Consider the following 57,671-nt stretch of genomic DNA (forward strand, 5'->3'; position numbering starts at 1 on the left):
ATTTAGGAAACAAAGCCTATGTGGTCAGAAATTAAAAATTTTAGCTAGATCACATAAATCTCTCGGATTACGAGTTTCAGCACCTGATACTTATGCTCATTTGACGTTTTGTAGGGGTTCAATGAAAGAAAAAGCGGCCTAAATAGCCGCTTTTGATGGTTGCCTAGTATGGTTATCTAGCGCCGTTATTTAGAGTTCTGCTTAGGACTCTTCTTCCTCAAAGCCATCAGCATAGCCTTTCGGTGGCGGTGTCCAACCTCGTTCAGATCGAGAGTGCTTGTCTGAACGGTCTTTTTTCATATCTTCTTTCATTGCTTCTTCAAGGTGAATGAAGATTTGTCGGTAGTTGTTGTCGTAGCGCGGGTTCTCTTCCGCTTCAGACCAAGCTTGGTAGAGCTTTTCAGACTTACGGCTTTCAACACGTTGATACGTCGATTTCTGTTGTTCAACGAAGAATGGGTGATGACCCAAAGAACGCAAGGCTTCTGCACCCATTTCAAGAGCAGAATGGTAGGTCTCTGATTCCACGAAGTCTGCACCTGCTTCTCTTAGGCGATAACTATGACCACGGTCGAATGCACGCGCTAAGATTTTCACTTTAGGGTAGTTGTGTTTAACGTATTTGACCAATTCAACACTTGAGTCTTGGTTGTCGATAGCCACAACCAACATTGCGGCTTCTTCGATACCAGCGGTATGTAATAAATCATGACGAGTCGCATCACCAAAGTAAGATTTGATGTTGATTGAACGTAGCAAGTCGACTTGATTAGCTTGATGATCCAAAACCACAGTATTGACATCATTCGATACCAATAAGCGGTTAACAATCTGACCGAATCGGCCAATACCAGCAATGATCACCGTGCCTTTCTCTTCGATGGTATCTTCTTCGCGATCGTTAGACTTTTGCTCGTAACGAGGAAGAATCACTTTATCAAATAGAATGAATAACCCTGGCGTTAGGAACATTGAAAGTGCAACAACCAGCGACAGTGTTTGAACAATATCGGCTGGCAGTACATGGTTTTGGGATGAGAAGCTCAGGAGGACAAAACCGAATTCACCGGCTTGCGCCAAGCTCAATGTAAACAGCCAACGGTCACTGTTTTTGATTTTGAAGATTAACGCCAACGTAAATAACACCAAGGCTTTGAGTAGCATAACGCCAAGGGTGAGGCCAATGATCAAACCAAAGTCGTTGAATAGGACATCAAAGTTGATGCCTGCACCTACGGTAATAAAGAACAAGCCAAGTAGTAGCCCTTTAAACGGGTCGATATTAGACTCAAGTTCGTGGCGGAATTCACTGTTGGCTAATACCACACCCGCAAGGAAGGTACCCAAAGCCGGTGATAGGCCGACTAGGCTCATTAGTGCAGCAATACCAATCACCAACATCAGTGCGGTTGCAGTAAAGATTTCACGCAGACCTGAGCTTGCAACAAAGCGGAACAGTGGACGACTCAAGAAGTGCCCACCGACAACAACAATCGCAATAGATGCTGTGATCACAAGGCCATAAGCCCAACCGGGTAGGCCAGCAACGAGACTTAACTCTTCATGGTGATCAGAAGCTGAAGCGACCGCGCTTTGTGCAGCTTCAATTAATTCTGGCAACGCTAATAGAGGAATGAACGCCAACATAGGGATGACGGCAATATCTTGGAACAGCAGAACAGAGAAAGCGTTTTTGCCCCCTTCGGTTTTGGACAACCCTTTTTCATTGAATGTTTGTAGAACTATCGCGGTTGATGACAGTGCGAAGATCAAACCGATGGTGAGTGCTATCGTCCAAGGCTGCCCAAAGAACAGAGCAATGCCCATAACAATCGCGGTAGTGCCGCCAACTTGCAGGCCACCCAGTCCCATAAGACGGTTTCTCATTGCCCAAAGCATCTTAGGCTCAAGTTCCAGCCCGACTAAGAACAACATCATCACTACGCCGAATTCAGCAAAGTGTTGAATGGTTGTCGTTTCTTCGCCTACTAAGCCGATAATTGGACCAATCACAACACCTGCAATGAGGTAACCAAGCACAGATCCGAGACCAAGCCTTTTGGCGATAGGGACCGCAATGACTGCGGCAAGCAAATAGATAAATGCTTGTAGAAAATATCCTGTCATGATTTAACCTCTGCTCATCAGTTCATCAACGTAATGGTTTAGCTTTTCAGCCTTGCTTGCCTTTTTAAGGTCGACTTCGCCCGCAACAAAAGCCTCTAAAAGCGTTTTATAGCTGTTTACGTGATCTTGAATTCGGCCTTCTTCCAACGCAGTACGTGAACCAAACAAAGCCAATGGAGCCAAGTAGTTCATACCGCACAAAGATGCCGTTTGTTCGATTGGGTGAAGCAGTTCACGTATGGTGAAGTGATTATAGCCATCAGTTTGATAAGCATCTTTCTTGCCACCAGCGGTGATACTGCATAACAAGCTTTTACCTTGCAGTTCATTACCGTCGGTACCGTAGGCAAAACCGTACTCGAGAACAAGGTCTTGCCATTCTTTAAGAATCGCGGGTGTTGAGTACCAATATAGTGGGAACTGAAAAATGATGATGTCATGGTCCAACAGGCGTTTCTGTTCACGGTCGATGTTGATCTTGAAGGTTGGGTACTCAGCATAGAGGTCGACACAGGTAACCCCGTTAATGCGTTTGGCTTGTTCAAATAAGGGTTTGTTAGCTTCAGAGCGATGCTGAGAAGGGTGGGCGAATAGCACCAAGACTCGATTTTTCGACATATAGCCCTCTTTGTCCATTAACGAATAATATTTATTGGAATTATAGATATACAATAATAGAAGAATGGTTGAACAACAACGAATTAGCCCATACTTATCTATTTAGATGCGTGTGTTTTTAGGTACTTAATTATATAAAACATCCGTCAATTTGAGTATTTCCGGCACAAGCCGCCGATGACTGAGTAAAACTAATTATTCATGAATAGTAAAAGCGAATATGGGCATTTTATGTCACCGTTGGCGGGTAACGTAAATAATTCAATAACCCTACATAGAACAACAATGAATAAAGGAAAAACTATGAGCATGGACTTGCGTCAACAATGTGATTTGTTGCTTTCCGGTCACCTAGAACCGACTCCAGCACAAACATTCGCTCAGATGGCTGAATGGTGTGAGACACACAATGTGAGCCATGATAGCTACGGCGATGGTGAGTTTATCGAGAGCTTCGAAAACAAAGTCGCGGAACTGCTAGGTTATGAAGCGGCTGTATTTGTGATTACTGGCACCATGAATCAACCAACAGCATTAGAAATTGCGTGCCAAGAGAAAAGAAACCCAGTAGTGGCGATGCATGAATCGAGTCATATTATGCGTCATGAACGCCAAGGGTATCAGCTCCAAAACCGATTCAACGTACTTCCCGTTGGCAACGTATTTCGCACTTGGAATGTTGATGACTTAAAGGCGTGGCCTGATGAGATTGCAGCCGCTCTATATGAATTACCCATGCGTGAAATCGGCGGCCAATTACCAGAATGGGATGAGCTTGAAGCGATCAAGCAGTACTGCAAAGAACAATCAATTCACCTTCATATGGATGGTGCGCGTTTGTGGGAATGCGGCGCCTATTACCAAAAGTCATACAGCGAGATTGCTCAGGGCTTCGATAGTGCTTATGTTTCGCTGTACAAAGGTCTCAATGGCCTTGGTGGTTCGTTATTGTTGGGCGATAAAGCCTTTGTAGCGAAAGCTTCTGCGTGGATGAAGCGCCAAGGTGGCAATGTTTATCACCGAACGCCTTATGTGGTTTCAGCAGCAATGCAGTTTGATGAGCGATTAGAGTTGATGCCATCACTGTTTGAGCGAACAAAACAGATCTACCAAATCTTATTAGACTATCCTCAGTTCACTGTTAATCCGCAGCAACCGCAGGTCAACATGCTTCACCTATATTTACCTGTGAGCTATGAAGACGGCATTATTGTGAGAGATAACATAGCGAAGAAACACAAGATTTGGATAGGAAACCCAGCGATCAGTGAGTTGCCAAACCAATGTAAGATTGAATGGTATGTAGGGGATAACCTACTAAATTTGCCTGATCATGAGCTGATAGACATTCTAGATTTTATTAGCGAAGAGCTGATTTGATTAACGAAGAGCTGGCTGAAGAAGAACTGATCTAATTGGAACTGAAATGGATACAGGAAAGGGTTCTTATATCCATTTATATAGCTAGGATGTCCGGCTCTGTTACATATACTGGTTGATGTACACATCAACTAAGAACATGAACACTGGAACAGTGCTGAGAAGTCCGAAGAAGACGATTGGCACCCAGTTTTTCATTTTCTTTTTAGGTTGCTCAGTGTTATTCATAAATTCGGCCTTAAATTCGTTGTTGAGTCTGTTTAGCTTTTTGGTACTAAAAATCTAAGTGTATGGTATCAAATAAATAGGTTTAGCCCTATGTAGATTTAGAGAACCGTGGTGTATATCAATCACATAAAATGTAAGTGATTCATAAACGGTTCATAAAGGTTCAACAATAATGAACCTATTACAACAATCATTGCCTTACTCGGCATATTAAATAAATAGCATTCAAAGATTTGGAGAATACAGAATGAAAACAATAGGAAACATCATTTGGTTTCTGTTCGGTGGCGTATTTATGGGACTAGCTTGGTGGTTCTTCGGACTGCTCGCATTCCTAACCATCGTTGGTATTCCATGGGGTAGAGCATGTTTTGTTATGGGTAACTTCTCATTCTTCCCATTTGGTCAGGAAGCGATTTCGCGTGATGAGCTAACCAATGAAATGGACATCGGCACGAGCCCGCTAGGTGTGATTGGTAACGTTATTTGGTTCTTATTTGCGGGGATCTGGTTGGCGATTGGTCACATCATGTCAGCAGTAGCGTGTTTCATTACTATTATAGGTATTCCGTTTGCGATTCAGCACCTTAAGCTCGCGGTTATCTCATTGGCGCCAATCGGTAAAACCGTTGTCGACAAGCGTGAAGCAGAAGCGGCACGAGTAAGAAACTACAAGGGTTAAGACTACAGTTTAAGCCTTATATAGAACTGAAAAAGCACATCACATGATGTGCTTTTTTGTGCCTCGTTTTCTATCTAACGATGCCCCAATCTCACAAACACTCACTAGACATTGTTGAACAAGACTTCAAGCCTAAGGGTGATGTTGGCTTCTTCGGTGTGTTTCTAATGAGGTTCTCGTTCCCATTGATAACGAGGGATGAGTTCGTAGAACAGCCACTCTTTCCATACGTTTTGTCGGTAGGTAACCGAAACCTGAGCGTATTCGTAATGATTATGAGGCTCATCCGTTGCATTAATCGTGGCGCTATATTGAAGTGCTTGATCTTGGGCAAGGTAGTGATACAAGGTTAGCCCTGTACCATAGTTTCAACCTTTAAGGTCGTCGTTATATCCTGCAAAGCTTGACCATCGAGCCAAGAAATCATCACTTAAAGAAAGATCAAAGTCGATGTCGCTGATCTCACCAGTCTCTTGTTTTTCTTGATATACACGTTGGGTCAGCCTGAATACGGCATCTGTGGTGAGAGGGTAGGTAAATAGGTAGCGAGCTTCGATACGCGGTTGCAATGTTGCCTTAATATTGAAGCTGCTATAGCCCTTGGCATAAGCATCGTAACGTAGGCCGAGTGCGCTCTCTAATTCCTCTGAATCTTGCGGAAAGAAATCCAAGAACTCTTCATCGCTGACAGATTCGTAGATCAACTTTAGGCGTTTACTGACAAAGGGAAGATGAAGGCGCGCTTTGAGCTTGGTCGAATAGTCGACCAAGCCGCCTTCAGAATAGATGAAATCATTATACCAACGTACAGAGGTTCCGGCTCTGGCGTCCTCGGTAATACGGTCATCCACAAAGAAGTTATCGAACCATATTGCGGGCTGACAAAACTTGCTGTTTAGGTAGTGGTAAGCTTTTTCGACGCGCGTGTCTTCTAACGGTTGGCTGTGACACTCATCCTGTTCCTCCGCGAAGGCAGAGTGGGAAACGAGCGATGCTAATAATGAGGAGTTAACTATCCAACGACTCAATGGAACCTGTTTGTCATTCTATGTATCAATAGTTTGACTATAACTAAGCAGTTATGACAATGCGACTTTTAAAGAGATTTATCTTAATCAGTGGCTATTCAAAACAGAGACTTGAATAACATATGGCAGGTAAAGAAAACGGGCTCAGTAGGTGAGCCCGTTTGTCGATAAGTTTATAAGTGACTTAATGGCAGATTACATTGCCGCTTCGAAAATCGCAGAGATTTCTTCGTGGGTCGCTTGTTTAGGATTAGTAAAACCACATGCGTCTTTCAGTGCGTTGTCAGACAGAGTAGGGATATCTTCTAGCTTCGCACCAAGTTGCGCGATACCTGTTGGGATGTTCACGTCATTTGCTAGTTGAACAATTGCTTCGATCGCAGCTTCTGCACCTTGCTCTGGTGACATACCTTCAACGTTAACGCCCATTGCTTTTGCAACATCACGTAGACGCTCAGGACAAACTTGCGCGTTGTAGCGTTGAACGTGTGGTAGCAAGATAGCATTACACACACCGTGTGGAAGATCGTAGAAGCCGCCTAGCTGATGCGCCATCGCATGAACATAACCTAGTGACGCGTTGTTGAACGCCATACCCGCCATGAACTGTGCGTAAGCCATTTGTTCACGTGCTTCAATGTCTTCGCCGTGCGCTACTGCCGTTCTTAGGTGAGCTTGTACAAGTTCAATGGCTTTAATCGCTACAGCGTCTGTAATTGGTGTCGCTGCGATAGAAACGTAAGCTTCGATTGCGTGTGTTAGCGCATCCATACCTGTTGCAGCAGTCAGTGATGCAGGCTTAGCAAGCATTAGTTCAGGATCGTTTACTGAAATAAGCGGTGTTGTGTGCTTGTCAACGATCGCCATTTTAATGTGACGTTCCTCATCAGTGATGATGCAGAAGCGTGTCATTTCTGATGCTGTACCAGCCGTAGTGTTGATAGCGATAAGAGGCATCATTGGCTTTTCAGATTGGTCTACGCCTTCGTAGTCTGCAATCTTGCCGCCGTTAGAAGCAACCAGAGCAATGCCTTTTGCACAGTCGTGTGGAGAACCGCCACCTAGAGAAACAACGAAATCACAATCGTTGTCAGTCAGCAATTCAAGACCATCGTTAACGTTCGTGATGGTTGGGTTTGGTTGAGTGCCATCGAATACAACTGCGTCTACGCCTCGCTGGCTAAGAAGGTCTTGTACCTGTTTAACTACACCAATTTGATTCAAGATCTTATCAGTTACGATCAGACCTTTTTTAAAGCCTTGAGACTGAATACTATCAGCAGCATCCTCCAGACAGCCAGTACCCATGAAGTTGATTGTAGGGATGTAAAATGCAGTAGACATTGGAAAACTCCGTTAATTATGATTTTTAATTTCCTACATGTTGTCGGCATTCAAGTGGTCGACCATTGATCTGGAACAACTTTGAATTCGAACTACCACTTTGTGGCTAGTCGTTGTGATAGGGCTCATATAGCAATCGTTTTCATGGTTTTTGGCTGTGTTGATTGTCAGTAATAGATCGCGATAAATCGACTAAATTAGAGACAGTATGGAGCTCTATAACAATGAAAAATAAGGTTTTTCATTGAAAACTCTTCTAGTTAGGCTGGTGTCGACGTTTTATCTGAGTCATCGCTGCATTCAATTTCAGGTTCTTGTGACTCTTCAGAATCAAGGGTGTCTTCTGACTCCTCGTCATAGTATTTGACAAGAAAAGGGGTAAGCATGACAGACGATGGTAAAAAGTGCTTCATAGTACCTCCCGGTACCTAAGTGTATTTATTGTATGGTATTGGTTTAATATGTGGCAAAATTTGCGATACATCATGACTTGTGGCTTGTTTTCTATAAATTATTAGAACTATATTCAGGCTCACAAAATTGGTAGTAGAATGAACATCTGGTCTTTGAGCCAATGAACAACTAAAGATAAACGCAGCTCAACAGCGTGATTAATAGGAAATAAAATGAAGTACGACTGGATATTCTTTGATGCAGATGAAACCTTGTTCCATTTTGATGCTTATCAGGGAATGAAGCTGATGTTTTCTCGTTTTGGTGTGGACTTCAACGAACAGGATTATTCCTTTTATCAAGAAGTTAACCTACCACTATGGGTAGACTATCAAGATGGTCGCATTACGGCTGATCAACTGAAACACACGCGCTTCGAAAGCTGGGCTGAGAAATTAGAGACAACAACAGCAGAACTAAACAGTGCATTTTTGACCGCAATGGCGGATATCTGTTCTCTGCTCCCAGGTGCAAAAGAGTTGATGGAGTCTTTAAAAGGCAAAGTGAACATGGGTATCATCACGAATGGGTTTACCGAGCTGCAATCTATACGTTTAGAACGCACAGGCATGACAGATTACTTTGACCATGTGATCATCTCTGAAGAAGTCGGTGTCGCGAAACCAGACGCTGAAATCTTTGAACATGCACACAAGCTTGTTGGCTTACCAGCAAAACAACGCGTATTGATGGTCGGAGATAACCCGCATTCAGATATTTTAGGCGGCTTGGATTTTGGTATTGAGACGTGTTGGTTGAACAGCCAAGAGAAAGCAGCACCAGCAGGTATTAACCCTCATTATCAAGTTAAGTCTTTAGCTGACCTGCAAGCTCTGTTATTGGCATAATTGCTTTTAGATTTTTGAGTGAATGATTGATAGCCGAGTGCAGTTATGTGCTCGGCTACTTATTTTTACCTACTGTAAGTTATCGATAGTGGTGCTTAAGTCTATCTTTGCTTTAAGCTCGCTTTGATTACCCAATGACAATAAAGAAAAGGAAGATGTGTGTTTAAATCTCATCGCCATAGCTGCTACGGCATTGCTGCCATTCTACTTTGGAGCTGCTTAATCGCGCTGTCTCGAAGCGTATCTGAACAACTGGGCCCAATCGGTGGTGCGGCCAGCCTTTACACGGTGAGTGCGCTGTTGTTGATCTGTGTTATGGGTCTACCAAAGCTGTCACGCTTTTCTAAGTCTTATTTGCTGATTGGCGGCACCTTGTTCGTTTGTTATGAGATCTTCTTGGCTCTGGCTTTAGGAATGGCAAACAATAGACATCAAGCCTTGGAAATGGCTGTCATCAACTACTTATGGCCAGCACTGACGGTGTTATTTGCGGTGCTGCTGAGCGACAAGAAAATTAACTGGTTGGTTTACCCAAGTATCTTCTTGGCCTTCTTTGGCGTCGCTTGGAGCATCAGCGGCGATCAGGGGCTTTCTGTTGAACAAATCGCTGCCAATGTTGCTACTAACCCAAAAACTTATTCAATGGCGTTTTTCGGCGCGATTATTTGGGCGGTTTACTGTAATTACACTCAGAAAGTGGCGAAAGGGCAGAATGCGATTGTGTTGTTCTTTATCGCAACGGCAATCACCTTGTGGATCAAATACGCATTGAGTAACGAAACCGGCATGGTGATGACAACCAGTGCTGCGATTGACTTAGTGTTGGCAGGCGTGTGTATGGGCGCAGGTTACGCGCTTTGGAATACAGCGATACTTGGCGGCAATATGGTCTTCTTGGCGACCATGTCGTATTTCACGCCTATTTTTGCGACCTTACTGTCTTCTATTATTTTGGGTTTGTCATTGAGCATGACGTTTTGGCAGGGCGTTTGTATGGTAACGATTGGCTCTTTAGCTTGCTGGTGGGTAACCAGAGACAAAAAGCCGACGGTTACGGCGTCGGCTTCTAAAAAGGTTCAATCAGAGTCTTAGTCAGCGAGAGGTTGATTGGTTAGCTCTTGGTTCTTAACTCTCGACTCTTAACTCGCGATATTGAGATTCAATTGAAGCTCATAAGGCATCTTCGATAAGCGTCGCTTAAGTTGGCGGCGCGTACGTTCAATATCATCGACCGCAATCACTTGTTGGTCGTTGGTATGAATATCAACATTGATTCGTAATTCTGGACCAACCTTAGTCACGCCCATTAGCTCTAAATCTTGATCCGCTTCTTTGTCTACCGCGACAACGTTCTTATCTACCGCATCACAAATATCTTTGTTTGCCGACATCATAAGCAGTTCGCGCATCGCCTCACGTAACATGTCGAAAGGCACTTTGATGAAGTAGAAAGACATTAGCAACATCATCATTGGGTCGGCATACACTGCGTATTCTGCAAGCGGAGAAAAAGTAATTAACCAAGCCGCTACGAAACCCGCGGTTACCGCTACACTCAGTAGCGTATCCATTTGCCACTGTTTAGACTCAGCCTGAATCAGACCTGAAGAAATACGTTTACTCTTATTCGCGATGTACCACCAAGCGTAACCACAACCCAGTACGTTGAAAATACCAAACAGAGTTGCGATAGAAGCATCAACTTCACGGCCACCCGTCATTAGGGCACCAATCGCAGAGTAAAGTGAATAACCAACCACAAGAAGAATCACAACGGCTTTAATCGCAATCACAATCGGCTCGATGATAGCTCGACCAAACGGGAACTCAGTGTCCGAAGGGCGATTGATGTATTTCGAGGCAGCTAGTGACAATAAAGTTAACAGTAAGCTGATAAGAGAATAGACACCGTCAAATACTATGACCAGAGAGCCAACGAGAAGACCCAACACCAATCCGCCAATTGCGAAGCCTGATGCTAAAAGGGCTGAGAACAGTAGTACTCGATTTTCGTTTTGGCTTTTCCTGTCACACATAATATTTTCCAGATGTTTTTGATAACTTCATTGTTCTAATAATGAGCTAACTTTACAAACTTTATCTGATGATGTTTATATGTCTTATTTAATTCGAACATATAAATCAATAAAATTCAGTGACTTAAGATCAGGGTGTGGTGTCAATAAAGTTGACGTTGAGTGTTTTTTGGTGATGGTGTGCAACTGAAATAGGATCGTTTATGATTAATAAAACACATTAGTCGCTAAGGTCTTATTGGTCTTCTAGATTTGACTGCGACTGCGATGGACAAGGAGTGAATCAATATGAAGTTTGACGATATCAGTGATAATGAGTTGTGGGCGATTGCTAACCCGATCATGGATAATCTGATGGATGGTTCAACTAAGGTTGATCATGAACAGCACTGTCGAGATTTTACTCAAAGGATGAAAGACATTGTTACGCCAGAATATTTAGAAAAGGTGTGTCACCATTATCAGCACAGTAATGGCTTTTTTGCTGAGCGTGAGCAAGTTGCTTTATTTAGACGTTCAGACTCCATCGCCTTTGTGTGGAAACAAGCTTACACCATCGCCAAAGGTGAGTTTGTCGCTGAAATGGTATTGGTTGAAGAAGACGGACGCTATTTAGTGGATCACGTGATGGTCTTTTAGGAGTAGTGCTGTTTGTGGTTTTTCCCTTTGTTATCGACGATAAGCAATAAGCGCGAGCTAGAAATCAAACAAATAATCACTAAGCTGGTCGGCCAACCAATTCATTCCTGGGTGCTCTGCCATGCCAGCCGCGGTAAACATACAGTAGTCTTCTTGTGTTAAACCGTAGGTGTGTTTGATCACGGCAAGCTCTTGTTCACGCAGTAAATGGCGAATCAATGGCTCAGGCATTACGCCCCATGCTTCTTCACGTAGAATCGTATCCAACATAAAGTCGAAGCTAGAGAAGCCAATGTAACGACGCGAGAAGGGCTCAAGCTCAGGATTATCCTTTTCATTAAGATAAACCATGGTTGCTTGCATCGAATTTCTCAGTACTTCATCAGACACTCGTCGCATCGCACTCAAATCATGTCCTTTCTTACATACAGACATCATTCGAATCTTACCAAGCGGGTTGTAGATAATTCTTGGGTCATCGACGCGTTCGTAATCGACACCAAATGCGAAGTCGACTTGCTGAGTTTCAACTAGGTTAGCTAAGTCACCGCTCGATGCGAGAACGAAGTTGAATGAGGTAGAAGGGTACTTGTTATTTAAGGCGTGAGATAAGTCCTGCCACATTTCATCGGGTAGGGAGTCATCTCGTGCTATCCAAATTTCTGCGTTGAATTCGCCCGAAACATGCAAGCAGGTTTGTTTAATACGCGCGGCTGTCACCAACATGCCTTCGCAATCTTTGTAAATCGCTTTACCCGCTTCTGAAAGCTCAACGTGGTTTCCGCTGCGGACGAACAGCTCGACATCTAACTCTTTTTCCAAGGCTTTAATCGACATGCTGAGTTTGGTTCGGTTGCATTCTAACTGGCGTGCAGCTTCAGAAACTGATCCTAAATCAGCAACGGAACAAAAGGCTTGGACTTGAGAAAGGTTCATTTCATTTCCATATTGAGCGGGGGTTGGTGCATATTATCTGAATATTGTGCTGACTATCTTAGAAATAGTCCATCTTTGCATGATAACTCTATGACGAATTGACTAATTTGGTTTACTCTGGGGGGGTTCCGAACCTACAAGAAGTAAAGATGGAGGCCATGATGGCGAAACAATGGGACGAGTACGCCGTTGATTGGGATAAAGATCCCGCGACCGCAGTATTCGCACAGTCCGTATTTGACCAGTTAACACAGCTCGTTGACTTAAACGGAACCCGTGTCCTTGATTTTGGTTGTGGTACAGGACTACTCAGCCAGAAAATATCTCCTTTAGCAAAAGAGATCATCGCACTCGACATCTCCGAAGGGATGATTGAAGAGTTAGATAAGAAAGAGCTACCTAACGTTGAACCGGTTGTTGATATTTTATCGCGCGGACTAGCAGCGCAGCACCCAGCATTCAGAAACCAATTTGATCTAGTGGTAGCCTCTTCGGTGTGTGGTTTTATCCCGAACTTACAAGACACAGTCAGTCTGATTTACACGCTGCTTGAAAATGACGGCACGTTTGTACACTGGGATTGGTACTTGGAAAGCGACAGTGAAGACTACGGTGTAAGCCAACAGCGCTCAGAAAATGTATTGAGTGCAGCGGGCTTTGCAGTAGTTGAAGTCTCTACACCGTTCTCGATTGACACTCCACAAGGAGAGTTAAAGGTATTAATGGGTGTTGGACGTAAACAAGCGCTTCCAGATCTGTAATCGTGTGTATGCCTTGAGCTAGCATTCAGAATGCTCATTTAAACTACTAAACCCACATTAACGACTCTAACGTCAGTTATGTGGGTTTTCTCTTTTTGGCGCTATCGTTTTAAACAGAACGAATTAGCGCTTTCTCATTTCTTCACTACTAACTCTGGTTTCTCTATTTCTCTATTTCTCATCTCGCTCATAGAAAACTCAACACCGCTAATTTACAAATTATTTATTTCCATTTTGGAAATGTAGTCTTGCATACATTTCATTAGTGGAAATATAACGGTGAGATATAAAATAAGCCCATAACAACACTAAGGGTTTAATCATGAGCCACCAATCTGCGTCATCTACTTCTTCACCACTTTCAGTGCAACAACAACGCTTTAGCAATATCATTTCAGATGCCAATCTGTCTCCAAAACAGAAATCGAGTTATCTTGCCTTAGAAGCTGAAGCTAGCCTACCGTACATGCCGGTAAGCAATGAAGTAGAGCAAGCCTTACAACAAGGTGTGCTATGTGACATGTTTGAAGGTCACGCCCCATTTAAGCCGCGCTATGTGCTTCCCGATTATTCTAAATACTTACATCAAGGCTCAAAGTATTTAGAGCTTAGCGCGGCAACTAATTTCGACGAAGCATTGAACATGCTAACCATCCTTTATCATCACGTTCCGTCAGTGACTTCCATTCCGGTTTACTTAGGTCAGTTGGATGATGTGTTGATGCCTTTCGTGGGCGACTTAACGGAAGAGCAGGTATACCAAAAGCTTAAGCTGTTTTGGATTATGTTGGATCGCACACTGCCAGACGCGTTTATGCATGTGAACATCGGCCCGACAGACAACATTATCTGCCGTACGATTCTACGTGTAGACGCTGAATTGAAGCAGATCGCGCCAAACTTAACCTTTATGTACGACCCAGCCGTGACACCTGATGATCTACTTCGTCATGCGGCGAGCAACATCTGTGAATGCAGTAAACCACATATTGCAAACTATCCAGCGCATGCCGAGGCTTACGGCGATAAGCGTTTTGGTATTGTGAGCTGCTACAACTCTCTGCCGTTAGCGGGTGGTTCAAACACCTTGGTGCGTATGAACCTTAAGCAAGTGGCGTTGAAGTCTGAGGACAGTGCTGATTTCTTACAACAAGTATTGCCGAACTACAGTGGCATCATGGTTGAGTTGATGAACGTTCGAAGCCGCTTCTTGCATGAAGAGTCTAACTTCTTCGAAGGCTTCTTAACCAAAGAAGGTTTGATCGAAGAGGATCGCTTTGCGCCAATGTTTGGTATTTACGGCATGGCGGAAGCAGTCAACATCTTGCTGGAGAAAGAAGGTCAAGCAGGGCGTTATGGTCACGATGAACTGGCGAATCAGCTTGGTCATCGTATCTCTGAAAAGCTGGCTGAGATCGTTGAACGCTCTGAAGTGAAATATGGATTAGAAGGTAAAGCTCTGCTGCATGCTCAAGGCGGTATTAGCTTAGATGAAGATGTGACGCCGGGTGTCCGTATTCCTTATGGTACCGAACCGGATCCTGTCTCTTACGTTCGTGCAACCGCGGGTCACCATAAGTTCTACACCTCGGGCATCAGTGACATTCTGACCATCGACGAAACAGTGAAATCTAACCCTGAAGCGATGTTTAACCTGTGTAAAGGCGCGATTCAAGCGGGTTACCGAGAGTTCACGGCTAACGTTGCATCAAATGATTTGGTTCGTGTCACGGGTTACATGATTAAGCTATCTGACATTGCCAAATATGACGAGCAAGGCTCACGCACCAATACCACCTTTTTAGGTGCCGAAGCTGCGAAGAACACGGGCATATTAGAGCGTAAACCACGCGTGGCGAGTTTAGAGATGTCGCCGACATACGAATAGCTTTAACGTGTGTTATGCGTTTCGAATACGAACAATGTGAATTATGAAAATTTCTGATCTAACAACTCAAATGGCTAGGGTTAAAAATAATAAGACAGAAAAACAAGCGAAGGTCAGCCGTGTGCTGACCTTTTCTTGTGTTGATGGACCGGGAAATCGCCTAGTGCTGTTTCTACAAGGGTGCAATTTCGATTGTATAACCTGCCATAACCCACACACTATTAATCACTGTAACCATTGCGGAGACTGCATAAGTGGGTGTCCAAGCGGCGCATTAAGCTCTGTAGATGGTAAGGTGAAGTGGGATCCGGTCGCGTGTACCAACTGCGATCAGTGCGTCGATATTTGTGATCATAAGTCGAGCCCCAAAATCACCACGATGACGGTATCCGAGGTACTTGAACTGGTTAGGCATAATCAGTTCTTCCTGAGTGGTATCACCGTTTCAGGTGGTGAGGCGACCATGCAATTGCCGTTTATCATAGAGCTGTTTCAAGCGATTAAACGTGATCCACAGTTAGCGCATCTCACGTGTTTTATTGATAGTAATGGTTCGCTGTCACTTCAAGGGTGGGACAAGGTGTTGCCTTATCTTGATGGCGCGATGATTGACCTAAAATCATGGCAATCGGAAACACATCAATGGTTAGTGGGTAGAGGTAATCATAGGGTGTTTGAAACCATTAACTACTTAGCAGATAAAGGAAAACTGCACGAAGTTAGGTTGCTACATATCCCAAATAAAAGCGATCTTGAGGACGAAATTGAACAAGTGGGGCGTTACTTGAAGACTCTACCAAGTGATGTTCGAATTCGACTCAATGCGTTTCAGCATCATGGTGTCATTGGCGACGCGTTAGATTGGCCGAAATGCACCGAAAAACAGATGCAGAGCTTTCACGATAAGCTCTACACCATAGTTCAAAGACCGATGCAAACTCCTGAGGTTTATACCTAGTCTTTAGATTTCTTAGGCGGTCAATCAGGCTTCTAAGAACGTTAACTTTCTAAAGATATTAAGTCTCTAAAAATATTAAGCTTCTAAAAACAGGTCACACAACCATTTGATCGCTTGATCATTCATGTTGGGTTTATTCCACACCAAGCTGTACGCCACCTTACCGTAATCAAAAGGCAAGGGCTTGCTCACTAAGCCCTGAGCTTGTTTAGCATGCTCAGCCCACTGTTTAGAGCAAGTGAACAGGAAAGGTGTGTGGTGACACAACACAGCCGCAGCGCCGAAGTCCGCGACCGATATCGCCATCTCTCTTGGTTGGTGGCATTGAACCAAGTTTTGTTCAAAGTAAGGCTGAGACAGTTCGTTATCTAAAATCCCAATGTGCTTGTAATCTAAGTAGCCTTCTACCGTCAGTTCTTGCTGAGCGAGAGGGTGGTGTGCGCCCATCAAACAAACCATTTCATCTGGAAGAATTGTTTCCCAAACCAGCTCTTTGTTATCGGTCGGCGGCTGAGATATATCATGAGGCAACAAGATCAAATTGACCTTGCCACTGAGTAAAGCATCGAAGCCGAGCTGTTGTTTCGAATAGATGTTGAGCTTCGCGCTTGGCGCGAGCTCAGTGGTAATTTTACTGATCTTTGAGGCAAATACTTCGAAAGTACTTTCACGCATCGAAAGTGAAAAACTGCCTTGGTACTCTTGAGGGGTAAAACTCTTTTGATGAAGCAGTCCATTCATGCTTGAAAGAATTGCGTGAACAGTGGGCGCTATCTTCAGAGCAAAGGGAGTCGGGATAAGCTTGGTACCATCTCGATAGAAAAGCTCATCATTCAGGATGTCACGCAACTGAGACAGGGTTTTGCTTACACTCGAAGGGCTGACACAGAGTTGCTCTGAGGTCTGAGTGACGCTGTGGGTGTTCAGCATAATATGAAGCGCAGTGAGGTGCTTAAGGCTCACCCTAGATAAGTGTAAGTAATCCATTTATGACTCACGCATTCAGATTGGCTTGTGATTTTGCATGAACGACAAAATCGAACAAGCCAAATTGGATAAAGGTTATTTACGAGCTAGCTTATGGTGCGCTCGTGAAAAGTGGCCTGCGCAAAATGCGCCCACAATCGATAGTTCACCCGCTAAACACAGTGCAGCACAAACTTCAGCTAGGGCTTGTGATTTACCGTTACCATGCAGCCCAAGTAAATCTAAACAGGCTTTTTGACTTGGCAAGCCGGTACCACCGCCGACAGTCCCAACCATTAAGTTAGGCAGTGTCACGCTAGCGTATAAACCGCCTTCTTTGTTGAGTTCCATACGCGTCATACCAATCGCTGACTCGGCGACACAGGCCGCGTCTTGGCCACAAGCGATATAGAGTGCCGCCAACGCATTCGCATAATGGGCATTGATACCGATAGTACCACTCAAAGCGCCACCGACTGTGGTCATTTGGCCAAACTGGACCATCTTCTCTGGTGTCGTGTGTAGGTACTTCGCGACAAGCTCTGCAGGGATATTAACCTCAGCAGTTACCTTTTTGCCACGAACGCTGCGCAAGGTTTGGGTATTGGCTTTCTTATCGCCTGACAAGTTGCCATCAAGGAAAGCATGGTCAGGCTTAACTGGCGTATTTTCGATGATGTACTCAAACACGGCATTGGTTGCGATGGTCACCATATTCTGACCAGAAGCGTCTCCGGTTAGAAATTCGAACACCAAGTAAACATGGTTACCTTCGATGTTGATATTAATGTCGGTCAGCTTGCCGTGTGATGTTGTTGATTCTGCCAAGATCTTGAACTGGTCATACTGTGTCACAGCCCAAGCCACAAACTGTCCGGCTTCAACTAATCCTTGAAATGCAAAGCCAGGAGTACGTGTTACGCCTTCATTGAGCAACATAGCACTTGCGCCACCACAAGCCGTAATCAGCTTAGAACCACGGTTATAAGACGCGACAAGCGCAGCTTCTGTGGTCGCGAGTGGTACGAGGTAATCGCCCGTAGCAAATAGGCCATTGACTCTTAAAGGGCCAGATATTCCCACAGGGACTTTAACGGTGCCAATAAAGTGCTCAATGTTTTTCTCATAAGCTTGGAACTGACTTTGTGTATGAGGGTCGAGCAGTTCTTGCTGTGAATCTGCATTATCGAGCGCTGTCCAGCGACGTGTGAGATTCTTTTCTGTCAGGTAGGGGCTAGGTGTCAGCTTATTTACTGGCTTTTCAAAATGAGGCTGAAGCTTTTTTTCTAATTCGTCTGCGGAGATGTCGCCTCCTAAAATAGAAACATAGTCACGGCGATGCAGATTTAGTTTTGGCATAAATAGTATGAAGTAAAGTTTGTGCAGCAAATTGGTTTGCGCTGATTCTACCGAGTAATAAACCAGAAACAAGCGCCTGATATAATGAGTTACAGTTTGTGTGGTTGTTGAAGCAAAAAGCAGCGAAGTTTCGCGAAATATAGGCTGTATTTGAGCGAAATTTAGATATGAATGTCGAGAAGGCTACCGATGGCTTCGTTTTGACGATCAACCACACTTGCACCAACGCGGTTATAACTTGCGCTTTGTGTCAGTTTAATCAGGGAATCGGTTGAAGATGAAGCAGGTTCAGGTTCTTTGTCTTTAAAGGAAATGGCTTGTTCAGGCTCTATTTGATTAAAGCTGAGATCGCTAGCTTCGAAAGTGTCGTCGGATTCTAGAGCGTGTTTGGAGGCTTGGTTGAGCTCGATTGCGGCTTCTTCAGCCATGTTGGTGGATTGCTGAATAATGGCGTAACCAGATTGAATACCAGATATCGACATATCAGAACCTTTTATTGACGTATGGAATGAGTCTAGGCGGACGATATTTTGAGCGCAATGGTGAACAGATGAAATTTACGGTGAAAATGTGAACTTAAGCTAAAATAGTGATGTCTGTCTATTAACTGAACAGGTCATTTAGCGCGTTTAATTCTTCATCAGTAAGCAAAGAAGGCTTCTCTGTTTCGAGGTTGCCGTCGATCTCACTCTGAAGTGCTTTTAATTGTTGTGGGCTAAGAAGCTGTATTTGCTGCTTAAATGCTTCAAATTGCTGTGTATTCATAGTGTGACCTTTGTTCAAATCCATATGCTCTTTAGAGCATAGTCTACTGATTCAGGAAATCAAACAAGATTAAGTGAATTTTAAATGATGTTTGAAGTTTCTTGAAACTAAGACAACTATAAATTCCTGTGGTTGTTTTTTGTCCGAGAAATGTTAGGAAAAGTTAAGGCTTGGTCAATCAAAGTCAGAAAATTCCTACAATGTGAAAACGCCTTCAACCCTTGTGGCACAAGGGTAGGTAAGTAATTTCTCTACCCAATTAGGGGTATGGGTAAAGCAATGTATAAATATTTGTGATGATCAAAATATAAGCAATTGGCGTTATCTTTTTGTTTTTACGGTATTTTGTTTGTTGCTCAAGAAGCTTCTGTTTCAAACGACTTGTCGATCTTAACCTTAACTGCAAACTTGGTCGCTAAGGTATGCAGTTCTGGAAGCATTCGATAGATCAAATGGAGCTGTTGTAGAACCATTTTGACAGAATTCTCATCTTCTTCTCGCCATTCACTCAAACGTTTATCCAGCTCCGGGTCATAAGCGTTTTTCACTTCACAATGCTCTTTATGAGAATAGAGTTGATCATTTAGAGCGTCGAGATGCTGGTGGATTACTCTGTGCGCATCTAGCACCAGTTTGTGTGTCGCTTCATCATCAATACGCGTTCTGTGAGCACCCAGAGCCGAGATATAGCTAAGTAGAGCATGATTGAGTGTTAAGAATCGGAAGCTCTCATCTTCAGAGGTGCGGTACTTACCCGGTTCAACCAACATGCTACTGATCGCGGCAGTCAGGTTTGCATCATTATTATGCGCACTACGTCGAGCGATACGATAGTTTAGGCTATCTTTCTTACCGACACGGTATTGGCCGATGATCTGAGCGAGATAGTTCTTATTGGAATCGAGCGCATTCGCCATCACTTTGTGCAGTCGCTTCGACTGCCAATCAGGTAACACATAAATGACAGCAAGCACGGCGAGAGCACAACCAATAAAGGTATCCGCTAACCTTGGCAATACTACCGCGTAGCCTTCACCTAATTGGTTAAAGCAGAAGAGCACAAGCAGTGTGATAAAGCCGGTCGCAAACCCGTAATTATTGATTCGAAACGCAAAGAACATCACGCCACTGATCACAATGAACACCAATTGGCTCTCTTGCGACGGGAAGAAGGTCAGTAAAGGTACTCCGATCAACAAGCCTGCGACCGTGCCAATGACACGCGCCGTCAGTTTTTGACGGGTTGCACTGTAGTTTGGCTGACACACAAACAGTGTCGTCAGTAGAATCCAATAACCTCGTTCGATATCAAAACCCTGGATAATCCCGTAGCCCAGCGTCAAAGTGATCGCCATGCGAATCGCGTGGCGGAATAGCATAGAATCGGTGTGCAAGTTAGCTTTGATCTTGTGCCACATTGCCGTCAAAGTATGAGGGTTGGTATCGTCCAATACACCTTCTTCAATCTTCTCTGCATCTGGGTTGCTGATATTCGAGAGCTGTTTTTCAACGGTTGCTAGGTTATTGAATAAGTAATCCAACTGGTTCAGCAGTGATTTCCATTTAGGATTATTCTGTTGGTGCAGATGATTGAGCGAAGACATCAGCTCATCGAGTGCCAATACAGACTTGTCACCATGCTGGTATTCAGCGCCAACTTTCAACGAGCTCGACACTTCTTTACACGCAGTGGCCTGCGCTTCCAGTAGATACTTAAATCTAAACAACACGTCAGAGCGCTCAAAGTGTTTTGCTAGCTCTTGATAGCGATAGTGGCTAGAGCTGACGCGTTCATGAATATCTTGTGCGATGAAGTAGGTGTTAAGAAATCGGTCACTAGGGCCGTCAATGTGTCCGCGCTTAGAGCGATTAAGCAGCGTCGCTTTACACATGTTGAGTGCGTTAACGGTACTCGCGTTGAGTTTGGCTTCAATGATTCGGTGTGGCTGGGGAATCAAGTCAGAAACGGGGTAGAAGAGTTCCGCTTTTGAATCGATGTAGTTACCGATTTGATCGAATACCGTGGCTAAGTTTTGCTGCACGGGTTGCATTGGCCACACTATCTGCCAAATCATCGACATGAAGTAGTACCAAGCGGCGCCAGTTAACAGTAGAAGCGGTTGAAACCAAAGGTTGGTGCTCTCGTGTGCACCAAGCATGGTATAGATGGCAACCAAGAGAGAACCAAACGCGATACTCGCGTATTTAGGGCCAATTGCCCCGAGAATGATAAAAGAGAAGGTTGAAACAAAAAGCCCGATCGCGAACAGCCAAGGCGTATCGAAGAGAAGCTCAATAGAGAAAGCCGCAACGGCGAAACAGATAAAGGTCAGCGTGAGTGCTTTCAAGCGCCCGGTAAAGCTGTCATCACTTTCCGCAAGAGCCGCAGCAATAACGCCTAAGATCAAAGGCGTGATCAGTGTGTTTTGTCCATAATACCAAGCAGGCACCACCACGCCGAGCAGAGTGATGAGAATTAATACGCTGTAATTTATGGTTTTATTCGCCCAATAGAGGCGTAATTTGGCTGAAAAGTCCACAGTCGCTCACTTGACACACTAAAAACCATAATCCTAACAGAAATCAAGCACAAGAATTTGATACTTATCCATAATTGCCCGTAGGTGGTCATGAAAGCGTCGATAAGATATGAGATATTATTAATTCTCATTGCATCATGATATAAATTCAATATTCCCAATTAAGAGCACACTCCAATGCAGCTAAGCGCTAACAAGACTGCACAGTTTTTTATTCAAAATGAATATCATCAGGTTGAACTTGATGGTCCACGCTTGCTGTTATCTTCAGTAGGCAGTGAAGAGCGTATCCCATTTACTATTTGGAGTGGCAAGATCGCGATAAAGCGCGGATTGTTCTGGGGATCGCTACAATTTTTTGCGAATCAACAAGATGGAACACAGCGCAGTTGGTTAGTACAAGGCTTACCTTGGGATCAATGCCGTCAATTTGCACGCGCGTCAGTTAGTGCTTATCAGAAGTGGCACGACACTCAATGTGAACAATTGGCTGAACACGTACCTCAGTGGGAAGCTGAATTAACACGTCTTGAGCAATTACCAGCCTTTCTACCGCATTCTAAGGTCAACACTTGGGTTGATATGGTCAACTCAGGCTTAGAGAGTATGACAATGACGCTAGAAGAGGCCGCACAACGCATGCCAAACCGCATCGCAAGAATGCAGCCATGGTTATCTGAAACGGAAATCAAGCAAGCTGAAAGAAACCAGCAATGGCTAGAGACCGAGCGAAAAAACTGGGAAGTGTTGTTTGCGCAATGTGAGTCGTCACCACTGAACTTATCGCAGCAATATGCGGTGTTGATGAATGATGATCACAACCTTATTTTAGCGGGTGCAGGCTCGGGTAAAACCAGTGTTCTAACGGCTCGCGTCGCGTATTTACTGCAAAGCCATCAAGCTCAAGCTGAAGAGTTGCTATTGCTCGCTTTTGGTCGTGAAGCGGCAGAAGAGATGAAGCAACGTCTCGACAGCAAAATTGGTTTATCAGCAGAGAAGGTGCAAGTCAGCACTTTCCACCAGTTGGGTTTAAAGATACTGAATCAAGTTGAACCCGAACGTGTGGTTATTTCTCCTTTAGCGCTCGATGACAACCAACGCCAAGCATGGTGCATTGATTGGTTGAAGAAGCACTGGATGACACCGACCAACTTTAAACGTTGGCAAAAGCATTTGTCTAAATGGCCAATCGCTTATTTAACCGGTGACGATGAGCTTGGTAGCCACGTTTCAAACCTCAAATTGATCGGTTGGCTTGAAAAGCAGCTAGAACAGTTGAATGCGTCGGGTTTAACCAAAAAAGAAGTACAGCAACAGCTGATTGATCACCGAGACTATGCGCGCCTCAACAGCGAGCTTTCACTGTGTTGGCCATGTGTAACCGCGTGGCAAAAGGAGCTGAAAGAACAGAATCATATCGACTTCTCAATCATGATCAGCCGAGCGACTCAGTATGTCGAGAAGGGCAAGTTTATCTCACCTTGGAAGTTCATCATGATCGATGAATACCAAGATATCTCACCTGATCGTCTTGCCTTGGTTGAAGCACTGTGTAATCAGTCTAAAGCCGAGCATCAAGCCTCTATTTTTGCAGTAGGCGATGACTGGCAGTCGATTTACCAGTTTGCAGGTGCGGATGTGGATTTGACCACGGGCTTTAAGGATCGTTTTGAAAGCTCGACCATTCATCACCTAGATACGACTTACCGCTTTAACAATCAGTTAGGTGCGGTGGCTAATCGCTTTGTACAAGAAAACCCAATTCAGATTCCGAAAGAACTGAACAGCTTCAAGCAACAGAAGCAGAAGGCGGTGTACAGTGCGCCAAGTAAAGAAGTTGAGAAGATTCTTGATCAACTGAACCGTCAATCCAAAGGCAAAACCAATAAATCGGTGCTGCTACTTGGACGTAATCATTACCACAAGCCAGAGTTGTTGGAAGACTGGAAGAAGATCTTCACTTCCATTGATATCAAGTTCATGACTTGCCACGGCAGTAAAGGTAAAGAGGCGGACTTTGTCATTATTCTTTGTGTTGACGAAGGACAGTTCCCGACCAAGAAGAAACAGCTGCATATTGATGGCGCATTGACTGAATCATCAGACGCGTTCCCTTATGCTGAAGAGCGTCGTTTATTCTATGTAGCAATGACGCGGGCAAAAGAGAAAGTATGGATCACGCACAGTGGCGACGGCTCTGGCTTTGTGCAGGAGCTGCATGGTTCTGATTACCCAGTTGTTCGTAAAAAGTGATGTTACTTGACTTGATTGTCTAAGATTAGATCTTCAATCCCTGCCCTAATATCACAAGGCAGACGCATAAAGCATAAGGAATTTGCTATGGAACACGGCTCTATTAACTACATTGAATTTGCTGCGAAAGACATCGCCGCAACTAAGGCATTTTTCAGTCAAGTGTTTGGTTGGAGCTTTGAAGACTATGGCCCTGAGTATTCTGCGTTTGAAGGCAAAGGCTTAATGGGCGGCTTCTATTTGGCGGATCTGGCGTCGAATACGGATAATGGCGCGGCGCTGATGGTTTTTTATAGCCAAGATCTTGAGCAAACCGAGCGCGATGTAATTGATGCTGGTGGTCAGATAAACCGTGAGATCTTTAGCTTTCCCGGCGGCAGACGTTTCCATTTCAGAGAGCCAAGTGGCAACGAGATGGCAGTGTGGAGCGATAAATAGAGAGACTCTCGCACTGTTTTATGATTGAACTGTTTAATGTCTGAAAACGAGACATAAAAAAGCCTGCGATAAAATGCAGGCTTTTTAGTCTGTTCAGTAGAGAGCACATTTAACGTGCGATTACGTGCGCTCAGCTAGGTACGCTTCGTAGTCTGGGATCTCGATGATTACTTCTTCTTCAAGCAGTGAAGAGTTAAACAAGAAATTAGCGGTAGCGCGGTTAGTGGCCACAGGAATGTTCCAAACACTTGCGATACGAAGCAGTGCTTTTACGTCTGGGTCATGTGGTACAGCATTAAGTGGATCCCAGAAGAAAATCAGCATATCGATCTTGCCTTCAGAGATAAGCGCGCCAAGTTGTTGGTCACCGCCCATAGGGCCGCTGATCATGCTCTTGATTGCTAAGTCTGTCTCGTTACTTAGTAAAGAACCAGTCGTGCCCGTTGCGTAAAGGAAGTGCTTTTGTAGTTTTTCTTTGTTCTCTTTGACCCATCTTAGTAGCTCAGGTTTGAAGTGGTCATGAGCGACCAAAGCGATATGCTTATGTGTTGGCATAGTGCGCGTCGTTTTTTGCATGAATGTTCCCTAAATTGTTGTTTCGTTTTTATTGTTTTGAGTTCTTCAGCCAATATAGCACTAAGGATTCACACTGAATACCGGACGAAACTCAGAAGGTGACAATGAGTCGGCGATAATTTGATCTTTGAGAGTTGCAGGTGTCAGCGCTTCGATAATCGGTGCGCTGTGTTGCTCGTAAGGTTGACCGCGTAAGTAACTCGTGGCTTGTTTTACCGACAAGCGACCTTGCTCAACCATTTTATCGGTTGGCGCAAAAAGTACCTTGTTACGAAGTAAACCACGGTAGGTTCCGTGACTTAAGTAACTCGAAATTAACCCAATCTCTTCGGTTTTATCGGCCGCTCGTAGCTCACTGATCGCTGCTTCAATCGCGACGGCACTTCCGACTATATATTGGATATCCGGCTCCTCGATCACCTGTTGTACTAGGTTTCTTTGCAGTTCTTTATCGTTATCTGCCCAATAGCTGATCGCGATTTTGATATCACTCGACTTGATCGCATCATAAAACCCCAGTGCCACAGGCTTAGTGCCGCCACTTGCTTGTGGACCAAGTAACAGGGCGATAGGTGTTTCGCCTGATCCTTTCGGGTGTCGTTTCGACAAAAAATCTCCGACTTGGTATCCCATTTGGTACCAATCGACACCGACCGTACCTTTTAATACCTTCTGTTGTTCTTCATTGACGGTTAACTCATTTACCGTAGCAAACACAGGCGTCGAGCCAACCCAATCGCTGAGATTGTCATGATACGCATCGGGTGAAACCGTACCTAAAATAATGGCATCGGCTCCCCATTGCGTGCAAAGCACCAGTTGCGAGGCTTGTTTGGCCACGTTGGGGTAACCGCCAGCTTCCAATACTCTTAGCTCAACTTGCTGCTTTTCTGCTTCAGAGATCATTCCATAGTTTACCGACAACCAATAAGAGTCTTTGAGGTGCGGATAAATGGCACAGATTTTCTCTTTTTGTGATGTGGCATTGGCGGGCTTTATTGGGCTCAAAGGCTCACTAGCACCTGCGACAGTAGTTACTGAGGCCAGTAGTGAGAGAAGAATTATTGAAGCGAAAGGTCTAGATAGCATGAATTGCCGTTTTGTTGGTTTTAGATAAGAAACACTGCAAAATATAGCGTATTCTGCATGGGTAAAGAAGAACGTTTTAAGGTTTAGAGTTTATGTTGTTAGCTTCAGCGAGTATTGGACGCAAGCTGCTGGCCTCATTCTTAGTGATGGCACTGTTGGTTCTATTGTCTGCATTGATCGGTGTTTCTGGTTTTAGCTTTGTAGCTAAAACGGAAAGAAACGTCGTTGATTCGGCGCTTCCTGCCATGATCGAAGCTCGTCAGGTTTCTGAGTTGAGTAACCGTATTATTTCGTCAGTACAAACACTTTCTAATGCGAGAAACGAGGCCGAAAGAAAAGAGGCTGGCACCGTACTGTTTGACCAACTTGAGTCGCTTCTTCAACATATCAAAGAGCTTGGTGTCGACAGTTTCGATTCTCAGCTCCTCAATAAACTCGAAAACAATGTTCAAAGCGTTATTAACACACTGGCTGAGTTGGGTGTGTCGGTTGAGCGTAAGCTTTGGTTAAGCAAAGAGTTGTCGTCTCGTGTCGAAGAGATGCGCCTATTGGCCGAAGAGCTAGAGCAGTTGACGCGAACCCAAGTTTTGAACACGGCTACCATTGCGGTTGCTAACGTCACGCATATCTATGACCTGCTAGAAACCAAAGAAACGGATAAAGCCTACCAAGCCTTAGATGCGCTTGTAGAGGTTGACCTTGATTTGTCTGAGCGCCTACACGAATTGCATTTGCTGGCGTTCAAAATGCTTAACCAAATTGAAGAAACGCAAACCGTTACCAACGTAGAGCGTATTCATCAAATCCAATCAGAATTTGAATCCAACCTAAGAATCATGGCGCGCCGCGTTAAAGCGGTCGAAGATCCTACTCGTTCAGCGCAGATGTCTCAGCTTCTAGAAGAGCTCAGAAAACGCCAAGTCGTGTTCGATATTTCATTAGAACAATATGAGAACACCAAAAAGTCAGAGTTTCTGATGCAAAATACGTTGGAGCTGTTCTCTCAGCTGAATACAACGGTTAACCAACTGGTTGATGATTCAAACCGCAGTACCAAAAAAGCGGTTGATGAGCTGACCAGCACGTTGAATTTGGCTCAATGGTCACTGTCTGTGATTTCGGTTATTGGTTTGGTTATCGTTGCATTTATCGTGTGGCGAGTGGTGTATATCTCGGTTGTTAAACGTCTTACTGAATACTCATCGGCCTTGATGTCTATCGCACAAGGTCGCCTGAATATTGATATCTCGGTAAAGGGTAATGATGAGCTGGCTCATATGGGCGAGGCGATCATCACTGCCAGAAACACCGCGCAGGCGCTACAAGTGGTTGCGGTGGGTGAAGCAAAGGCGAAACGCGAACTTGAAGAGCACAAAGAACACTTAGAAGAGTTGGTCACAGACCGAACCTACCAGCTGCAAAAGACCAATGAGAAGCTGAACATCGAGGTAGGGAACCACGCTAAGGCTCGTAACGCCGCAGAACAAGCAAGCCGCGCAAAATCCGCTTTCCTTGCGACGATGAGTCATGAAATACGAACGCCGATGAACGGTGTATTAGGTACTGCAAGATTGCTCAAAGATACCGGGTTAGACCCGCTGCAATCCGGCTATGCAGACATCATTAACCGCAGCGGTAAGAACCTACTCGCGATTTTGAATGACGTGTTGGATTACTCAAAGATTGAAGCAGGGCATTTAGAAATCCGCACTGCTTCGTTTGATCTTCATCAGATGGTTCAAGATACCTACCAATTGATGGAAGGGCGTGCCGCTGAGAAGAAGCTGAACTTTGATTTCCATATTGAAAGTGATGTGCAACGCTATTGGCGTGGTGACGTAACGCGAATCAGCCAAATCTTGAATAATTTGGTCGGTAACGCGATTAAGTTTACGGAAAGTGGCTCGGTCGATATCTTTATCAGCTTAGATATCGAAGATGAAAATCGAGTGATGTTTGAAGTGTCAGATACAGGTGTCGGTATTGATGCTAGCGAACAAGCTTGTCTGTTTGATGCCTTTACCCAAACCGATAGCGGTCGCAACAAAACCGGCGGCACAGGGCTTGGATTAGCGATCAGTAAAAGCATCATGTTGGCAATGAACGGGGATATTGGCGTTCATTCTGAAGAAGGCGAGGGTAGCCAGTTTTGGTTCTCACTGCCACTTGAAGCCGGTGAGAAGATAGAAACGAAAGTACCGGTCATTGAAGCGTGTATTCGAGCTAAAGTACTTCTGATTGAAGATAACCCCGTAAACTGCATCGTTGCTGAAGGCTTCTTGCATAACTTGGGGCACGAGGTTGTGATTGCGACAACCGGACAAGAAGCGAGAGCCATATTCAGTGAGCAAGAGTTCGATATTGCGCTGGTGGACATTAACTTACCCGACTGCGATGGCGTCGAGTTAATTCAACAACTCAAAGACGATGCGCTTCAGCATAAAAGTGAAGAAGACGTAATTCGAAAAGTACCCCCAATGATCGCAGTATCGGCTCATGTGTTTAACGAAGAAGTGGAAAGCTATTTGTCGTCTGGCTTTGATGGATTCTTACCTAAGCCGTTAGAGAAGGAAGCATTATCGGAATTGATTGTTGAGCAGTTGGACGGTCACACGCTGTTGCTGCCTCAGCCGGATCCGTCAGATGCTGTTTGCTGTCAGCTAAACTCTAAACCTCAGGAAACCGAGCTAGACTTATCAGCATTGGCATTTGCAAGCTCGACACAACGAGCAAACCAAGACGCGGAACATAATCAAGGAGAACCGATTGTGCAGATGATTAACCCTAAGATTATCAAAGACGACTTGGCCATTCTCGGTCGAGAAAAAATAGTGCAGATTGTTGGGTTGTTTGACCAAAGCAGCCAAGTCACTCTCGATGAACTGATTGTGGCAAGTGCCGCTGACAACGCTCGTGAAATTAAGTCTTTAGCTCATAAACTGAAAGGGTCTGCCGGCAGCCTAGGATTATCTGCACTGTTTGCTTTATGCCAGAGCATTGAAGCGAGCGAGGATCCATTACTTCAATATCGCGATAATGCAGACTCATTACCTGAATTGGTGAAAGACTCGTTAGCAGCGCTCCGAGAGCAACTATAGAGTGGCTATTGGGCGGAAAGCCCCAAAATAAGAACAGAAAACAAAAAGCAGGCTATTTCTCCGTTTTAATATGAAGAAGTGACCTGCTTTTTTATTGTCGAATAAGAATCTAAGTAAGGCTTTCAAGGAACGGCTCTAAGCCATCTTGATATGTCCAGCAGCTTTGATCTTAACGTGAACCATATTGCCTTGTAGGTAGCTTAATGGAATCTCGCTGCGTTCAATGATCGCGACATTATCGCTGCATGCGCCAGCTTCAATCGCCAGTTGCTTTGATTGCGCTTCCAAGCCCTTTAAGGTCTCTTCACGTGATGCTGGGTCAATCGGTACGATCTTATCGAATTGACCTGATATTTCACCCAACGCAACACCAATCGCATTAGCCACTTCAAAGTGCTCAGGACGAACCACTTGGCTCACACCTTCAAAATGATCTGGGAATAGGGCACTACCACCACCAACCATGATTACGGGTACACTCGCCGCAGAGGTCTTCATCTTATCGATGCCTTCTTCAACATCCGTGACCATTTGTTGATAAATCTTGCTTGCTTGTTCGGCTGAAACACCAATCTCATCACTCAGTTGATGTTCTGCCTGCCACTGCATTTGTCCTGTTTTGAGTGCAATATCGGTGAGCGTAAGTTCATCACCACCAAAGCTACGCGCCGTTTGCGTCAAGGTATGGCCAACACTTTCTGGGCCTAGCTCTATACGCTGCTGTTCAAAGCGAACCTTGGTACCACCACCAATGGCTAACGCCAAAATATCAGGCATACGGAAGTTGGTTCTCACTTCACCGATTTCTACTGCTAAGCTCGATTCTCTTGGGTAGCCGTGAGTCAGTACGCCGATATCAGACGTAGTGCCGCCCACATCGACCACAATCGCGTCTTTTAACTTAGTTAAGTGACTCGCTCCACGAATCGAGTTTGTTGGCCCACAAGCCACGGTAAGAATCGGGTACATCAATGCGAACTGCTGTGACATCAGTGTTCCGTCGTTCTGACCGAAATAAGGCGTGGTGTGGATTTCATGATTGATGAGTGCACTGCAAAAGCCGTCAACGAATCGTTTTGCTGTCCCTTGCAGAGCCGCATTGAGGATAGTGGCGTTCTCACGCTCTAAAAGCCCTAAACTGCCCACTTTATGGGATAACGATAGGTTCACGCCCGGAAGTTCTTGTTGAATCCATTCTGCTGCTTGAAGCTCCTGGTCGCCGTTGACGGGAGAGAACACTCCGCAGATAGCAATGGAATCCACTTGGCCTTTCATTTTCTGGCAAAGCTCGCGGATCTCAGACTCTTGAATGTCGGCAATCAACTGGCCGTCATATTCATAGCCGCCGTGTGCTTGGTAGAAGTGCTGACCAAGCAGGTTTTGCCACGCTTCACTCCAACCACAAAGGGGCGGGACGCTATCACCACTGGGAAGCGCTAAGCGAATCATGCCGACTCTGTCTAAGCCTTTTCGTTCAACGATTGCGTTGGTGCATTGAGTCGTGCCAAGCATCGCGTGTTTCACTTGCTGACCATCAATGTTTGCTTGGCTTAGTAGTGCAGAAATCGCGTTATCAATCCCGGTTGAAATGTCATGTGTGGTCGCAGTTTTTACTTTAGCAATCACATTCAAGTCTGCGTCGAGCAGCACACCATCGGTATTGGTGCCACCTACGTCAATGCCAAGACGGCAGTAATCAAGCGTAATGTTTGTCATGCGACTACCTCTTCAATGCAGACTTTAGTTGTTCAATGGTTTGATACTCGACTGTGTAGCCAAAGTAACCCGGACCTGCGACTTCGATGCCTTTATCTGTGCGCCATTTCGGGTCGCAAGGGTAGGCGATAAGGTCGATGCGCTGTCCGTAGCGAAGCTGTTCGGTTGTGATTGGCTTACCGGTTTCATGGTCCAAGATCGAAATAAGATCCGGTGTTGATGCCAGCAGATTATCTTGGTTCATGTCTGCGCGGCTTGTCCCTTTGTGCGCGAGAAGCAATTCGTTTTGGAACTGCACAAACACGTTATCTACGCCGGTATCTTCAAACTGAGCCAGCTTTTCAATTACGACACCACCTGTTGCAAAGCCACCATCGGTTTCACGTTGAATATCAACAATCTTGCCACTGATGATGGTATGGCCGCCGACAATGTCTAATACGGCCTGTGTGCCACTTTGATTGTTGTCGTTTGCCAGTCTAATCGCTTCACCAATCTTCATTGCTTGGGTCAGTGTTGCGGGCAGTGCGCTACGTTTTAGGTTCTTACCGTTCATTGGGTAATCGCACATTGCTGCAGAACCGCCCATCTGTTCGGTGATCGGTCTAGCAAACCTTTCAGACCAAATACCGTCAATTGGGTAAAGTGTGACGACATTGCCACGCTCATCGGCCAATGTGTTTGGAGCAGACGGGAGACCATCAAGAAAGAAAGTCACCATTTGAGCTTCTGGGAAAGCACGTCCCATCGCATCACAATCGATCACAGGAATGTTCTTTTGCGCTGCAACGAGAATTGGAATCAATGAATTAAAACCGCCCACTTCGATAGGAAACGTTGCCGCCACTTCAGTGCCGAGCGCTTTTTCCATCGCTTCGAAAGCAATCAACATTTGATCTTTCGAATTGAGTTTCTCTACTGCGACGGTTGGTGCGCCAATCATTGAAGAGGGCACTGTCATCCAATCGTCTTGCACGTCTTCTAAAGGAATCATGCGTACGGGTTGTTTTGCCGTTGCAATGGCTACTTTCGCCATCAAGGCACCGCTGTATGGGTCACCGCCGCCGCCAGTACCTAATACCGTTGCTCCGAGCGCGATATCATCAATCATTTGTTCAGTAATAATCACAACTTCTATTCCTTATCACTTGAAGGAGAAAGCTTCATTAGGGCGAGGTAAATCACACCAGCGGCAAGAATGCCGTCTAACGCCGAGATGCTGGTTAACGAAAATAGGTCGAAAAACTCTGGCGCGGTACAAGCGCTGAATGCAGTACCAAATGCCCAAGAAGCCAAGCCTTTAAACATCCAAGCGGGAGCTTGCTGAATGTTCTCAAAGCGCATTTTTGTTGAATCTAAAATATAATATTGAACGATGTAGACCCCCGCAGCTGGCGCGATGGTTACGCTGAGGAGCATTAAGAAATCGGTAAACTTGTTCACCATGCCGAGCTGAGCAATGCCAATACCGGCGATGGTCATGATTACCACCAATACAGGGCGAGGAATCTTAGGCAGAACCATCGACATGCATAAGCCGCCAGAGGTCAGGTTGCTACTATTGGTAGTCCACTGTGCGAACACCAGAACGATGATGGCCGCCATACCTAAACCAAGTGTGAAGAAGACTTCGACTAGGTCGTCGGTGCCGGTCATTTTGGTCAGGATCAACGCGATAAGAATGATGGCACTGTTACCCACCAGAAAGCCGATGCCTGCTCCGAGAATCGCATCGCGACGAGTCTTAGCGTAGCGAGCAATATCAGGCGCGGCAACTGCAGCAAGAATCCAGATAGACATAACAAAAGAGATGGCTTGGCCAAGCGTTAAAGGATCTTCAATCGATGGCGCTGCGCCACCTTGATAATCAGCTGCCATAAACAAACCGATGGTAATCAACGTCACCATCAATGGAACAGAATAGGTACTGAGTTTGCCTAAAGCACGAACGCCATAGATAGCCGTCATCATCATTAACACACTGCCGCCAATAAGAGCGGTGAGGTGTGAAATTATGATGTCGTATTTCGCCAGTGCATCGACCATGATGAAAGCGAAGAAATCAGCCTGGAATGCGAACCAGCCGACTAATGAGATGCCGTTGATGAAGCCAAGAATTTTACCGCCGTTACGGCCAAATACCGCGCTGCTCACCAGCGGGGTAGACACGCCAGCTTGAAAGCCAATGTTGGCACACAGCATCGCGATGATCGCCAATAAGCCTGAACCAATAAACGTGGCAAGCAGTGCGTCTTCAAAACCAATACCGCTGCTTAGAATCGAGCCGAGAAACAGTCCCGAAATGTCGATGCCGATTGCCAACCAAATAAGGCTGATGACCCACCAAGATCGTTTGGCCTTCTCGGGAACGGGTTCCAACTCGAAGTCATCTATCTTTTTGTGGCTGTGTGTTGTTTCGGGTTTATTCACGTAAGCTTCTGCCGCCATAGTGCCATCCATGCATTGTTATTCCATAAGTGTGAATAAAGCATACTGATGTATTTATTGTTAATAAATGAATATAATCAGATGTAAACATAACAAAAAACAAATGTGAGTGGCAAAGTGAATCCAAACAATAAGTTAGATAAAAGAGACCTACGTAGATTAGAGCTTTTTTGTGAAATTGTTGAACAAGGAGGCATCAATCAGGCGGTCGCAAGCACTGGGATTAGTCAACCAGTGCTGAGTAATCAGCTTATTGCCTTGGAAAAAAGCTTAGAATTAACATTATGCCAACGTGGTCGACGTGGTTTTAAGCTGACTCATGAAGGTGAGCAAGTGTATAAATATGCGAACCAACTAAAATCGACCTTAACCGACTTCGCTTATAAGTTACGAGGTGTACAGACGGAACTCTCTGGGCATGTGCGAATTGGATGTTTGGATAACACCGTCACTTTGCCTTATAACCCACTTCCCAAAGCGATCGAGACGTTTTACCAACGCAGTAACAGTGTTGAGGTGAGTGTTGATGTCGGGGATTTCACCCAGTTGAATGAGAAGTTAGCAAAGAACCAGATTGATATGATGATAGTGGTTCTAGGGTCACATCAAAAATCAGCGTTTCAACATAAATACCCACTGTTTGAAGAGCACAGTTATCTGTATGCGCGTAAGGATCTGGCTGAGAAGATCATGGACAAGGATTTCTCATTGGATGGCTGTCGTATCAACATGGGCGGCTATGCCAAAGATGAGATGTTCCGATTACTGAATATTGAGCAGTACGATTCCGTAAAGCCTTTTGATGGCTGGCATGTCGAGTCGGGTGTAATTTTAACCTTGGCGGGCACACACCTGAGTTTTTTACCGTCTCATTTAATCGACCGTGGCCATTATGACCAAGCCTTGATTCCGCTTCAGCCCGAGAAGTGGAGCCTTAAGAGTCAGTTTTATGTGGTGTTGAAGCAACCTGTAGATTCCCTTTCCCCCGCTGCGCGTGCGTTTTTTGATGAGCTACACCAACCGGAAGCATCGGATTCAATATAGAGAACTCGTCGCTTCTCAATAGCACTTAAGATACTTTCTCATATACAAAAAATCCTCTGCCAAGACAGAGGATTTTTGCTTTTATGCTTTATGAGTGAAAACTAACGGTTCTCGAAGCGGTTGTAATCCAACAATCCGAACTCGATCGGTTGGTCTTGTTGATACCAACGATGCACGCGATCACTGAATGGCCAGAACTCGCTAGAACTGCGTCGTACCGCAAACTTATCTAGCAGCGCCACGTAGTCTTCTTCTGTGCTTAAGTTTTGCAGCGTTTTAACCAGAGTAGGAATCTCGCTCTCGGTTAATGATAGGTAAGCCGCAGGGTAGCTACCGACAACGCCTCGTACGAGGGTAAGGTCATCATTGGCGTAATCACGGTTACCTTCTTCATTAAACAAGCTAGAAATGTTGCTGTGCGCGTTATTGTGAATCATGGTGAACAGTTGCTCTTCGCCGTTTTCGCCTTCAATCATGATCATCACTAATTGAGGCACATGACGCAGGCCTTCGCCCTTTATCAAATTCACTTGGTTAAGCAGTGCTTCATTCTTCCTACCAAAACCTGTTTCAACAATCTCAAAGCGATTATCGAGAACAGGTGCGAGCTTATCTTTGATCATATCAAGCAGTTCGTGTTTCGGATCCGCCGTTTTGTAAACCACGCTGGTCGGCTGATCAAAAGGTGCAATGTTTCGCTGCAAATAGTCACTCAGTTGTGCGCTTTGGTTCTGGTACCAACTAGAGTGTTCAATGTGACGAACGTCTTTAGGAAGAAGGCTTAAGAAGTTACTCTCACCTTCAAGACGCAAGAAGTCCATGAACATGCGTGTAATCAGCTGGTGGCCAAAGTTGCCGTAAACATCGAAGCCTGCAACGAGAAGATAATGAATACGCTCTAGAAGAGCATAATCAAGAATCCACGCAGTCTTAGGTTGCGTGCCAACTAACCCTTGTACAACAGAGGCGCTATCGAAGTGCCTAAAGACGGTGAGAGCAGCATTCGGGTTGATGCCATCGCCATCCCAAATGATGCCAGTGTCTAGGTGGACGCCACTCTCGAACCATTGGTTAGTGAAGTCTGATTTCGCGTTTAGGTATTGCGCTTGTTGCTTTGCGTATCTTACCCAGTTGGTCACAGGTACGGTGTTACTTTTTAGTTCGCTAGGTAGCTTTAAATTTTTCTTTTGACTTGCGTAGAAGGCGTTGATTTCCGGAACATCGGCTTTCTCTGGGTCGATGAAGAAAACCCAAAAACGGTCGTTAATTACGTTCAAGGCAAGTTGACCACGACACACAGGTCCTTTGATGTAGGCCATGATGGTGTTTTGCGCGTTATCTAACATGAAGTTGAAGCGCGAGTTTACTGGCAGCGCTTCAAATGATGTCATTGGGTTTGCTGAAACATCGATGTCGTAACTAGGTAGTTGTTTTACTTCGTAATTTACGTCGACAAACCAGGTGTTCCACTTTTGTAGACGCTCTTTATTAAGCGCGAAAGGCATGTGCGTTTTGTCGACGATAGTGCCTTGTTCTGGAATCAGACGGTAGTAAACACTGTCTACTTTTGGATCGTCATAAGGGCGACGAGTCGTGATGCGTTGTACCGCTTCACCTGGTGGTGTTGCAGAGCGAACAACAGTAAAGAAACGCGTTGGTTGAGCTAAATCAGAAAAATAGACATGAGATAAAAACAGGTGCTCGTAGATATAACGTGCTGAAAGTTGACTCTTATTGTCGCTCTTGTTTAAAAAGCTTTCGTAGACATTAACGAGCTCTTGTTCTGCATCAGTCAATGGAATGTGGTCGTTCATTAACGCGCCATTTTCCAACCAACTCATTAAAGTCGCGTATTCGGTTTTGTCTAAGTTTGGCATCCCATAAGGCATTCCCCAAGTTGGGTAATCTCTCTCGTATTGAGCGTATTCTTCAATGGTTGGGCACTGTTGGTCGCGATCGATTGAAAAGTCGAAACCTTCAAGCTGGGTTTGATCGGGCAGAGGGTGATTCTCTTTCTGGATCAACATACGAGAAACAAGACCAGCATCGAGGTTAGCCGTTGAGTTCTGCATACGCTCATTGAGGACAGGATGAAAATCCGCATCGCGCCACTCTTGCGTGGTTAAAGCATCTTCAAACAAGCGAGTAGGGGCTGATGCCGTTAAGCGGGTGCCTTGATAAACGAGTGCCTTGCTCGCGCCTCGGTCTATACCTTCCACTGAAGACATTTTGAGTTGGCAAGGGGCGTCATAACAAGCGTGACAAACCACGCATCGGTTATCAATGATGGGCTTTACTTCGTCAATGAAGTGCTGCGCTTGAGCTGAAAGAATAGGTGCTTGGCGATCGCGTACTTGTTGTTCACCAAACAGTTCGTCGAAGTTTAAACCCGCGTAGACGGCACAACCTGAGAAGACGCTAACAAAAGCTAAAATGAAGAGTTTTTTTAAATTCATACGTATTTAAATATTAGGCATTTTCTATAATTATATCGAAAATGATTGAAAATGCTCATGTTCTAACAATTTTGTAGACAAGATCTTGATGGGGCGAGTGACTTGTCGATGCGCGTTACTCGCTTGTGATCAGAAATTGGAGTTTAGACTTAGCTAGATTTAAGTCCCAAGAGCTAAAAGCTAGCAGTTAAGAGTTAAGAGTTAAGAGCTAAGACTCATTGATTGACGTAACAAACAGAGAAGGGGACAGACAATCGCTCAAACTCTTTGATCCAGCGCCACTGGTTGTCTTGCAGTTTATCGCCAGGGCCTTTGACTTCAATCCAATGAAACTCATCGCCCTTGAACGCAATCAAATCCGGCATCCCAGTTCTAAATAGCTTTAAGTCACTCAATATCACTTTGAAGAGGTCTACAACCAAGGCATTTGGAATTGAAGCCATGCCGTGTTCGATGAGTACCTTAGGAAAATAATTCCAATGAACAAAGGGGTTCGCGATACCTTGCTTTTCATCGTAAGTATCAAGAAAATGGTTCAGCCCATGTTTGGATATCGTTTGAAACACGGCTTCAATCTGTTCGGCTCGCTTGTCTACGAAATCTGAATGGTACAGATCCAATGGTCGATGTTGGTAACGATTGATAAAGGCGCCTTCAACGTCTGCGAAAATGACATCCCAGAAAGCCAAACCAAACAAGCCACACAGAAAACTGTTTTCTGAAAAGTAGACGTCCCAACCTTGATTCTCAAAATGCTGCTTTACCGCAAGCTCGACTCGAGTTTGGCTGAGGTCTAATTCCAGTTTTAACTCTTTGCAGCTCGGCTTTATGGTTCGTGAAACTTTGTGCCCCTGTTTCCGTAGCAGCCGGTCTTCAAGCTTAATAGCGATTTCCAACTCTGACACATCCGATGGAGTAGCTTTCATTTGCGTGACAATGTCACACATTAAGTCTAGCGTACCTTGCTTATCATAGATGCGTGCAAGTCGTTCTCTGCTCGGAGGAAGTGTAGATTGTCTGAACCAAAAGATAGCTTGGTCGTTTAGATTAAGCCTTTCAAGATCGCGAGCAATATCATTGATCAAACGCGATCGTTTTCTGGCAATACTTCTGTGTTCTGATTCTTCAGGAATCGCATTTAAAAGCAGTTCCAGAAACTCGCCATCTTTGCGGTCACCTTCTGAATACAAGCGTTGAATATCGCGCATCTGGATTAATTGATTGAGCTGATCCCTAGAGGTGAAGAAGCGGTGTTGCTTGCTTAATGGGTAGTTCTCAAAGGTGTTTAGCCCAAGGTCGCTTAACACGAACTGACTTAAGTCTTGATAGGTGTTGGCAAAGAACAGCAACAGTAATACATCAATCACTTGAGATTCGATGACGTAAATACAGTCGAAAGAGAGGTTTTGAAATTGGTCAAAAGGTTGCTGATCAAGCCGTAACAACAGCTCGTCTTTCTTGGCATTTCTATGGCTCTTAAGGGCGGGGAATACACTCAACAGCTCTGGTTTGGTGAGCAAGTGAAACCCGAGCTCGACCTCACTAATGGCGAGGTCATGCTGTTCTTCGGGATGACTCAACCCAATGAAGCCTGAGCTGTTTAGCTCTTGCAGTACGGTCTTTAGATCTGGGATCTCAACATAGTTGAGTTTATCGCTGCGAAACCAACGGCCTTTACGAGAAAGCAAACGAACCATTAGGCATTGGCTTGAAACAGAAAGACGTTTGTATGCGGACAACCAACGACATTCATCATCACTCAGAAGATCGGGGTAGAGCGTTTGAGCGTGTTCAACCAGTCGATTGAAGTTGTCGAGATAATAAGTGGGGGAGAGCTGAAGAGTGGTTTCGGTCGTCAATGGAGAAGTCGCTTGATACAAAAAGAGCCTAACCCTAAGGTTAAGCTCTTCAGTAACAAATTCAATCTTTTCTGTTGATTAAGCTTGTGATGCTTTTAGTTCAGCAACTTTAGCTTCAGAGATTGGTTTAGTGATGATTGCTAGAACAATACACACTGCCATCATAACTGCAGAGATTGTGTAAGCTAGGCCGTAACCTTCGCCGTTTGACATTGAGAAGCCAACAACTGCTGCACCGATAGCGCCGCCGATACCCCATGCCGTGTAAAGCACGCCGTAGTTAGTACCGTAGTTTTTCAGGCCGTAGAACTCAGCAGTTAGTGTTGGGAATACTGCTAGAAGCGTACCGTAACCAACCGCTGCGATAGCCGTACCAATGATTAGCGTGAATTCAGAGTTGAACGTAGCGAATAGAGCCATGTTCGCGCCTTGAAGGATGAACGCTAGAAGTAGAGTACGTACGCCACCGATTTTATCTGCAAGCATACCCGCAGCAACACGGCCGCCTGAGTTGAATACTGCAAGGATAGACGCTAGGTAAACTGCGTTTGGCAGGTTAGCTTGAACGCTAGCAATTGTAGTGATGTTACCGATGATCATTAGACCAACAGATGCAGCGAATGCGTACATGATCCATAGAGAGTAGAACTGAGGAGTCTTCAGCATTACTTTCCAAGTTAGGTCTTCAGTCTTCTTAACCGCTTTAGGAGCTTGGCCTGCTTTTACTTTAGGCTCAGCTGGCGTGTAATCCGCTGGTGGGTTGTTGATTGTTGCTGCTAGAGGTACTGCGATTGCAAGTACACCAACACCAAGAATCATAAAGCTAGTTTGGATACCCATGCTGTCGATTAGCGCAGAAGTTACTGGTGCTAGGTAAATAGCCGCAAGACCGAAGCCTGCTGCGATAAGACCGTTAACCATACCTTTCTTAGAAGAGTGGAACCACTTCATTGCTGATGGAGACAGACATGCGTAACCGAAGCCGATACCTGCACCTGTTATAATACCGAACGTGATGTTCAGCATCATAGGCGTTGTAGCGAAACCAGAAGCAATCATACCTAGGCCTGTAAGCGCTGTACCTAGGATAAGGATCTTACGTGGACCCATACGGTCTTGTAGGATGCCCGCAACAAGAAGACAAACAGAGAATGTGATAGTTGCAATAGCGTAAGGTGAAGATGCTTCAGCAGCACTCCAACCAGCTTCAGTTACTAGCGCTTTGTTAAATACACTCCAAGCATACAAGATGCCAAGACAAAGGTTGATACAGAAGCCTGCTAGCAGGATACGTGTTGCTTTATCAATCTTGCTCATTTTTATTCTCAGTTTTGTCATCGGTTAGTGGAGAGCCACTTAACTAAAGACGGGTTATTGTGATTGTTTCTTCAAAATTAGTTTGCGTTTATCAACAGATAGCGCAAAAGAGCGCGGATTATAACCAATTAAAATGTGATTGGAATCTCTTTTTCCATTTTTGGTAAATTAAATTCAATTTGTTAATAAGTTGTTTTTCATTGGTTTTTGAAATGTTTTTAACACCTCTCTATTTTGTTCTTTTTTGCTCTGTCTTCTTATTATTTCAGGGATTTTGAGGTGATGGTTTTTGAATAGACGCGTATTGCGTGCGGATATCACAGAGTTACAAATAATTTTAATTAATTTCCAAGGTTAAATTTGTGTAACAAAATAAATCGTAACAGCGCTTTGTTCATATGAGACAAGGAGTAACGGAGTTTTATTAAAAACAGAATGTTAAGCAATTGTTAAGGGTGATTTTTGTTAGTACTTTTGCTTACATTTTGTTCGATTGGAGGGGTTGTGTTGTCCGTAAAAAGTGGGAAAATAGTATGCAAACTGAGATTCCAAATTTGAAAGGATGCGTTTCCAACTTATGGTGAGGCGAGTATTATGAAACTGTTTTTAATTTTATTGATGTCAATTTCTGGTGGTGTAGCGGCAGCTGACCATATTCACTCTTTCCTATTCGGCTTCTATGTTGCGGCTCTAGCAGTTGGTAGTTGCTACTGGCTTGCATTCCGCAGTACGCGTTTCCCACAGTTGGCATTAGTGCTATTGATGTGTGGCTTTTTTGCGAAAATTGCAGTGACTGTTATCGGTGTTTCTTGGGGTATCTCGAACGATATCATTCAATCGCCGTTCATTTTCTCATTGTCATACCTGTTCTTCTTAGTGGTTGTGTCTTACGTTTGGTTTGCATACCGCGATAAATTGACGCTAAAACAACGCGCTAAGAAGGTAGAAGAGTCTCGCAAGCAAGCGGCAGCATAATTCGATTTGATTCTTAAAAAGCCTTCTTCGGAAGGCTTTTTTGATCCTGCCTACCTGAACTCTATTATTTGGTTATGACGGCAGATAAAAGAAACCCCAGTATGGTGACATACTGGGGTTACTTGTTATGTATCTATTATCTAGCAGTTACCATCTACCAAAGACTACTCTGAAGGTGTGTTATTTCTTCATCATCTTAGCGAGATCGGCGAACGGGTTGTGTGTCGCTGACTGATGATCATCTAAACTCGCTTTTGCATCCACACCATAACGCTCATGGTCAGTGTATTTTGAATGCTCATGATCGTGACAGTACAGGCACAGTAGCTCCCAGTTGCTGCCATCTTCAGGGTTGTTTGTATGGTCGTGATCCACGTGGTGAACGGTAAGCTCTCGGAGGTTTGAGTAAACAAATTCGCGCGCACATTTACCACAAACCCAAGGGTACAGTTTTAGTGCTTTTTCGCGGTAGCCTTTCTCTTGGCGAGCATACGCTGCACTCGAACCTGTGAAATCAGAAGACATTGCCAAATCCTTATCAATTGTAATATCCCGATTTTATCACAGCTTTCTTGAAGCTGTCGGTATGTCGTTCGTAAAATCATTGCTAAATGATGCAGTGGACTTATCGATATTAGATTGAAGTTTGAATACAGACTTACCTTCTACACACTAACGCTTAAGCGGGTTATGTCTTTCTGGAATAAGCCATGCTTAACAGTTTGAAAATAAATCGTATTCAGGGGTTTTAACCGCAGGCATGTGACCTAATATCAGTTTGTGAGACCCTATATTAATAAGGAAATATCATGTCAGAACAATACACTCCGCCAAAAGTTTGGGTTAACGATACTGCTGGTGGTAACAAGTGGGCAAACATCAATAGTCCTGAATCTGGAGCTCGCTTTGATAAAGAGCTTCCTGTTGGTGACCATGCTTTTCAATTGTATTCTCTTGGCACACCTAACGGTCAAAAAGTCACTATCTTGCTGGAAGAGTTGTTAGCGGCGGGTGTTAAAGAAGCTGAATATGATGCGTACTTGATCAACATTGGTGAGGCTGATCAGTTCTCTTCTGGCTTTGTTGGCGTGAATCCAAACTCCAAAATACCAGCACTTGTCGACAAGTCTGGTGACGAAGACGTGAATGTATTCGAATCGGCATCTATCTTGATGCATCTAGCAGAAAAATTTGGTCACTTCTTACCAAAAAAAGGGGCAGCAAGAACACAAACCATTAACTGGTTGTTCTGGGCACAAGGTTCTGCGCCATTCCTAGGTGGTGGTTTTGGTCACTTCTACGCTTACGCGGATGAAAAGCAAGAGTACCCAATTAACCGCTTCGCAATGGAAGCTAAGCGTCAACTAGATGTGTTAGACAAGCAACTTGCTAACAGCACTTTCGTTGCGGGTGAAGAGCTGTCTATTGCAGATATCGCGATTTGGCCTTGGTACGGTAACTTAGTACTTGGCAAAATTTACGACGCAGCCGAATTTCTACAAGTTGAGTCTTACACCAACGTTGTGCGCTGGGCGAAGCAGCTAGAAGCGCGTGAAGGTTTTCAACGCGGCCGAGTGGTTAATCGTTCATTTGGCGAAGAGTGGGAGCAAGTACCAGAGCGCCATTCTGCAGAAGACATTGACCGAGTTTTAAAGCTTAAGCCTTAGTTCTTTTTTGAACGTGTTTTTGGCAGATATACCCTATCGGTCTTAATGTTAATGGCTAATTGAAACGCCATATCTCAATCGAGATATGGCGTTTTTCCGTTTTAAGGTAGGGAGAGGTTTTGTAATTGGAATGAGAGTCTCAATTATCATTTTGTTTTTCTTATTCAATCGCTTATGAGTAATGGTCTTTGTGGTTAAGACAAAAAACAATAGTCATCGAGGTGGAGTAAATCTATAAGATAACGGTCCACTTTAAATTACGACTAACTTCGCTCAATGAAAAAAAACTTAATTGCGTTGGCTATCATATCCACGGCTCTTTCCGGGTGTAATCACGATTCACTAAGCTATAGTGACGGCCCTGATACGGTTCCTCCAACAGACATTATTCCACCAACGGATATTGTTCCACCGACAGATATTGTTCCACCAACGGATATTCTTCCGCCGACTGACATTATTCCACCAACAGATATTATTCCCCCAACAACTTACATCGGTTCACTGTTGTCGAGCGGGGCGTTTGTTTCTGGAGATGTGTACTGTGACGGCATTCATCTTGAAAACGGAACGTTCAGTGTAAAACAAGGCGTGAGTTTTAGTTGTACCTTGGGTCACCTTACTTTAGGTGATTTCACGGCTCCTTTCCCCGAAGTCACAGAAAGCACGATTTCAAATGATGCGCTTCATGCGGCATTTGAGTTGACAGAATTACATGGAGACAACGTTACCAAGGTACTCGAATCAATTGATGTTTGTGAGACTGAAAGTGCTATCTGTCTAAAAGAGCTGGATGCTTTTGATATTGAGGATGTGTTCTCGCAGCTTGATGATCAAGATGCTGTCGATGCGTACTTTTCATCGAAAGAAGAGGAGTCTACAGATGAAGTAGGTAAGGCTCCTAGTTCACACGTAGACACAACTGTTGTTCCTGCGGTTGACCCTAATGCGGACAATAACCTTAACGCTGGTTTTGTTTCTGCAGACGCGGAGTCTACCTATGCTTATAAGCCAAGTGTTGAAGGTAAGGTGTTAACTCGCAGTAAGCTTACAGACGCTAATGGTACGCCGATTTCTGGGATCAGTTTCTTTTCGGCTAACGCGACGGGCGTGACGGATGAAGAGGGAGTCTTTGAGTACCTGTGGGGCGACAGAATCGTTTTTGGTATTGATACGTTTGAGTTTGGCTCCATTACGGGTAATCAGGTTGCTTATAAATTGTCTGATGTGACCAATAATGTGGTTGAGAAAGCGAATATCCAGTCATTACTAGAGCGCTATGCGCTTGATCATGTAAGTCATTATGAGATATCTGAAGAAGTCCAAGGTACCTTTTCAAAGTACCCTAACGTTATAAATGAACTGATCAACCTAACTCTGCCAAATGGGGGATTAATAGAGGGTACAGACTTTGAACTTCCTAATGAGTTTGTTGGTCAGTTTAGCCAAGGGTTAACGGCAGTCATTGATGAGCAGCTGCGCCAAACGCCTCAGTTTATGGATTATGTTCGTCAACCTGCCGTTTTATCTATGGATTCTGGTCAGTATGTTACGGAGTCTCTGCAGCAAATCTTCCACAACGTCACCACATTCCATGTTTTCAATGACAATGGTAGTTTTTACGGTGCGACGGGGTATACCCGTGGTATGCGAGCTCTGAACATATCGAACAGAGCATTCCCTGTGATGATGCCAAGAACTGATAAAAACCGTCAGCTTTATTTTGGTGAGCAACAGGCTTGGACTCGTGAAGGTAAGCCTTACATCGCACAACACCCAAGTATCTCGATGCCTCCGATTCCTTTAGTCTCTGAAGACAACGCGACTTATGGTTTTCCATTCGTTACAGCAGGCGAGATAGGCAAAGGTAAAGTCGTGTTCATGGGTAATGGCTTATATCCAAGTATTCTGTCATGCCCTGAAAATTATTGGGCCAATCGAACATTGCATATCGATAGCAACAAACAACAGTGCACTGTTTCGAAGTTCGAAAACCTACTGCATGATGACCAAGGCAGCATGAGCTTGTTTTTCTCGAACTTGTTTGAGTGGTTCAATAATGGTCTGCCTATTGCAGGGATGAATGCAGTCACCAATATTGACCAAGCTTATTCGGCTTATCACCACTCCACAATGGGTAAGCAGTACACGTTTTTTGTTAGTCCTCAGTATGGTTTTGCATCAGTAGAAAAGCGTGGTTCAGGTGACTTTGATGGTTTGGATATGAGCACTACGCCGATTTTGATCCTTCAGGCATATCCCCCTAAGTTGGTTCAAGATGGTATGACTAACCAGTTTGTTGCTGACTTGGATAACCCGAACTTAAGCCAAGACGATATTACCGCTCTTATCAACTATGTTAATAACGGTGGCAATATCTTGTTTATGGATGCGATTCAAACGACAAACCCTGAACCTATTGGACGCTTGGCGGATGCCGCTGGTGTTTCACTAGGTGGTGAAAACGTTACGCCGACAAACCAAGCTTTCTGCGGTAGCTCTTATTATTGCCAAGCGCCGTATCCAAATCTTCACGTGAAGAGCGAAAAGGAAATGGTGGTTCTTGAGCGTTTTCAAGATAACCAAGGAGAACCTCCATTCACGGTAAATCAAGATGGTACGGTTGAGTGGATCAAAGATGAATCCAAAATCAAGTTTGAAATCCCGACTTATGAGGTTACTAAGTTAGACGCTGAAGGGAAACCAGTGCTTGATGAGTCTGGCGTACCAGTCATGGAGACAAAATCCGCACGTATCTTTGTTGAATCGGCAGAAGAGCGTGAAGCGGCAATCAAAGAACTGCAGTCGGCATTCGTTAGCACTGAGCTTTGTAAGAACGAGTATGAATACGAATTTAACTGTATAGAGACTCGTTCTGGAGACGGTGTTACTGTTCGTGGTGCTTATCATCGCGCAGACTTTGATCGCTATGAAGTAAGTGAAGCTGTTGTTGGTAGCATGGTTAAAGCGGCGAACTTGGGAACTAACTTTACGGCGCTTTATGAGCATGAAATTTACTATAGAACAAAAGGTACTCAAGGTAAGCGTCTGTCTAACAGCGAATTGAATCAAGCGTTTGATAACCTGTCTGTTTGGATGTGGAATGACAACGCATACCGTTTTGAAACAGACATACAAGATGAGTTGGGGTTCAAGCAAGCTGTTCAGTTCCTTAACTGTTATACCGAAGACTTACATCAAACAGACACAATGGATGCACAGTGTCCTGTTGACCTAAAAGCGTCGTTAGTCGCTAATGGAATGATTCATGGCGAAGGTGAGTTATCTGGGCAGTTGAATCCTAGCTATCCATTAAATTACATGGAGAAACCTCTGACTCGTATTATGTTGGGGCGCTCATTCTGGGATCATGAAATCGTTGTTGATACCACAATGTATCCGGGTCGAACTTCGGGGGCATCTTCGTCAAGTACGGTAATGGTTCAGACCAACGGTAAAGCGGTGACGTATTCGGCAGGAAACAATCAATCGACAGGTCTGTGGGCACCTCAATTACAAGAAGTAACCATTCAAGATGGCGTGGCAGCTACGATTACTGTGATGATCGCGGATGATCTTACAGGTAAGCCGAATCACGAAACGAGTTTGAAACGCCCTCCACGTATGCAAACCAGCTTTGACTACAATGGTTCGAGCTTAACTTTCAAGGTTCCATATGGTGGCCTTATTTACATTCAACCGAAAGTAAAAGAGCTTGGTGAAGTCTCGTTTAGCATTGATGGCGCGTTAAAAGCGGCTTGGTGGAAAGAGGGACAGTGGATTAACACTATTCAATCGGCAGACGCACCAATTGCAGAAATCGATACGGGTTCATTTATTTACACTACACCAATCAGGAATCTAGAATCCGCTGATTTGAACCAATTCGCAACAGATATGAATCGATTCGCTGAAGCGGCAAGTGACTTCTACGGGCGTGATGAGAAACAAAGCACTGGTTTACACCGTAGGTTCACTTATCCAGAACTGAATGCGTTCCGCCATCGTTTTGTGAATGACGTGCAGATTTCGATTGGCGCTGCTCACTCTGGCTACCCAGTGATGAATTCAAGCTTTAACGCAAATCGGACATACATTCCAACCAACCCTGTGAACGATTGGTTGTTGTGGCATGAAGTTGGTCACAACTTAGCATCAGCTCCTTTCCTTGCGGCTGGTAGTACAGAAGTGACCAATAACCTTCTTGCGTTGTATATGCAGGAGTTAGAGGGGCGCAATGCAAACCCTGAAATGGATCGTATTAAATCGGATATTAAGAAAGCACCTAAATGGCTAGAGCTTAATAATGAACATGCGTGGTCACATGGTGATGCAGGTTTACGATTAGTTATGTTTGGTCAGCTAAAAATCTGGGCAAAATCGAACTTTGCAATTGATGATTGGTATACACGCGGCGCAAGCCAATCTGATGTGTATGGTGAAGATGAAGGCTGGAACATGTTCAAACTTATGCACCGTAAAGCTCGAGGTGATAGAGAAGGCGACTCGAATACGAACTATTGTAGTGCTAGCGAGACTGGGCTTTCTGGTGGAGACCTAATGATGGTGTGCGCTTCTTATGTTTCAAACTATGACTTAAGTGACTTCTTTGAAGTTTGGAACGTGGGCGAAACGTCCATGACTAATGCTGATGGCACGAAGTCTTATAGTGGCGGAATTAGCTCTAAAGGTCTTAGTGCGGTTGAACAATTAAAACTAGAGAAACCAAACAACAGTCCTTTGAATGTTGATTCAATTTACTAACGCTAATTATTGCTAAAGCATTTTATAGCTTAAAAACAAACGCCACACTGAAACTACGTGTGGCGTTTTTGTTGGAATGCTCTAGAAATTTCAGCTAGATCAGTCTTCTACATGATGTTTAATACTTCGGCTGCCATTGGTTGACTGTCCTTGCTAGAGAAAGCAGGTTAAACTGTTCGCATCATAATTCTAAAGGATGGTGCCATGTACCACGGTCATATCTATTTCCCTCTGCGATTTGCAGAGCAAGCAGAAACACTGCGTCAGAAAATTTTAGCGGAACGTAAAGATGTATTAGAGGTTTTCCCATTAATACAGCGTTTGGTTGGTCCACATAAGATGCCAATGTTTGAGATTCACTTTGCGAACAAAGAGTCGGGCATTGTTGAATGGCTTGAGCAAGAACGCGGTGATATGTCGGTGCTTATTCACCCTGTAACTGGCGGTGAAGAAACTTTGGATCACACAGTACGAGCGATCTGGCTTGGTCGTGAATTGGGTGTCTTTGAAGAAACGCTTACTAGCTAATCAAATATACCAATATTGCACTTAACTCATTCCGACCGGAAAATACATGAACAATAAAAAGGCTCCTCAAATGAGGAGCCTTTGTTTTAAGGAGCCATTTTACCAAGAAACCGGTTATCAAGAGCCTCTGGTTATCGGGCTGAACCGTTAACCAGAGTAGGGGGATTAAGCCTCTGCCGTTACTTTAGAGCCGCTCATCTTTTTAAGTGCTGCGTAGCCAAAGCCTGTTACTAGCGTACCTGCTGCAATCGCTACTAGGTACATAAGTACTGGAGAGATAGCGCCAGGAATCAGTAGTACGAATAGACCGCCGTGTGGAGCCATTAGCTGTGCACCAAACATCATTGATAGAGCACCTGTTAGTGCACCACCTGCCATACAAGCTGGGATAACACGCATTGGATCTTTCGCTGCGAATGGGATTGCACCTTCAGAGATGAAACATAGGCCAAGAACGAATGATGCTTTACCTGCTTCACGCTCGCCTGCTTCAAACTTGTCTTTCACTAGGAAAGTCGCAAGGCCCATACCTAGAGCTGGAACCATACCTGCTGCCATGATTGCTGCCATTGGTGCGTAAGTTTGCGAAGCCAGTAGACCAACACCAAACGTGTAAGCCGCTTTGTTTACCGGGCCACCAAGGTCGAAACACATCATTGCGCCTAGAATCACACCCAGAAGAATCGCGTTAGACGTTCCCATGTTGTTTAGGAAAGTCGTCATTGCGCTCATCACGCCAGATACAGGGCCACCCACGATGTAAACCATCACAAGACCAGTGAACAAACTCGCGATAAACGGAATGATCAGGATAGGCTTGAGGGCTTCCATTGACTGTGGAAGTTGAACCTTGTCGGCAATGAGTTTTGCAGAGTAACCTGCAATGAAACCTGCCGCGATACCACCTAGGAAACCTGCGCCCGTTGAGCTAGCCAGCATACCGCCAATTAGACCTGGAGCCAGACCCGGACGGTCGGCAATCGAGAATGCAATGAAACCAGCAAGAACAGGAATCATCAGTGCGAATGCAGAACCACCACCGATAGTCATCAGTGCTGCTGCCAGTGTGCCTTCTTCTTTAAACGCTTCGATACCGAATACGAAAGAGAGTGCGATGATCAAACCACCCGCAACAACCACAGGAAGCATGTGAGATACACCTGTCATCAGGTGCTTGTATACGCCTTTCTTCTCGTCAGCAGGCGCTGAATTTGAAGACGCTGTGTGTTGGTATGGTTTAGCTTCTGCGAATGCTTTTTCCATCTCTTGCTTTGTTTTCTTCAAAGCAGGGCTTGTTGTAGTTTTGTACAGCGCTTTGCCGTTAAAACGATCCAGAGGAACGTCGATGTCTGCTGCGATGATAACTAGATCAGCGTCTGCGATTTCTTGGTCTGTCAGTTGGTTTTTCGCACCTACAGAGCCGCGAGTTTCCACTTTGATTTGGTGACCTAGGCGTTTGCCTTCTGCTTCAAGCGCTTCAGCTGCCATAAAGGTGTGTGCAACACCAGTTGGGCAAGCGGTAATCGCTACGATTTTTTTGCTACCTGTAGCAGGTGACGTACCGGTCACTTCAACAGTGCTTTCAGCTTGAGAAGCGTCTAATACCGTTGCTTCTGCTACCGCTTTCTCTAGAAACGCTTTTGCATCTGCAGTGCATTCAGAGATAGCCGCTTGGTACACTTTCTTACCAACAAAACGTGCTTTATCAACATTTTTGTTAGTTGCGATAACTACAACGTCGCTGCTGTCGATAGCGTCTTGCGATACAGTTGAATCAGGTAACACGCTTGATTGACATTCAATAGCGGCGTTCCAACCCAGTGCTTTTGTCGCTTGCTCTAACAAGCCTGCTGCGATGATGCTGTTTGCTACGCCACTAGGGCAAGCTGTGATAATGGTAATATTCATAATAAACCTTTTGTCCTATTTGCTTGTGTCTAACTGGCTAGTTGGAGCACTAAGCGACTGTAATTGGATATTTTGTAGTACTGAATCCAGCTCTTGTTGGCTGGTGATGCCCACGCCTACCTGTGAAACTGCTAGAGCAGATAGGGCGGTTGCGAATTTAATAAGTTCTGGTTTCGGCATCTGTTGCATGTGACCCCAACATAGGCCAGCAACTAAGGTGTCGCCTGCGCCTACTGTGCTCACTACTTGCATACGCGGCGGTTGAGCATGTAACCATTCACCTTGGTTAAGCCACATCACGCCTTCTGCGCCAAGTGACACCACGATGTTCTCAATACCTTTTTCATTTAGGGCTTGGCCCGCGTGTTGGCATTGGTCACGAGTTGTCAGCTCTGCATTGAACAGCTGAGACAGCTCTTCATCGTTTGGTTTGATTAACCATGGTTGTGCATTGATACCGGCTTTAAGTGCGTCACGGCTGCTATCAAATAGAACCTTCTTACCTAAATCGTGTAAGCGTTGAACCCAAGAAGCGCAAAGCTCAGGAGAGATGCCTTGTGGCAAGCTGCCAGCAATGACGAAGTAATCGTGCGTTTCAGCAAGTTCTAATAGGGTTTCTTCGAACGCTTTAATCGCGTCAGCGTCAACAGGAACACCTGGGAAGTTGATGTCGCTTACTTGGCCTGAATTCTCTACCAATTTCACGTTAATGCGAGTTGCGCCATCAACACGGATGAAGCGGTCAGCTGCGCCCATCTGTTCAAACAGTTGGCAGAACGCTTCTTCGTTATTGCGACCAAGGAAACCTGTTACGGTCACTTTCGCGCCAAGCTCTGAAAGAACTTTTGCGACGTTTACGCCTTTGCCCGCTGCGTGCAAAGAGCCTTTGTTTACTAGGCTCACTGAACCCACGTTAAGTGCGTCGATAGCACCTGTCAGGTCTAGAGCAGGGTTAAGCGTTACAGTAACGGCTTTGATTTGTTTATCAGACATATCGACTCCTTAACCTTCGCCAAGGCCTGAAGCGATAGCTTTGCCAATCGATTCAAGTGCTTGTGCTGCGTCTTCACCTTCAGCAACAAACTGAAGCTGGTGGCCGTGTTTAACGCCAAGAGCGATGACTTTCATCAAGCTCTTCGCGTTCACTTCTTTTCCGTCGCCATCTAGGTTTGACACGCGGATTGTTGATTCAAACTTCTTCGCTTCAGCGACTAGCATTGCGCCCGGACGAGCGTGCAGGCCGTGTGCGTTTTTGATTTTGAATACTGCGCAGTTGTCATCGTCTTGAGACGCTGTAGAAACCGCTTCACCTTTCAGAAGGCCAATCACTTGCGCTGCGTCAGCTGTTAACAGTTGTTGCTGTTTACCTTCGAAAACCATCTTGCTTAGGTTTGCCAGAATAGATTGGTGCGCGCTGTTACAAGCTGCGAATGCGACTAATGCTTTCACTGGTGTGCCTTCGTATTCACAATGGTTCGCTGTTGAAACGAAAGATACGCCAGTGCGTGTTACGCCTTTGTCGCTGCCCAACAACCACAGGCCTTGGCCTAGGTGAGTTGGTGTTTTTGTTACTAGGTCAGCAACGAATGCGTTGTCTGTGCAACCTGTGTTCTTAAGTAGGCCACCCGCAACGGCAGACATTTGAATCATGTCGCTCGCAGGGAACAGTAGCTGAACTAAAGAAGCGTCTAGGTCGGCTTCTAGCTGAACTTCGCCGTTAAGTAGGGCGATGATTTCGTCTTCTGATTTAGCTTGCTTTAATTTCTCTTCAACACCGTCTGCCGCTAGAACCTTTGTTAGTTGCTTAAGAATGCCTAAGTGCTCGTCAGATTTCGCTGCAATACCAATTGCTACGTAAACACGGTTGCCGTCTGCCCAATCAATACCTTCAGGGAAGTGGTGTACCGCAACGCCTGTCTCTTTTACTAGGCCACGAGTATCCGTCGTTCCGTGAGGAATCGCGATGCCGTTACCTAGGAACGTAGAGTTCTGGTTTTCACGGTTCAGCATTCCGTCAACGTAACCAGAGTCAACTAAACCTTTAGCTGTCAGGTCGCCAGCAATGTTTTGGATTGCTTTGAATTTGTCTTCGGCAGTTTGGCCTAGAGTGATGTCAGATTTTGATAATTTAAGCATGGTGCCTCTTTAGCGTATCGCTTGAGAATTTGTGTATCGCTACGATTCAGTCTAGAGCAATATTTGCCCGCTGCTTTATGCTTGCTGAATCGGTTCAGCATTCAGTGTAAAAAAATTCAGCAAAGCCGATTTTGGTTTTCAAAATAGTTTTGCTGCGTGTCGTAATTCCAGTTTCGTTAACAACAAGAAGCTGAATCACGACAAATGACGCTCAATCCATTCAAAAGGATGATTGAAGTCACTTTTCAGATTTTGCTGAATCCTTTCAGCTTTCATACTGAATCGATTCAGCATATAATTCAACTAATCCAAGGATCAGAAGATTGGTTATATGATCCTACGCACAAAATACAGGTCACCCATATGACACTAGATGAGATTGCCAAACTAGCCGGTGTGTCGAAAACCACGGCCAGCTATGTGATTAATGGAAAGGCGCAGAAATACAGAATCAGTGAGAAGACTCAGCAGAAAGTAATGGCGGTTGTCGACCAGTATAACTACCGTCCAGACCATGCTGCTTCGTCGCTGCGTGCTGGGAATAGCCGTTCATTTGGTTTGATTATTCCTGACCTGGAAAACAGCAGTTACGCGCGTTTAGCAAAATTGATAGAGCAGAACTCACGTAAAGTGGGCTATCAAATCCTGATTGGTTGTTCTGATGATGACGCCGAAACTGAACGCAAAGTAGCGGAAGCGTTGGTGAGCCGTCGTATTGATGCTTTGCTGGTGGCGAGCTCTATGCCAGACGCTAACGAGTTTTACTTGAAGCTGCAAAACTCTGGCACACCCGTAATCGCGATTGACCGTCCGTTAGACGATGAACATTTTGCTTGCGTGATCAGTGAGGACTTTGAAGCCGCGTTTGAACTGACGCATTCAATCCTTGATGACAGTATTCACAGTGTTGGTTTGATTGGTGCACTGCCTGATCTGAACATTTCACGTGAACGTCAGTTGGGTTTTGAAGCGGCGAATAAAGCACATACTCAACAAACAGGGTTAACCGAAAACAAGCCGATGGTTGTCGGTTATGGCGAGCACTTTGACCGAGAATCAGGGCGTGAGATTTTTGAAGAGTGGATTGCTAAAGGCACAGTACCTGATGCGATTGTCACTATGTCTTATACCTTACTAGAAGGTGTGTTGGATGTGATGGTCGAAAAGCCAGAGCTGATCAGCCAAGTAAAGCTGGCAACCTTTGGTGATAACCGTTTATTGGATTTCTTACCTTTTAAAGTCCATTCATTGCCACAGCAATTCGAAGTGATTGCAGACAGCGCCTTTGCACTTGCTTTGAACGCGTCTGCTAAACGTTACCAAGCGGGTATTGAGTTAGTACCAAGAAGCTTAGTAAAGCGTGGCTAGCTCGAATTTTACGCTTAGCTAGAAGCCTCGCGTTTAGCTCGAACCTGTAATTAACTCGAACTCAGTAATAAGCCCATTTCTACAATGGCAACAATGCCGAGCAACAAAGCCAACACTTTCCAAAACTGGATTGGGTTTCGGTTTATCAAAGGTTGCTTGGCTTTGCTTTTCACCAAGCTTTGGTTTGGTGTGTAAAGGTCTGCCACAAAATCCCCTAACACTTGATGACGTTCGCTTGGCGATTCCGCGCAGGCTTTTTGTAACACTAAATCCACCCAACTTGGTAAGTCCGCTCGTTTCTGAGTTATGGGTTGGTATTCCCATTGATGGTGGCGAGATTGTTTAAGCGATTGGGCAGTCATTTCAGAGTAGGGCAATGCACCGGTTAGCATCTCATAGCCGATCACAGCGATAGAGAACAGATCTGAGCTGGTGGTCGCGCTGTTGTGCTTGATGGTCTCTGGCGCTATGTAATTGACCGCGCCTAATGGTGTGTCGTCTTTGTCGGTGAGCTCTCCCTCTTCAAGGCCTCTCACTAACACCGCACCAAGGTCGATGATTTTTACCTCACCATCACGTTGAATCATGATGTTTTCCGGTTTTAAGTCTCGGTGCACCATGTCTGCACGTTGTAATACTCGAATGCCTTGTGTGATTTTTTCTAGTATGTCGCGCACTTCATTGAGTGACGGCTTTGGATTGTCGTACATCCATTGTCTTAGGGTGATGCCTTCTACCCATTCGCAGATTTGATATAAGAATTGCGAGTTCTCTGGCGTCGGGTAAACCTTCATTACTCTCTTATTTTTCAGCAAGATCCCCGCCCATTGTTCATTAAAGAAAGCTCGAAGTTGCGAAGGGCTATCGTGATATTGAACGGAAGGGACTTTCAGCACGAACTCGGTTTGTGTATCTTTCTGTATTACACGATACACATGGCTTCTTGACCCTGCATACAACACCTCAAGTACCATGAAGTTGTCGATACTTTGCCCGAGCTTTAAAGCGGGTGGGATAGCACGTTTAGCCAGCTTCTCATGGAACTCAATCAGCGAAGGTTTAGGCAGATGGCTGACTTGCACAATCAAGCAGCTCACGTTGTCCGAGCTATTGTGGCTTAAAGCCGTGTTACAGATGGTTTGTGCCGCGTATTCGAAATCCGCTCCGGGTTTGTCGATGTGTTCCTTGAAGGTGTTGGGAGAGACAAACTCGTGCACGCCATCAGATGTCAGGATAAAGCAGTCGTTTTTCTTTATAGGTAGGGTTTGATAGTCAACGTTGAGTTGGTTGTCCATGCCTAAGGCGCGTGTTAGATAATGCTTCTGTCCCATATTTTTACGCGTGTGGTCGCGGGTCAGTTGGCGTAATTCTCCATCTCTTAGTAAGTAGATACGGCTGTCGCCCACGTGGAAGATATGCGCGGTGTTTGATTTGAGTATCACGCTGCTGAACGTCGAAACGAGGGCATTGTGGTTCACTTGTTGTGCGGGATGAATATTAGAAACAGACGTGTTGAAGAGCCAAGAATTGAGGGACGTTAAGACCTTTTGCGCCGAACGTTGGATGCTCCAGCTTTGGGGAGTTGCGTAATAGTCGTCGATAAACTGCATCACGCTGGTGTGACTGGCTTTCTGGCCGTATTCACTGCAACTTGCGCCGTCTGCTATGCAGGCAACACTGCCTTTCAACTCTTGCTCTGCGCGAGTTTTTGGGTGTTTTACAATGATGGCATCTTGGTTTTCATCTCGTACGCCTTGATTCGAATAACCACCAAACTTAAGCGTTAACTGGTTGTTGGATTCTGGCGTGATGACTTGCCCTTGGCTGAATGAAATTGTCATAACTGGTCTTCTTCTTAACTGCTCTTCTTCCCGCTTCCTTGACAGAACATCCTAGGAAGAACAAAAGCCCTAGTGAACTTAGAGCCTTTGAACGAAGCACCTAGCATTGATGTATCCGCTAAGGTGCTTCTCCCGACTCAATAATATCAATGCTTCATAGTACAGACCTAGCTTGAAACATTAATCAGCGTGACACTGCCATCGTCGTTTACTTCGGCGATTTGACCGTTAGGCTCTTCCATGAACAGTAGAGTCACAAAGCCAAGTACCGCTGTTGCAGCAATCACTAAGAAGAAGGTTTGGTAGCTCACGAATGACAACACAGTTAGGTAAACTACTGCACCCACGTTACCGTAAGCGCCCGTCATACCTGCAATTTGACCTGTCATACGACGCTTGATTAGAGGAACCGTTGCGAATACCGCACCTTCACCCGCTTGCACGAAGAAAGAACACGCCATCGCCGCAACAACCGCTAGCCATACAGGCCATGTGCTGTCGACTTGACCCATTGCGAAGTAACCCACAGCAAGACCAATCGTTAGAATAAGCAGTGTTGGTTTACGACCGAATTTATCTGAAATCCAACCACCACCTGGGCGAGACATTAGGTTCATAAAGGCATAAGCCGATGCAACCATACCAGCAAGAACCGGTGTTAATTCAAAGGTTTCAGAGAAGAACAGTGGCAGCATAGAAACCACAGCCAGTTCAGAACCAAATGTTGCGAAGTACAATACGTTAAGTACCGCTACTTGCTTGAACTTGTACTGGTGAATCTCAGGCACTTCTTCTTTAAATACGTTCTTGTTTACTTTCCAAACTTGCGACACTTCGTACACGTAAAGTGCTGCTAAACCTGCATACACAGAGTAAACCGCCATGTCAGACAACATGTTGATGTTGCTTGGTGATAGCTTCCAAGTCAGTAGCGCTAAAGCGGCATACATAGGGATCTTCATAATAAGTAGGAAGAAAAAGTCACCCTTTGATGTCACTTCCATTGCTGTTACTTGAGCAGGCTTGAAATAAGTCGAACCTTTTGGTGTATCTGACACGTTTTTGTAGAAGATAAACGAGAACGCTAAGCTCATTACGCCGGTAATACCGACCGCATAACGCCAGCCGTCTTCACCACCAAACGCTAGAGCGAGAGTTGGAAGTGTGAACGCCGCTGCTGCTGAACCGAAGTTACCCCAGCCGCCGTAAATACCTTCTGCAGTACCCAGTTCGTTGTGTGGGAACCACTCAGACACTAGACGAATACCGACAACGAAGCCTGCACCGATGAAGCCTAATAGGAAACGAGCAATCGCCGCTTGAATAAAAGAGTCTGCCATAGCAAACATAAAACAAGGGATTGAACAGACCGCGAGTAGCGAAGAGTAGACCAATCTTGGGCCGTATCGGTCGGTTAACATACCAATGGCGACACGCGCCGGAATGGTCAATGCAACGTTGAGAATAAGCAGTGTTTTGATCTCTTCAGTAGAAAGACCAAGTGAGGTTTTCACCATTTGCAGTAGTGGGGCAAAGTTGAACCACACAACAAAGGTGATAAAAAAGGCCATCCAACTTAGGTGTAAGGTTTTCATCTTACCCGTAAATGAAAGCAGCGAAAATTTAGTGTTATCCATGGTTTAAATCCTTTAAATCTGGAAAATTACCCGGTTTGTGCACCTGCGTTACTTCCGAACTTAGAACGCTTTTAATGTGCATAAACCCTGTGCCGAAATTGCGCACGCTAATAAGCGTTTGCATGATGGTGTCGGCGGTTTAGTTAACTGGCGATAGCAAGTGGTGCGAGAACTTGAACTTGTTCTCCTTGTTTGCGAACTTCAAATTTCACGAGCTTGAGCTCAGGCTGTTCAAGACATTCGCCAGTTTCTAAGTGGTAATGCTGCTTGTATAAGGGTGAGGCCACGTAAGGTTCTCCGCTTAATGAACCAATTATACCACGTGACATCACATTCGCCTTGCCGATAGGGTCGTAATTAGAGAGCCCATAAAGCGTGTCGCTGCGCTTGCAGTAAAAAATAGCCACTTGGTTATCGTCTACTTTGGCGCAAATTCCCCCGTTTGGGGTTAGATCGCTGGTGCTGCATACGGTTGTCCAATTTTCCATGACTTTCTCCTAGTCTAAAATTGAGTTTTTATTTTTTTATTGATGAACCTGATGAACCTGATGAACCTGATGAACCTGATGAAATTTATGAAACCTCAGTCACTTCGATTTGGTCTGCTTTAGCGAGCTTTTCATCGCGTTTTGAATTCGAAGCATCACTCAAGCTCGGCTTAGGAAAACGCTGCTCTCGCTCTTTGATGAAAGAGAGGCTAGTGTCCATTTCTTCACTGTTGATGTAGTGCTGGAAGCGCTTCATCTTCTCAGGGTTTTCAATGGTGGTTTTCCATTCACACTGGTACTTCTCGATGTTGAGTGCGATGTCCGCTTCGAGTTCTTCAGCTACGTTGAGCTTGTCTTCAATCACGACTTGCTTGAGGTATTCAATGCCGCCTTCGAGGTTCTCCATCCATACCGATGTACGCTGTAAGCGGTCTGCGGTACGTGTGTAGAACATCAAAACGCGGTCGATGTATTTAAGGAGTGTGGTTTCGTCTAAATCAGTGGCGAAT

At 44.9% G+C, this 57,671-nt stretch carries 46 protein-coding genes and 1 pseudogene (1 of these 47 running past the window's edge); 18 read left to right on the forward strand and 29 right to left on the reverse strand.

Features of this window, described 5'->3' with window-relative positions:
• Positions 1–201: 201 nt before the first annotated feature.
• The gene (locus tag AB4133_RS00005; protein ID WP_054547053.1) at positions 202–2,127 is read right to left on the reverse strand and encodes a monovalent cation:proton antiporter-2 (CPA2) family protein; all 1,926 of its coding nucleotides are present in this window, start codon (positions 2,125–2,127) and stop codon (positions 202–204) included.
• A 3-nt stretch (positions 2,128–2,130) separates the two neighbouring features.
• The gene (locus AB4133_RS00010) at positions 2,131–2,745 is read right to left on the reverse strand and encodes an NAD(P)H-dependent oxidoreductase (RefSeq protein WP_017060908.1); all 615 of its coding nucleotides are present in this window, start codon (positions 2,743–2,745) and stop codon (positions 2,131–2,133) included.
• Between the two features lie 303 nt (positions 2,746–3,048).
• On the opposite strand from AB4133_RS00010, the gene AB4133_RS00015 reads away from it, so the two are divergent.
• Positions 3,049–4,125 (forward strand): low specificity L-threonine aldolase, encoded by a 1,077-nt coding sequence (locus AB4133_RS00015; RefSeq protein ID WP_017071139.1) that lies wholly within the window; start codon positions 3,049–3,051, stop codon positions 4,123–4,125.
• A 102-nt stretch (positions 4,126–4,227) separates the two neighbouring features.
• Here the strand turns inward: AB4133_RS00015 and AB4133_RS00020 are convergent, their stop codons facing one another.
• Positions 4,228–4,353 carry a hypothetical protein gene (locus AB4133_RS00020; RefSeq protein ID WP_017060906.1) on the reverse strand — a complete coding sequence of 42 codons (126 nt, stop codon included), beginning with the start codon at positions 4,351–4,353 and terminating at the stop codon, positions 4,228–4,230.
• 247 nt (positions 4,354–4,600) lie between these two features.
• On the opposite strand from AB4133_RS00020, the gene AB4133_RS00025 reads away from it, so the two are divergent.
• Positions 4,601–5,035: a YccF domain-containing protein gene (locus tag AB4133_RS00025; protein WP_004730224.1), complete on the forward strand. Its 435-nt coding sequence runs from the start codon at positions 4,601–4,603 to the stop codon at positions 5,033–5,035.
• A gap of 164 nt (positions 5,036–5,199) precedes the next feature.
• Here AB4133_RS00025 and AB4133_RS00030 read toward each other — a convergent pair.
• From AB4133_RS00030 to AB4133_RS00040, 3 genes and pseudogenes are all read right to left on the reverse strand, one after another.
• Positions 5,200–6,063 (reverse strand): annotated as a pseudogene (locus AB4133_RS00030) (hypothetical protein).
• Between the two features lie 195 nt (positions 6,064–6,258).
• Positions 6,259–7,407, reverse strand: a complete 1,149-nt coding sequence (yiaY, locus tag AB4133_RS00035) for an L-threonine dehydrogenase (RefSeq protein WP_372223734.1) — start codon at positions 7,405–7,407, stop codon at positions 6,259–6,261.
• Positions 7,408–7,667: 260 nt separating this feature from the next.
• The gene (locus AB4133_RS00040; RefSeq protein WP_017060903.1) at positions 7,668–7,820 is read right to left on the reverse strand and encodes a hypothetical protein; all 153 of its coding nucleotides are present in this window, start codon (positions 7,818–7,820) and stop codon (positions 7,668–7,670) included.
• A 213-nt stretch (positions 7,821–8,033) separates the two neighbouring features.
• Between AB4133_RS00040 and yjjG the strand changes: the two genes are divergently transcribed.
• The gene (yjjG, locus tag AB4133_RS00045) at positions 8,034–8,708 is read left to right on the forward strand and encodes a pyrimidine 5'-nucleotidase (RefSeq protein ID WP_372223736.1); all 675 of its coding nucleotides are present in this window, start codon (positions 8,034–8,036) and stop codon (positions 8,706–8,708) included.
• Between the two features lie 159 nt (positions 8,709–8,867).
• Positions 8,868–9,800 carry an aromatic amino acid DMT transporter YddG gene (yddG, locus tag AB4133_RS00050; protein ID WP_371721354.1) on the forward strand — a complete coding sequence of 311 codons (933 nt, stop codon included), beginning with the start codon at positions 8,868–8,870 and terminating at the stop codon, positions 9,798–9,800.
• A 47-nt stretch (positions 9,801–9,847) separates the two neighbouring features.
• Here the strand turns inward: yddG and AB4133_RS00055 are convergent, their stop codons facing one another.
• Positions 9,848–10,744 carry a cation diffusion facilitator family transporter gene (locus AB4133_RS00055; RefSeq protein WP_372123134.1) on the reverse strand — a complete coding sequence of 299 codons (897 nt, stop codon included), beginning with the start codon at positions 10,742–10,744 and terminating at the stop codon, positions 9,848–9,850.
• Positions 10,745–11,032: 288 nt separating this feature from the next.
• Between AB4133_RS00055 and AB4133_RS00060 the strand changes: the two genes are divergently transcribed.
• Positions 11,033–11,383, forward strand: coding sequence for a hypothetical protein (locus AB4133_RS00060; protein WP_017060899.1), 351 nt, complete (start codon positions 11,033–11,035; stop codon positions 11,381–11,383).
• Between the two features lie 57 nt (positions 11,384–11,440).
• Here AB4133_RS00060 and AB4133_RS00065 read toward each other — a convergent pair whose 3' ends face one another.
• Positions 11,441–12,319 carry a LysR family transcriptional regulator gene (locus tag AB4133_RS00065; RefSeq protein ID WP_016797108.1) on the reverse strand — a complete coding sequence of 293 codons (879 nt, stop codon included), beginning with the start codon at positions 12,317–12,319 and terminating at the stop codon, positions 11,441–11,443.
• Positions 12,320–12,480: 161 nt separating this feature from the next.
• Here AB4133_RS00065 and AB4133_RS00070 point away from each other — a divergent pair, with 161 nt between their 5' ends.
• The 3 genes from AB4133_RS00070 to AB4133_RS00080 all read left to right on the forward strand — a co-directional run bounded on the left by AB4133_RS00070 (position 12,481) and on the right by AB4133_RS00080 (position 15,926).
• Complete coding sequence (locus AB4133_RS00070) at positions 12,481–13,080, forward strand: class I SAM-dependent methyltransferase (protein WP_017064785.1); 600 nt, start codon at positions 12,481–12,483, stop codon at positions 13,078–13,080.
• Positions 13,081–13,402: 322 nt separating this feature from the next.
• A complete protein-coding gene (locus AB4133_RS00075) occupies positions 13,403–14,968 on the forward strand; it encodes a YjjI family glycine radical enzyme (RefSeq protein ID WP_372223738.1) in 1,566 nt (521 codons plus the stop codon).
• Positions 14,969–15,011: 43 nt separating this feature from the next.
• On the forward strand, positions 15,012–15,926 hold the full coding sequence (locus AB4133_RS00080) for a YjjW family glycine radical enzyme activase (protein ID WP_372103245.1): 915 nt from the start codon (positions 15,012–15,014) through the stop codon (positions 15,924–15,926).
• Between the two features lie 75 nt (positions 15,927–16,001).
• On the opposite strand, the gene AB4133_RS00085 is transcribed toward AB4133_RS00080, so the two are convergent.
• From AB4133_RS00085 to yccS, 5 genes are all read right to left on the reverse strand, one after another.
• Positions 16,002–16,913 carry a LysR family transcriptional regulator gene (locus AB4133_RS00085; RefSeq protein WP_065584590.1) on the reverse strand — a complete coding sequence of 304 codons (912 nt, stop codon included), beginning with the start codon at positions 16,911–16,913 and terminating at the stop codon, positions 16,002–16,004.
• A gap of 75 nt (positions 16,914–16,988) precedes the next feature.
• Positions 16,989–18,251, reverse strand: a complete 1,263-nt coding sequence (locus AB4133_RS00090) for a hydroxymethylglutaryl-CoA reductase (RefSeq protein ID WP_029235254.1) — start codon at positions 18,249–18,251, stop codon at positions 16,989–16,991.
• A 161-nt stretch (positions 18,252–18,412) separates the two neighbouring features.
• Positions 18,413–18,733: a hypothetical protein gene (locus tag AB4133_RS00095; RefSeq protein WP_017060893.1), complete on the reverse strand. Its 321-nt coding sequence runs from the start codon at positions 18,731–18,733 to the stop codon at positions 18,413–18,415.
• A 121-nt stretch (positions 18,734–18,854) separates the two neighbouring features.
• Positions 18,855–19,040 (reverse strand): hypothetical protein, encoded by a 186-nt coding sequence (locus AB4133_RS00100; protein WP_065584591.1) that lies wholly within the window; start codon positions 19,038–19,040, stop codon positions 18,855–18,857.
• 332 nt (positions 19,041–19,372) lie between these two features.
• Positions 19,373–21,556, reverse strand: coding sequence for a YccS family putative transporter (gene yccS / locus AB4133_RS00105; RefSeq protein WP_372223739.1), 2,184 nt, complete (start codon positions 21,554–21,556; stop codon positions 19,373–19,375).
• A gap of 177 nt (positions 21,557–21,733) precedes the next feature.
• Between yccS and helD the strand changes: the two genes are divergently transcribed.
• Positions 21,734–23,809, forward strand: coding sequence for a DNA helicase IV (helD, locus tag AB4133_RS00110; RefSeq protein ID WP_017067022.1), 2,076 nt, complete (start codon positions 21,734–21,736; stop codon positions 23,807–23,809).
• Positions 23,810–23,896: 87 nt separating this feature from the next.
• Complete coding sequence (locus AB4133_RS00115; protein ID WP_017071128.1) at positions 23,897–24,247, forward strand: VOC family protein; 351 nt, start codon at positions 23,897–23,899, stop codon at positions 24,245–24,247.
• Positions 24,248–24,367: 120 nt separating this feature from the next.
• On the opposite strand, the gene AB4133_RS00120 is transcribed toward AB4133_RS00115, so the two are convergent.
• A complete protein-coding gene (locus AB4133_RS00120) occupies positions 24,368–24,823 on the reverse strand; it encodes a methylglyoxal synthase (RefSeq protein WP_372223741.1) in 456 nt (151 codons plus the stop codon).
• Between the two features lie 60 nt (positions 24,824–24,883).
• The gene (torT, locus tag AB4133_RS00125; RefSeq protein ID WP_240798932.1) at positions 24,884–25,831 is read right to left on the reverse strand and encodes a TMAO reductase system periplasmic protein TorT; all 948 of its coding nucleotides are present in this window, start codon (positions 25,829–25,831) and stop codon (positions 24,884–24,886) included.
• Between torT and AB4133_RS00130 the strand changes: the two genes are divergently transcribed.
• Both AB4133_RS00130 and torS read left to right on the forward strand, forming a co-directional pair.
• A complete protein-coding gene (locus AB4133_RS00130; protein WP_017060886.1) occupies positions 25,776–25,940 on the forward strand; it encodes a hypothetical protein in 165 nt (54 codons plus the stop codon). The genes torT and AB4133_RS00130 overlap by 56 nt on opposite strands.
• Positions 25,941–26,004: 64 nt before the next feature.
• The gene (torS, locus tag AB4133_RS00135) at positions 26,005–29,010 is read left to right on the forward strand and encodes a TMAO reductase system sensor histidine kinase/response regulator TorS (RefSeq protein ID WP_017060885.1); all 3,006 of its coding nucleotides are present in this window, start codon (positions 26,005–26,007) and stop codon (positions 29,008–29,010) included.
• Positions 29,011–29,145: 135 nt separating this feature from the next.
• Here torS and AB4133_RS00140 read toward each other — a convergent pair whose 3' ends face one another.
• From AB4133_RS00140 to AB4133_RS00150, 3 genes are read right to left on the reverse strand one after another with little or no spacing between them, the layout of a single operon-like run.
• Positions 29,146–30,726 carry a hydantoinase/oxoprolinase N-terminal domain-containing protein gene (locus AB4133_RS00140; protein ID WP_136974415.1) on the reverse strand — a complete coding sequence of 527 codons (1,581 nt, stop codon included), beginning with the start codon at positions 30,724–30,726 and terminating at the stop codon, positions 29,146–29,148.
• A 4-nt stretch (positions 30,727–30,730) separates the two neighbouring features.
• Complete coding sequence (locus AB4133_RS00145) at positions 30,731–31,855, reverse strand: DUF917 domain-containing protein (RefSeq protein ID WP_372223743.1); 1,125 nt, start codon at positions 31,853–31,855, stop codon at positions 30,731–30,733.
• A 5-nt stretch (positions 31,856–31,860) separates the two neighbouring features.
• The gene (locus tag AB4133_RS00150; RefSeq protein ID WP_372223745.1) at positions 31,861–33,186 is read right to left on the reverse strand and encodes a cytosine permease; all 1,326 of its coding nucleotides are present in this window, start codon (positions 33,184–33,186) and stop codon (positions 31,861–31,863) included.
• 93 nt (positions 33,187–33,279) lie between these two features.
• Here AB4133_RS00150 and AB4133_RS00155 point away from each other — a divergent pair, with 93 nt between their 5' ends.
• Positions 33,280–34,218 (forward strand): LysR family transcriptional regulator, encoded by a 939-nt coding sequence (locus tag AB4133_RS00155; protein WP_017071124.1) that lies wholly within the window; start codon positions 33,280–33,282, stop codon positions 34,216–34,218.
• Between the two features lie 101 nt (positions 34,219–34,319).
• Here the strand turns inward: AB4133_RS00155 and AB4133_RS00160 are convergent, their stop codons facing one another.
• The 3 genes from AB4133_RS00160 to AB4133_RS00170 all read right to left on the reverse strand — a co-directional run bounded on the left by AB4133_RS00160 (position 34,320) and on the right by AB4133_RS00170 (position 39,850).
• Positions 34,320–36,674 (reverse strand): fatty acid cis/trans isomerase, encoded by a 2,355-nt coding sequence (locus AB4133_RS00160; RefSeq protein WP_017064773.1) that lies wholly within the window; start codon positions 36,672–36,674, stop codon positions 34,320–34,322.
• Positions 36,675–36,889: 215 nt separating this feature from the next.
• Positions 36,890–38,554 carry a VRR-NUC domain-containing protein gene (locus AB4133_RS00165; RefSeq protein ID WP_372223746.1) on the reverse strand — a complete coding sequence of 555 codons (1,665 nt, stop codon included), beginning with the start codon at positions 38,552–38,554 and terminating at the stop codon, positions 36,890–36,892.
• A 57-nt stretch (positions 38,555–38,611) separates the two neighbouring features.
• Positions 38,612–39,850, reverse strand: a complete 1,239-nt coding sequence (locus AB4133_RS00170) for an OFA family MFS transporter (protein WP_017067032.1) — start codon at positions 39,848–39,850, stop codon at positions 38,612–38,614.
• Positions 39,851–40,444: 594 nt separating this feature from the next.
• On the opposite strand from AB4133_RS00170, the gene AB4133_RS00175 reads away from it, so the two are divergent.
• A complete protein-coding gene (locus tag AB4133_RS00175) occupies positions 40,445–40,825 on the forward strand; it encodes a hypothetical protein (RefSeq protein ID WP_017064770.1) in 381 nt (126 codons plus the stop codon).
• 180 nt (positions 40,826–41,005) lie between these two features.
• Here the strand turns inward: AB4133_RS00175 and AB4133_RS00180 are convergent, their stop codons facing one another.
• On the reverse strand, positions 41,006–41,350 hold the full coding sequence (locus AB4133_RS00180; RefSeq protein ID WP_017060876.1) for a YajD family HNH nuclease: 345 nt from the start codon (positions 41,348–41,350) through the stop codon (positions 41,006–41,008).
• 284 nt (positions 41,351–41,634) lie between these two features.
• On the opposite strand from AB4133_RS00180, the gene yghU reads away from it, so the two are divergent.
• The 3 genes from yghU to AB4133_RS00195 all read left to right on the forward strand — a co-directional run bounded on the left by yghU (position 41,635) and on the right by AB4133_RS00195 (position 47,784).
• Positions 41,635–42,492 carry a glutathione-dependent disulfide-bond oxidoreductase gene (yghU, locus tag AB4133_RS00185; RefSeq protein WP_102332906.1) on the forward strand — a complete coding sequence of 286 codons (858 nt, stop codon included), beginning with the start codon at positions 41,635–41,637 and terminating at the stop codon, positions 42,490–42,492.
• Positions 42,493–42,768: 276 nt separating this feature from the next.
• Positions 42,769–47,256 (forward strand): SslE/AcfD family lipoprotein zinc metalloprotease, encoded by a 4,488-nt coding sequence (locus tag AB4133_RS00190; protein ID WP_372223748.1) that lies wholly within the window; start codon positions 42,769–42,771, stop codon positions 47,254–47,256.
• Between the two features lie 204 nt (positions 47,257–47,460).
• Complete coding sequence (locus AB4133_RS00195) at positions 47,461–47,784, forward strand: DOPA 4,5-dioxygenase family protein (protein WP_017060873.1); 324 nt, start codon at positions 47,461–47,463, stop codon at positions 47,782–47,784.
• 165 nt (positions 47,785–47,949) lie between these two features.
• Here the strand turns inward: AB4133_RS00195 and fruA are convergent, their stop codons facing one another.
• The 3 genes from fruA to fruB are packed head-to-tail and all read right to left on the reverse strand — an operon-like array spanning position 47,950 to position 51,828.
• Entirely contained in the window at positions 47,950–49,692 is a 1,743-nt protein-coding gene (gene fruA, locus AB4133_RS00200; protein WP_017060872.1) for a PTS fructose transporter subunit IIBC, read from the reverse strand.
• Between the two features lie 15 nt (positions 49,693–49,707).
• Positions 49,708–50,685 (reverse strand): 1-phosphofructokinase, encoded by a 978-nt coding sequence (gene pfkB / locus AB4133_RS00205; protein ID WP_065584602.1) that lies wholly within the window; start codon positions 50,683–50,685, stop codon positions 49,708–49,710.
• Positions 50,686–50,694: 9 nt separating this feature from the next.
• Positions 50,695–51,828, reverse strand: a complete 1,134-nt coding sequence (fruB, locus tag AB4133_RS00210) for a fused PTS fructose transporter subunit IIA/HPr protein (RefSeq protein ID WP_372223749.1) — start codon at positions 51,826–51,828, stop codon at positions 50,695–50,697.
• Positions 51,829–52,191: 363 nt separating this feature from the next.
• Between fruB and cra the strand changes: the two genes are divergently transcribed.
• A complete protein-coding gene (gene cra, locus AB4133_RS00215) occupies positions 52,192–53,196 on the forward strand; it encodes a catabolite repressor/activator (protein WP_372148763.1) in 1,005 nt (334 codons plus the stop codon).
• A 50-nt stretch (positions 53,197–53,246) separates the two neighbouring features.
• Here cra and AB4133_RS00220 read toward each other — a convergent pair whose 3' ends face one another.
• From AB4133_RS00220 to nirB, 4 genes are all read right to left on the reverse strand, one after another.
• Entirely contained in the window at positions 53,247–55,037 is a 1,791-nt protein-coding gene (locus AB4133_RS00220; protein WP_372223750.1) for a protein kinase domain-containing protein, read from the reverse strand.
• Between the two features lie 167 nt (positions 55,038–55,204).
• The gene (locus tag AB4133_RS00225) at positions 55,205–56,674 is read right to left on the reverse strand and encodes a NarK family nitrate/nitrite MFS transporter (protein ID WP_017102036.1); all 1,470 of its coding nucleotides are present in this window, start codon (positions 56,672–56,674) and stop codon (positions 55,205–55,207) included.
• Positions 56,675–56,817: 143 nt separating this feature from the next.
• On the reverse strand, positions 56,818–57,162 hold the full coding sequence (gene nirD / locus AB4133_RS00230; RefSeq protein ID WP_012600889.1) for a nitrite reductase small subunit NirD: 345 nt from the start codon (positions 57,160–57,162) through the stop codon (positions 56,818–56,820).
• A gap of 85 nt (positions 57,163–57,247) precedes the next feature.
• Positions 57,248–57,671, reverse strand: partial view of a nitrite reductase large subunit NirB gene (gene nirB, locus AB4133_RS00235; protein ID WP_372155171.1) — the end only. 2,159 nt of this gene lie beyond the right edge of the window; 424 of the gene's 2,583 nt are visible here — the last part of the coding sequence; the start codon falls outside the window, past its right edge; it ends in the stop codon at positions 57,248–57,250.

The sequence above is a fragment of the Vibrio sp. 10N.286.52.F8 genome (genome assembly GCF_041468745.1).
In the GTDB taxonomy this organism is placed as follows: domain Bacteria; phylum Pseudomonadota; class Gammaproteobacteria; order Enterobacterales; family Vibrionaceae; genus Vibrio; species Vibrio crassostreae_C.

Excerpts from the sequence above, each read along its gene's own strand:
- AB4133_RS00005 (WP_054547053.1), bottom strand. The coding sequence starts at position 2,127 with ATGACAGGATATTTTCTACAAGCATTTATCTATTTGCTTGCCGCAGTC.
- AB4133_RS00010 (WP_017060908.1), bottom strand. The coding sequence starts at position 2,745 with ATGTCGAAAAATCGAGTCTTGGTGCTATTCGCCCACCCTTCTCAGCAT.
- AB4133_RS00015 (WP_017071139.1), top strand. The coding sequence starts at position 3,049 with ATGAGCATGGACTTGCGTCAACAATGTGATTTGTTGCTTTCCGGTCAC.
- AB4133_RS00020 (WP_017060906.1), bottom strand. The coding sequence starts at position 4,353 with ATGAATAACACTGAGCAACCTAAAAAGAAAATGAAAAACTGGGTGCCA.
- AB4133_RS00025 (WP_004730224.1), top strand. The coding sequence starts at position 4,601 with ATGAAAACAATAGGAAACATCATTTGGTTTCTGTTCGGTGGCGTATTT.
- yiaY (WP_372223734.1), bottom strand. The coding sequence starts at position 7,407 with ATGTCTACTGCATTTTACATCCCTACAATCAACTTCATGGGTACTGGC.
- AB4133_RS00040 (WP_017060903.1), bottom strand. The coding sequence starts at position 7,820 with ATGAAGCACTTTTTACCATCGTCTGTCATGCTTACCCCTTTTCTTGTC.
- yjjG (WP_372223736.1), top strand. The coding sequence starts at position 8,034 with ATGAAGTACGACTGGATATTCTTTGATGCAGATGAAACCTTGTTCCAT.
- AB4133_RS00055 (WP_372123134.1), bottom strand. The coding sequence starts at position 10,744 with ATGTGTGACAGGAAAAGCCAAAACGAAAATCGAGTACTACTGTTCTCA.
- AB4133_RS00060 (WP_017060899.1), top strand. The coding sequence starts at position 11,033 with ATGAAGTTTGACGATATCAGTGATAATGAGTTGTGGGCGATTGCTAAC.
- AB4133_RS00065 (WP_016797108.1), bottom strand. The coding sequence starts at position 12,319 with ATGAACCTTTCTCAAGTCCAAGCCTTTTGTTCCGTTGCTGATTTAGGA.
- AB4133_RS00070 (WP_017064785.1), top strand. The coding sequence starts at position 12,481 with ATGGCGAAACAATGGGACGAGTACGCCGTTGATTGGGATAAAGATCCC.
- AB4133_RS00075 (WP_372223738.1), top strand. The coding sequence starts at position 13,403 with ATGAGCCACCAATCTGCGTCATCTACTTCTTCACCACTTTCAGTGCAA.
- AB4133_RS00080 (WP_372103245.1), top strand. The coding sequence starts at position 15,012 with ATGAAAATTTCTGATCTAACAACTCAAATGGCTAGGGTTAAAAATAAT.
- AB4133_RS00085 (WP_065584590.1), bottom strand. The coding sequence starts at position 16,913 with ATGGATTACTTACACTTATCTAGGGTGAGCCTTAAGCACCTCACTGCG.
- AB4133_RS00090 (WP_029235254.1), bottom strand. The coding sequence starts at position 18,251 with ATGCCAAAACTAAATCTGCATCGCCGTGACTATGTTTCTATTTTAGGA.
- AB4133_RS00095 (WP_017060893.1), bottom strand. The coding sequence starts at position 18,733 with ATGTCGATATCTGGTATTCAATCTGGTTACGCCATTATTCAGCAATCC.
- AB4133_RS00100 (WP_065584591.1), bottom strand. The coding sequence starts at position 19,040 with ATGGATTTGAACAAAGGTCACACTATGAATACACAGCAATTTGAAGCA.
- helD (WP_017067022.1), top strand. The coding sequence starts at position 21,734 with ATGCAGCTAAGCGCTAACAAGACTGCACAGTTTTTTATTCAAAATGAA.
- AB4133_RS00115 (WP_017071128.1), top strand. The coding sequence starts at position 23,897 with ATGGAACACGGCTCTATTAACTACATTGAATTTGCTGCGAAAGACATC.
- AB4133_RS00120 (WP_372223741.1), bottom strand. The coding sequence starts at position 24,823 with ATGCAAAAAACGACGCGCACTATGCCAACACATAAGCATATCGCTTTG.
- AB4133_RS00130 (WP_017060886.1), top strand. The coding sequence starts at position 25,776 with ATGGCACAGATTTTCTCTTTTTGTGATGTGGCATTGGCGGGCTTTATT.
- torS (WP_017060885.1), top strand. The coding sequence starts at position 26,005 with ATGTTGTTAGCTTCAGCGAGTATTGGACGCAAGCTGCTGGCCTCATTC.
- AB4133_RS00140 (WP_136974415.1), bottom strand. The coding sequence starts at position 30,726 with ATGACAAACATTACGCTTGATTACTGCCGTCTTGGCATTGACGTAGGT.
- AB4133_RS00150 (WP_372223745.1), bottom strand. The coding sequence starts at position 33,186 with ATGGATGGCACTATGGCGGCAGAAGCTTACGTGAATAAACCCGAAACA.
- AB4133_RS00160 (WP_017064773.1), bottom strand. The coding sequence starts at position 36,674 with ATGAATTTAAAAAAACTCTTCATTTTAGCTTTTGTTAGCGTCTTCTCA.
- AB4133_RS00170 (WP_017067032.1), bottom strand. The coding sequence starts at position 39,850 with ATGAGCAAGATTGATAAAGCAACACGTATCCTGCTAGCAGGCTTCTGT.
- AB4133_RS00175 (WP_017064770.1), top strand. The coding sequence starts at position 40,445 with ATGAAACTGTTTTTAATTTTATTGATGTCAATTTCTGGTGGTGTAGCG.
- AB4133_RS00180 (WP_017060876.1), bottom strand. The coding sequence starts at position 41,350 with ATGTCTTCTGATTTCACAGGTTCGAGTGCAGCGTATGCTCGCCAAGAG.
- yghU (WP_102332906.1), top strand. The coding sequence starts at position 41,635 with ATGTCAGAACAATACACTCCGCCAAAAGTTTGGGTTAACGATACTGCT.
- AB4133_RS00190 (WP_372223748.1), top strand. The coding sequence starts at position 42,769 with ATGAAAAAAAACTTAATTGCGTTGGCTATCATATCCACGGCTCTTTCC.
- AB4133_RS00195 (WP_017060873.1), top strand. The coding sequence starts at position 47,461 with ATGTACCACGGTCATATCTATTTCCCTCTGCGATTTGCAGAGCAAGCA.
- fruA (WP_017060872.1), bottom strand. The coding sequence starts at position 49,692 with ATGAATATTACCATTATCACAGCTTGCCCTAGTGGCGTAGCAAACAGC.
- pfkB (WP_065584602.1), bottom strand. The coding sequence starts at position 50,685 with ATGTCTGATAAACAAATCAAAGCCGTTACTGTAACGCTTAACCCTGCT.
- fruB (WP_372223749.1), bottom strand. The coding sequence starts at position 51,828 with ATGCTTAAATTATCAAAATCTGACATCACTCTAGGCCAAACTGCCGAA.
- cra (WP_372148763.1), top strand. The coding sequence starts at position 52,192 with ATGACACTAGATGAGATTGCCAAACTAGCCGGTGTGTCGAAAACCACG.
- AB4133_RS00220 (WP_372223750.1), bottom strand. The coding sequence starts at position 55,037 with ATGACAATTTCATTCAGCCAAGGGCAAGTCATCACGCCAGAATCCAAC.
- AB4133_RS00225 (WP_017102036.1), bottom strand. The coding sequence starts at position 56,674 with ATGGATAACACTAAATTTTCGCTGCTTTCATTTACGGGTAAGATGAAA.
- nirD (WP_012600889.1), bottom strand. The coding sequence starts at position 57,162 with ATGGAAAATTGGACAACCGTATGCAGCACCAGCGATCTAACCCCAAAC.